Raw genomic sequence first — 57,671 nt, 5'->3', positions numbered from 1 at the left:
TTCATGCAAATAGTTTCAATCGTTTGCTTTAGAACCGCAATCATATCTCCACCACTTCGTTTAATCGTAGAAAGTATCGTAACAAAATTTGTCACCTCAGCAACCTCTACCCTATCTGCAAAGGTTTTCCATGCCTGTTCTACTGGAATATTCATTTCCAACTGTCTAATAAGATACGAAAATTCCTTCGTAATAAATGCCTCTTTTCCATACAATGTAGTCATCTCTTTTTGTACCTCTCTCACTGCATTTTCAATGGAATACCCTACATTTAATACTGTTAATAATGATTGCAAGGCTTCTTTAAATTGTTTTTGGAAATTTTCTTTTCTCTTATCTGCATAATCTTTTTTCCATCTCCGATAGTAAAAGAATACAAGTGGAAATAAAACAATATAACTTATCCATGAATGATAAAATAAATATGTCAAACCCCCAACTCCACCAATTCCTTTAAACACCGCAAAAATCTTATCTCGTCTCCGTATATCCCGCTGCCAATAGTTTTCTTCTATTTTCCATTTCATTAATTTTCACCCATTCCCCCTCCACTCTTTCTCCTCTTTGTTCTGTTTCTTGAAATTGATACAACATATTTAATTGGACTCCTTCGCTATTGCAACCTATAATTTCTTCTATAGAAATTAATTTTCTACTCTTATCTCGAAATCGTCCAAGATGAATTAATATATCTACACCTGATGCAATTTGCCTTTGAATTGCCTGTAAAGGCAAATCCATTCCCATAAGTACCATAGTCTCTAATCTTGTTATCATATCTTTTGAACTATTCGCATGTCCGGTACTAAGAGAACCATCATGTCCTGTATTCATTGCTTGAAGCATATCAATTACTTCTGCACCTCTCACTTCACCTACCACAATTCTGTCTGGACGCATCCGCAGTGCTGTTTTAATCAAGTCACGAATACTAATTTCTCCTGTTCCTTCTACATTCGCCATTCTCGCCTCTAAACTCACGAGATTGGGAAGTTCTTTAATTTGCAATTCAGCATTGTCTTCAATTGTAATAACTCTTTCATCTTTGGGTATATATTGCGATAATGCATTTAGAAATGTGGTTTTACCCGTTCCTGTTCCACCACTAATAAAAATGTTATATTTTGATTTAATTAAGATTTGTAAAAATGAAATGATTTCTTGATTTACAGCTCCCCATTGACACAACTTCTCTAATGTAATACTTTCTTTCGGGAATTTACGAATGGTAACGATTGGACCATTTAATGCAATTGGATATAAAACTACGTTCACTCTTGATCCGTCAGAAAGTCTTGTGTCCACGATTGGAGTAGCTTCATTTACAATACGATTTGTTTCTGCAACGATTTGCTGAATAACATCTTCCAATTTTTTCTTTGAAAGAAATCGTTTATCACTAAGAATAATTTTTCCATTTCTTTCAATAAAAATATTTTGGTTTCCATTGATCATAATCTCTGTAATTGTTTCATCTTCAATTAAGTTTTGTAAAATATCTAGTTTTCGAAAAGCATTAAACAGTTCTTTTCCTATCTCCACTTTATTCTGTAAAGAAAGATATTGTTTTTCTCCATATTCGCCCAAAACTTGATAGATCACCTCTGTTAATTCTTCATCATCTATCTCCTCAGATAAATCAATTCTTTCCAATATCTTCCCATGAAACTGCTCTGCTTGAATCACATTGTCTTTCCTCCTTTTTTAATAAATCCCTCACATAGTTTTCTAAATCTTCGGTTATTTCCAACTGCACAATCTTGTTTAACACTTCTTTATATCCAAGAAGATCTGCATTTTTCTCAAATTGTGTCACTTTCGCCAATGACTCCTTCTGTCGAATAATAGGCATATAAATTTTCTGACACATCCCTAATAATCCCCACAGTCCTTGTATACATTCTCCAAAATCAATAATAATTTTCTTGTATAATCTTAACTGTAGCAATTGTTTAAATAATGTTTTCCACTCTTCATATGTAACGGCTTTCAAATCTTCACTTATTTTCATGGGAGCTATATATTCTAACTGTTCTATTTTCTCTGTAATCACATTTATTTTCGTACGAATCTTACTATTTTCTTGTCTTGTATAATAAAGTAAATCCGCAAGTGTCTGAGAAGATTTCATACAGAATCTTTCTTCCCAACCAGAATATTCTTCCATATTCAAATACAGCACTCTTTCCTTCTTCGCTAAGGCTTTCCCTAAAGCAATGGCAAAAGCAGTTTTCCCTACTCGATGAATAGGCGAATATATTCCTATGAGGGTACATTCTTTATATCTACTTTGCTTAAGAAGTTCTTTATCTTCCTCTCCCATATAAATATTTAGCAAATCTGACAGTATCTGATCGGCTGACTGGTATTTGTAAATTCCCTCCTCTTTCTCGATGTTATCTCTTGTCTGTGTCAAATAAATTATTCTTTTCGCTATATTTGGTCGTACCTTCCCATAGCATTTTTCTTCTAAAAGCAATATTTCGATCGGAAATACACTTTCTATTTCTTCAATCTGCTCTGGCAAGGAACAAACATATACTGGAAAATTGATTTTCTTTCCCAAAATAAATGATAGTTTCTCTGCATAAACGGCCTCACTGTCGCAAATTACAAAACAGCTTCTCTCCACAATCTCCTCCTTATTTCATATTCAATTTTTTTGTTGGATTTCTTGTCCGAATGGACTGACTATAATAGAATCTATGTGATTTATGAATTGTATTATAAAACTATTTTTCTCCCTTGTCCATAGTTAAAAATAACTTTGTAAAACTTTGTAAAAATCTTACAAAATTTGACACACCAATATGCCATAAAGTAAAGCCACTCCAGGTACTCCTAAAACACCTGACACAAGAGCAGATAACGGATTGATTCCCACTGCTATTTCTATTTGTTTGTAAGAGAGATATTGATTGATAAAAAAAATCAGACCAATACCCACTATTACCCGGATGATAAAATCAATAAAAAAAGTGGTGTGTTCTTTTTCCATCTTCCATTCCCCCCTCACCTTATATCTATACAAAACTTTAGTATTTTATTCCTCTTTTTATAAAGTGTAGATATTTTCTCATCCGTGTATGAAACCCCTTACTTGTGACTATACTAGAATTAGGAACAATAAGTTATTATGGGAAAGAGAGGATTATATGAAACTATTTCCAAAAAATCGAAAAGAAAAAATTGTTTATACTAAACAAACAAACTCTCCTATACAAGATGCCGTCTTACTGAAAGAAATTGAAAAAGTCAAATCTGACATGGATAACGCTTATGAAAATTTCCAAAATGTATTGGATCCAGACTTGATTGACTGCTATATTTTTGAAAGCAATGCCGCTTTAAAACGGTATCATTTTCTTTTAAAGCAAGCAAAAAAAATTGTTTAAAAAACAGAATGTGCAACCTGCACATTCTGTTCTACTTTATAATTCTATCTCTAATTTTCTTCCTGTACGATGATATTGATGATAACGAACTCCCGCACAATCCATCATTCTCTTTGATGCAATCACTGATGGAGTATCTGCATATTTATCACTGTCATAAACAATTTCTTTAATTCCTGCTTGAATAATCGCTTTTGCACATTCATTGCATGGAAAAAGAGAAACATACAGTTTTGCTCCTGCAAGACTTCCACCACTATAATTCAAAATGGCATTCAACTCACTATGTACCGTATACACATATTTTGTTTCCAATGGTTCTTCACCATCTCTATTCCATGGAAATTCATCATCTGAGCAGCCTTTTGGCAATCCATTGTAACCCATTGAAAGAATTTTATTATCCTGACTTACAATGCAACATCCCACTTGCGTGCTTGGATCTTTCGAACGCAATCCTGATAACATCGCAACTCCCATGAAATATTCATCCCAGGAAATATAATCTCTTCTTTTTTCGCTCATGTTTTCACCTTCTGTGTTATTTTGTACCGAATATACGATCTCCTGCATCACCTAATCCTGGTACAATATATCCATGCTCATTTAATTTTTTATCTAAAGCCCCAATATAAATATCTACATCTGGATGCGCTTTTTTCATACGTTCCACACCTTCAGGTGCTGCAATAATACATAAGAAACGAATATTTTTTACACCTTTATCTTTCAACATTTGAATTGCTGCTACACTTGAACCACCTGTTGCTAACATTGGATCAACGACAAATACATCTCTCTCTTCACAATCTGCAGGCAATTTACAATAATATTCCACTGGTTCTAATGTATCTGGGTCACGATACAAACCAATATGACCAACTTTTGCCGCTGGAATCATTGCTAACATTCCTTCTACCATACCAAGTCCTGCTCTTAAAATAGGCACAACTGCCAATTTTTTCCCTGCAAGTTCTTTTTCAACTGTTTCACAAATTGGAGTCTGAATTGTTACGTCTTGCAACTTCAAATCTCTTGTTGCTTCATAGCAGATTAACATTGCAATCTCGCTAATCATTTCTCTAAAGTCTTTTGAACCTAAATCTTCTCTTCTAATATAACTAATTTTATGACGGATCAACGGATGTTCCATTACATGTACTTTTGCCATAATTTTTCTCACTTTCTTATTTCTTTGCTTCTTCATTTAATTTTTCTGCAAGTTTCTTTATCATTTCTTTTAATATTTCAAAAGATTTCCCATATTCCACCAATGGCTGTCCATAGGCTGATGGAATTTCTTTATCAATCTCTACATATTCACTTAATGTATAAACATGTTTCACATATTCATAATCCGTGACTATTTTCCACTTCTGATTTTCCTCAAGAGTTAAAACAAGAGTATCTTCATCTAAATCATCTTCGCTAAAAGCAACCGTCTCATGACCTTCAAGAGTCATTTGATGGCTTTTCATAATTGCTTCCGCCTTTTGATTGGCTGGCTCTGGAAATAAAACAATCATTCCCCTTGATTCTATCTCGTATTCTTGAATCAAATCTTGGTTTCGCAATAATTCTGCAGCCATTGGACCTCTACTATTGTCGCTTTTGCTGACGAATACAACTCTTCTGAATTTTTGCTTAGACGCAATCTCATGAGCATCAATAATTTGATGCCCTGCTGCTTTCTCTAAGCGATTCATAATCGCACTACCAATTCCATCAACTGAGAAAGACTCACTGTAAATACAATCTACATTTTCGTCATCAAACTCTCTTAACACTTTATAGAGATTTTTGGCAATAGAACTTTGATTTTCTCTTGTTCCTATAGTTTTAATCAAACCTGTAGTATATCTAGATACTGTCTCAGTACTAGCAATAACACCTACTTTTTTCCCTTTCTTTGTCTTTTCATAAGCAAGTTGTTTAATTGCGTTCACTTCATCTTTCAACGTTCCCTGCACAATCTTCAACTGTGCTTTTGGAGCATAATGACGATACTTCATTCCTGGTGCTTTTGGAGCCTCATCTGTCTCCTCTCCAAGAAGTGTCTTATCTATCTGCACTTCCCCAATGACTTCTTCTACCATTTTCTTCGTAACTGCTCCTGGTCTTAAAATCATTGGTGGTTCTGTTGTCATATCTACAATTGTTGACTCTACACCGATATCCACACTTCCACCATCTAAAATCATATCGATTCGCCCACTCATGTCTTCCTCAACATGTTTCGCTGTTGTTGGGCTAGGGCGCCCTGAAGTATTCGCACTTGGTGCAGAAATATATCCGCCTCCTTCGAGAATTAACTCTCTAGCAATACTATCATCTGGCATACGAACAGCAACTGTATCTAATCCTCCTGTTGTTCCATATGGTACAAGATCTGATTTTTCAAAAATCATGGTAAGTGGTCCTGGCCAAAATGCTTCAGCTAAATCCATTGCCTTTTTAGAAATATTCTGCACAATTCTGTTCAAATCTCCAAAATCAGCAATGTGAATAATCAGCGGGTTATCCGAAGGTCTACCTTTCGCCTCATATGTTTTCTTTGCTGCTTCCTCATCAAGTGCATTCGCACCAAGCCCATATACTGTTTCCGTTGGAAACGCAACTAATCCCCCTTCTCTTATAATTCTACCTGCCTGCTCTATAACTTCTTTCTCTATTTGGTTTTTGTCTACTTTTCTTATTATTGTTTCCATAACGTTTATTATACCATTATTATAACGAAAAAAAAACCCACTAGTCTTATTCCTCTTGTTTTTGTAAAATATGTATAATACCATCACAGATAACTTGTGCTACTTTCTCCTGATAATCCTTTTTTGAAAGTTTTTTTGCCTCCTCCCAATTACTTAAAAATCCACATTCTACAATAATTGTAGGTACTTCTGTTTTCTTCAACATATAATATGTACTATTTCCTTTGCATACTCTTTTATTTTCTTTATCAAATAATCGAAACATTTCCTGCATGATTTCTGCAGCTTCCTTACCTTCTTTAGAATTAGCAAAGTAAAAAACCTGTGCTCCTTTGATGGCTTCCTGTGTATAACTATTTTGATGGATGCTAACCGCAAGTTCTGGCTTTGTTCTGTTAATCATCTTTACTCTTTCTTTCATATCCGTTATCTTTGTATCAGCAAGTCCCTGATCTTCTCTTCTTGTCATCTTAACCACAATTTTCTTCTTTTTTAATTTCTCTTCTACTTTTTTTGCAATGCTTAAATTAATATCTTTTTCCTTTTTCCCATTAATTCCTATTTTCCCCGGATCAGAAGACCCGTGCCCTGCATCTAAAACTACTGTTTTTTTTACGTTTTCTATACGGGTTCCCGATACATCAACCTTTGCTGTTTTCCACATAAAAACTACTGAGCAAATGAATATAAATAACATAAATAATTTTGTTTTTCGATACAAAAAAATCCCCTCTGTGACATTTATTCTTTCAAATATATGCCACAGGGGGAATGTCTAATTTACATATTTTAAAATTAAATCCCAAAGTCCAGGTGCTTCAAAACCTAATTTCCAAACCGCCGTTCCAGCTAATTTATTAGCTTTCATTGCTTTTAATTTTTCTTCTATTGATTTAGCATCTTCTATCCAAATTTTATAAGTTACGCCATCCTTTTCCCACTGTGCGTAATTCTGACCAGTCTTTCCATCCCATTTTGCCTGTACGCCATATTGTGCAAGGACTGCACTTGTTCTTTTCATAGAGACTGTTTCACTTGTTACTTTTGTAGAATACTTTCCTGCTTCTGTTCCTGCCTGTGCAGATAATTCTGCCTCCGTTTTTGGAACCTCACTCCAAAGTCTTGTATATAATGGCATTGCATTAATCACTTTATTTGCTGGAACTTCCTTCAATGTCTCTTTGATTCCATCTTTTACATATCCTATAGAAGCTACTGAACCACTTTCATAAGAACCTGAAAAATGTTCATCATATCCCATAATAACAACATAATCAGCCACAATTCCTTGTTCTTTTCGATGATAATGTTTGTTATATCCTTTTGGAACATAATTATCTACTGACAAGATAATACCATTCTTTCTACATTTTACAGATAATTCTCGGATAAACTGAATATAATGTTCTCCTGTCTTTTCTGCTATTGTTTCAAAATCCACATTAATTCCATCTAATCCAACCTGGAGTGCAGCAGAAATCAACTGATTTTCTAGATTTTCTCTGCTTGTTGTACGACTTAAAAGTTCGTGTGTTTCTTCTGCAGTTTTGATCCCTATATTATTTAGGGGGTCAAAATTCCTCACCAATCCCCATACTTCTATATTAGATTGATGCGCATAATTCACATATTCCGCACTTGCAATAGATGTTATATTTCCTTTTAGATCCTTTACACTAAACCATGTAGGTGCAAGTGTGGTAAGACCTTTTGTATTAGCAATCATTTCTAATACTTGCTTATTAGCAATACGTGAACTCACTTGGTGCCATGCTAAATTAATTGTATAGTCTTTCTTGATATTGGTAAAATTCTGTTCTTTAAAATCACGTTTGTACGTTTTTGTTTCCTCGTCCTTTAAATCACTGTTTTTCACATAACCAATAAAACCATCTTGGGTACGAACTTTTTTCCACTTACCTTCTGTCTCAATAATCCTAACAACATCATTTGATTTTGTCTCTGTTAAAATCGGACTTTTCACACCAGCACGCATACGAATTTCAGAATCGCTCTTTGTCGTAGATACTTTCGCATCACTCCAATCATTCTGAATCACAACACGCTTTGGAGATTTGAATGTTTTATATTCTATATCTGTATATTTTTTTACAAAATCAAGTGCTATATATGCTGTATTTCCTTCTGTTTTTAAAATAACATATTTTTCACTTTTCTTATCTTTTGAAACTGCATATTCACTACTTCCAACAGATACTGATACTATATCATTTGGCAAGGTATACAACAAAAGATTTTCATTTGAATCCCAATAAAATCTTCCATTTACATAATCTCTGACTGCAGAATATTCCAAATATACTTTTCCGTCAAACACTCTTCCTTTAGGCTCTAAAACTTCGTTATTCACGATTACTGCTAGTTGTTCTTCATTCGTAATACCATAATATTCTTTTCTATTCGCCTTTTGATCTGATGGACCGTATTTTTTCCACAATATAGTTCCACACAAAACAACTAATACTACTCCAATAACGATGCTACATTTTAGAATTAAAGAGCGCTGCCTTCTTTTGCGTAACTGACTTCTGCGTCTAGCTTGTTCTCTTCTGTCTCTTTCGTTCATGACGCACCTCCTATTCCAGTACATTATAGCAATTATTCTGGCATTCGTCATTAACAATTTCGACATTTTTCATCACATTAAAAGGTTTTGTCTTTACGAGGGGTATTGTAATTTCACTCTACACTTTTAATCTCATGAAAACAAAGTTCTTCCACATTGCCATCTTCATCCCATATGTAATCTCGCATATAGCCACTGTCTTCTTTTACCATATGTGCCTCTGCTATCTGCATAGGACTTGCACTTTCTCCATCAATAGACATAGGTACCCCATGCCGTTCATACTCTGATAATTCTGTGAACAGTTCGCGATATGCCTTGCTTTCTACCCGCATTTCTTTACCTTTCTCCATTTGTAACTATGGCCCTTAGATACGCCATAAGGATATGTGATATATTAAACCTATCTTTAGGGCTGACAAGAAGACAGTATTTTATCATTTACAGTTTCTTTTTTTCTTTTTGTTATGTATTGTCTTTTGCTGAAATTTTGTCTGAAACGACAGATTCTCTTTCTGATATTGTTTACAACAAATTACAGATAACTTTTTGATATGATTTTTAGACTATAAAATTAAAACTTCTTATTATTGCGAACATATATCCCTCCTTTTTCTATATAAACATAGTTACACGGAAAGACTATCTTCTTGTAATTGTTATTATAAATAGTAATATTTTCCTTTTCAAGTATTTTTTCTAAATTTCTTTACATCTTTTTTATTTTTGTTTATACTAATAATTGAGTAAGTATTTTTATTTACAGATAGGAAGTGATTATATGAAAATCGAAAAACTAAATGATAACCAAATTCGTTGTACTCTAACACGTGATGATTTAGCCGAACGCGAACTCAAACTAAGCGAGTTGGCTTACGGAACAGAAAAAGCAAAATCACTTTTCCAAGATATGATGCAACAAGCAGCTTTTGAATTCGGATTTGAAGCAGATGATACCCCACTTATGATCGAGGCAATTCCAGCTTCTTCTGATACAATTGTGCTGATCATTACGAAAGTGGATGACCCGGAAGAACTTGATACTCGCTTTTCTAAATTTGCTCCTTCAACATCTAATGGAACAAATGGTAAAATGCGAAATGTTTTAGATAAATTAGAAGGTGCAGAAGAATTTCTTGATTTGCTTGGAAAAGTAAAGAAAGCCGTTTCCGAAAAACCAGAAGCGAAAGAAGTAGATTCTCCTATACCTAATCAAACTCCAAAGAAAGATGTACGCTTATTTACTTTTGCCACACTGGACAATGTAATAGAGGCTTCTCACATACTTATCAATATATATATGGGGAAAAACACTTTATATAAAGATCCCAAAGATGGCCTTTATATTTTAGTTCTTTCACAATCTGAACATTCAGCAATTGATTACAATAGAATTTGTAATATGCTCTCAGAATATGGTTCTTTTGAAAAAACTGGCAATGCAACTTTAGCATATCTTGAAGAACATTGTGATGTAATAATCGAAGAAAATGCTATTCAACAATTAGCTCTTATTTAACCTTATACAAAAAACCTGTCCACATCTTGTGTGACAGGTTTTTTATCTATGCAACTGCATATTCTTTTATATTAGTTTGCTGCTAAAAATGCATTAATTTTCTCAACTAACAAATCTGCATCTAACCCATGTACCATTGCTGCTTCTCCTAATGTTTCAGCTTGTGCAGATGGACAACCAAGGCAGTGCATTCCAATTTCCATAAGGATTGGTGCTACCTGAGGATTTGTTGCTAATAATTCACCGATTGTTGTATCTTTTGAAATCATTGTACTTCCTCCTTCTTTTTACATATCACTCATTATAATACCTTTTTTTTGAATTAGCAATACTGAGTATTTATTCTCTTTTAATTGTCTTAAATTGTGTATGCATCTTTTTATGCTTTTTGACTATTCCATTGTCAAGTTTATTCCGTTGATTTTTTAACAAAATGTAAAATTTATTATTTCTACACAAAACACCTGTTCTTTTTTTTACACAAAATAATCCACATAATCCCCCTCGTTTTATGTGGATAATGTGGATAACTTTGTGTAAAACTCTATTTTCGACAATTTTCCAACATATTTTCGCCATTTCTCGCGTGGATAACTTAAGGATAACATTGGGATAGTTTTTAACAACTTTTCAGCCATAGAATTTACTTTTCGACAAAACCTCTCTAAATTGTGCATATTGTATAAGAATATTCTCTCCTGTTTTTTCTTTAAATTTTTACAGTTCATCTATTCCAATTAGAAGTATTCATTTTCAGATAACAAACCATTCATTTATATAAGAAAAAAATTAATTTCATACATATTTTTTTACTTTATCCATAAAATATAAATATTCTTTTAAATATATATTGACTTTTCCTCTATTTTTTTTTATTATATTTATAGTAACTATTATCGTTATCATTACTGTTTTGAAAGGAGGATTTATGTCAGTATTAAAATATAGTAGACAACGCGAGTGTATTAAAGAATATTTGATAAATACGAAAGAACATCCAACAGCAGATATGGTATATCTTCATGTAAAAAAAGAATTTCCTAATATAAGTCTAGGAACTGTATATAGAAACTTGAACCTCTTAGCAGATCTTGGAGAAGCAGTCAAGATTTCCACTTTAAATGGCGGAGACCGTTTTGATGGAACAACTACTCCACATTATCATTTCTTTTGTACAGATTGTGGTTCCGTTTTAGATTTAGACATGGAAAACATTGATGCCATCAATCAACTAGCTGGAAAAAATTTCAATGGTGAAATCACTAGTCATAATATTACTTTTTATGGAAGATGCAGTGATTGCATAAAAAATTCAAAAACTTTAAAAATGTAATTGACAATTCAAAACTAATATGATAAATTAATATCAGTAACAATTACTAATATTGATAACAATAAAAAATAAATAAAAAAAGAAAAGGAGATTTTAAAGATGAAAAAATTTGTATGTACAGTATGTGGTTATGTTTATGAAGGAGAAGCTGCACCAGCAGAATGTCCACAGTGTCATGTAGGAGCTGACAAGTTCAAAGAAGTAACAGGTGAAAGAGAATGGGCTGCAGAACACGTTGTAGGTGTTGCACAGGGTGTTAGCGAAGATATTCTTGCAGATTTAAGAGCAAACTTCGAAGGAGAATGTTCAGAAGTTGGTATGTATCTTGCAATGTCTAGAGTTGCTCACAGAGAAGGATATCCAGAAATCGGATTATACTGGGAAAAAGCTGCTTGGGAAGAAGCTGAACATGCTGCAAAATTTGCTGAATTATTAGGTGAAGTTGTAACAGATAGCACAAAGAAAAACCTTGAAATGAGAGTTGAAGCAGAAAATGGAGCAACAGCAGGTAAATTTGACCTTGCTAAACGTGCTAAAGCTGCTAACTTAGATGCTATCCATGATACAGTTCATGAAATGGCTAGAGACGAAGCTCGTCACGGAAAAGCATTTGAAGGACTTCTTAACAGATACTTTGGCTAAGATATAAGATATAACTTATCCTCCGAATAATAAATATCAAATATACACTAATAAGTGCTCATCTTTGATGGGCACTTATTTTACTAAAAAAATACCTCTTAAGTTATCCACTTAAGAGGTATCCTTTTTACGCTTTTCTAATGAATCCACTACGGATCAGAATTGGTCTAAGAGCATTATACAAAAATGCTACTAGAATAATAGAAACAATTGCATTTACAAATGTTGTTGCTGCACTTAATTTTGCTAGTACTTCCGCCATTTTCTGTGGTTGCCCCATAATAATCATTTTATAAAAATAGGAAGCTATTGGATCTGCAATAACATTAAATCCTAATCCTGCTGCTGCCGCCAACGTACTCCATTTAAAAATATACTTTTTATCCGTACTCTCATTAATCTTTGCTATACGATGTGCCACAAATCCAGTAATAAGTCCAAGGCATAATTTTAAAACAAATGTTTTAGGAGCTACTGTAATATAAATAGGATCCATAATATCAGCAATTCCCATTCCAATCGCTCCTGCCAATCCGCCATACACACCACCAATAATTAATGCTGCAAGAACACAAACCGCATTTGCTAAATGTAAAGATGAAGCATCCCCACCTGGTGTCGGAATCTTAATCTGCAAAAATGTAAATACAACAAAGCATAATGCAGCCATAATTGCCGTTTGCGATATTTTTAATAGTGTACTTTTTTTCTTATTCATGTCTATTCACTCCTTTATTAGAATGAATATATCTTAACACATATCTGGTTGTGCCAAAAGTACCAGTTATTGTGTTTTTTACCATGCCAGTTATTTCTGATTTGCTGGTTCAATTGCGATTGTCTTTCCTTTAATTTTTACGTTTTTCATTGCCAATAACACATCCTTTGCATATTCTCTAGGGACTTCTACAAAGGTGTATTTATCAAACATATCAATGGTTCCAATCAATTTCCCCGGCATTCCTGTTTCACCAGCCAAAGCACCTAAAATGTCACCCGGTTTTGCTTTCTGCTTTTTACCGATATTGATAAATAATCTGACCATTCCTGGATCTTCTGCTCCAGTATCACCAAATTCCATTTCTTCCTGCTCTTCTTCTGATTTCATTCCTGCACACATCTTCAAGAATGCAGCAGCCATATCCATAGCTGTATAATCGGAATTATTTACTCTTTCTTCAATGGCATTTATCATTAATGTCAAATCTTCTTCTGCAATAATTTTATCAATATCATCTAAAATATTTTCCATTTTGGTTGTCGCAACATCATTTAAAGATGGTACTTTTTGTGCATAAATTTTGGTTTTACAGTAACGCTGTATTTCTTTTAATTTGTAAACTTCTTTCCCTGACACAAAAGAAAATGAACGTCCCACTCTACCAGCTCTACCAGTTCTACCAATACGATGTACATAATATTCATCATCTTGCGGTAAATCATAGTTAAATACAGCTTCCACTTCATCTACGTCGATTCCTCTAGCCGCAACATCCGTAGCTACAAGAATATCTGTCTTTCCACTACGGAAACCTTGCATAACTCGATCACGCTGTGCTTGTTTTAAATCTCCATGAAGCCCAGCCGCAAAATATCCACGTCCCAAAAGAGCATTTACAAGTAAATCCACCTGCTTTTTTGTATTACAAAATACAACCGAAAGTTTTGGCATATAGATATCTAAAAGACGTGCTAACACTTCTTCTTTATTTTTTGGTCTTACTTCATAATAAAACTGTTCAATATTTGGAACCGTTAATTCTTTTTTTGTAACTTTGATTACTTCTGCTTTTTTCTGGAATTTTTTTGTAATTTCCATAATTGCTTTCGGCATAGTTGCTGAGAAAAGGACTGTCTGACGTTCTTTTGGAACTCCTTCTAAAATCGTTTCGATGTCTTCACGAAATCCCATATTTAACATTTCATCTGCTTCATCAAGAACAACTGTGTGCACCTGTTCCATTTTAATTGTTTTTCTACGCATATGGTCCATAACACGTCCTGGTGTCCCTATAATAATTTGTGTTCCACTTTTCAATGAACGAATCTGCTTAACAATTTCTTGTCCCCCATAAATTGGCAACACTTTTATTCCATGCATGTATTTTGCTAAATTTCTAATTTCTTCAGCTACTTGAATTGCTAATTCTCTTGTTGGACAAAGTACAATCCCCTGCAATTTTTTGTTCTTCGGATCTATTTTTTGCAAAAGAGGGATTCCAAATGCCGCTGTTTTTCCTGTTCCCGTTTGCGCTTGTCCTATAATATCTTTTCCTTCTAAAATAACAGGAATTGCTTTTTCTTGAATCGGAGAAGCCTCTTCAAATCCCATGTATTTTACTGCCTTTTGAATTTCCGGACAAATTCCTAACTGCTCAAATTTAATATTTCCCATCTATTATTCCCTTCTAAAACTATTAACTGTCGGTTCCTATACTTTTGCGAAAAAAATACCCTTCACTTATTATAAGTAAAGGGTACTCACAAAGCACTGTCGATTATCATAACAGAATCATTTTTATTTGTCAAATTTTTATAAATTCTTCATTCTCCTCTTGATATCTAAATATATATGGTGTAGTATCTATTTATAGTTAATGTAGTATTTAATACTACATATATTTTTTACTAGGAGGAAATGCATATGTTAACCAAAAATAAAACCTTAAAAGACCCCGCAAGCGCTATTACCCATTTTATTGGTATGATTGCTGCTATTTTTGTAGCCACACCTCTTTTATTGAAAGCATGGCATAAGCCTGATAAAATATATTTTATTTCTTTTGTAATATATATTATAAGCGTTATTCTTCTTTACGCTGCAAGTACACTTTATCATTCTTTAGATATCTCAGAGAAAATAAATAAGCGACTTAAAAAATTTGATCACATGATGATCTCTATTTTAATCGCAGGAAGTTACACCCCTGTATGTTTAATTGTATTGAATGGAAAGATTGGATATACACTTCTTTTCATTATATGGGGAATTGCTATTTTAAGTATCTTAATTAAAGCTTTTTGGGTATACTGTCCAAAATGGTTTTCTTCCATTTTATATATTACTATGGGTTGGACTTGTGTACTTGCCTTTCCTCAAATCTATCAAAAATTATCTACACCCGCTTTTGTTTGGCTTTTAGTTGGTGGAATTATCTATACAGTTGGCGGAATTATTTATGGATTAAAATTACCAATTTTTAATGCCAAACATCAATCCTTCGGAAGTCATGAAATTTTCCACTTATTTGTTATGGGTGGAACTGCTTGCCACTTTGTTGTTATGTATGTATACTTGCTTGGATAACCACAATATAATAGACGAGAGAATGTTATCCTTTTCTCCCGTCTATTAATTTTTCTTTTTCTTTTCTCTTCATCTGCTTGATAGCATATTCTCTTTTCATTGCTTCTTCCTTTGTCGAAAATGTTTCGTAATATACTAGCGTAACTGGCGTTCTTGTTTTTGTATATTTTGCCCCTTTTCCTGTATTATGATTTTTTATTCTTTTTTCTAAATCATTTGTCCAGCCTGTATATAAAGTACCATCGCTACAACGAACAATATATGTATAATTCTTCATTTCTATTTTTAATCCTTTTTCTTTCTATTATACCTTTTCTTTTCTTTATAGCAAGTAAAAAACAGGGCTTGTACTTTCCTATCAAGCCCCGTCTCTTTTACTCTCTCAAAAAATCATTTGGATTGATTGGTTGTCCATCTTTTCTCATTTCAAAGTATAAATTACATCCTTCCACACTGTAATACTTTGTAGGTTCACTTACATATCCCAAAATTGTTTTCGCTTCCACTGTATCTCCAACATTAACCGGAACTTCTTTTAATTGTCCATATATTGTTTCATAACCATTTCCCATATCAACAGTGACTGTTGTTCCCGTCTGACTTGTCACATTTATTGACTTCACTCTGCCTCGAGTAACCGCCATAACTTGGGCTCCCTTAGCTCCTTTTATAATCATTGCCGGATTGTATCTATACTGATCTAATGTAGGAAAATAAATAGTTTTGTCCATACTATAATTTAGAATAATCTCTCCATTTTCTATTGGCCATAAAATCAAATCTTTTTCACCAAAAGAAAACTGTGGCTTATTTGTCTGTTCTACTACTGTTTCTTTTGGTTCTGTTATCTGTGGCTGTTCTTGTAAAATAGGTTGTTCTTCCTTAGGTGTATTTAAGACTAAATCCTGTCCACCACCTGTGCTTTTAATTTTCTCTTCTTGTTTTTTTTCTACTTTTGCCAATTCTTTTTTTACTCCGGCTTTATACTGCTTTACAGTATATCCCCCCACCATACCGACTACTGACACAAAACAAATCACCGCACCAATTGCCAATCCATTTCCTCTTTTGGAAGGTCTTAAACTCTTTTTCATTTTCATCACCTCTGACTTTATTTTTGCCAGAAATTGTTCTTCTTATTCTATGTTTAGTAAAATTTCAGCGACCTCTCTAATTTCCGTTCCTTCAAAAAAGTACTGCAAAATTTCCTCATAAGTTTTTCCTTCTTTTGCCATTTCATTTGCAGTATATTGACTCAAACCAAGTCCATGTCCAACTCCTTTTATTATAATTTTAAGTACATCTTTTTTCTTTTGAAAAGAAAAACAACTAGAAGGCAGTTTTAAGGCTTTTCTAAATTCTTCACCTGCATAAACATGATTTCCTACTCTTACTTTTATTACATAACCTGCTGAATCTGTTTTCATTATTTCAAAATCGCTTTTTCTAAATGGTTTATCTACTTGTTTCTTATCTACCGCTGTAAGAAATGGCCGACAATATTCTTTGACTTCTTCATAAGTTAATTCAAGTGTTTGAAATTGTAACTTATTTTCAATATCTTTAGGACATTCTTTCATTCTTAAATAAGGGTATTTTTCTTCTCCAAGAACCTCATTTCCATTTCTAGTTTTTCCATTACTTAATTTGTGAAACGACGCAGTTGCTAGTTTTTCTTTGTAAAGAATGGCTTTTCCTTCCGTTTCAACAACTGCTTTTTTTAGTTTTTTATATATTTCTTTCCCTTTTTCTTTTCCCCATAGCTTTTGCATCTCTCCTTCCGTCATATACTCTTCCGAAAAAACATTATCCTTTTCCTCTTCCATTTCCCGATATAAATTCGTTCTCGTAATAATTGTCTGTACTTTCAACATTTCCATATGATACTCTGGTTGAATTTCTTTTGCTACAACTCCAGCCAAATAATCTTCCCATAATATTTTCTTTTTCCTCTCACCCACTTGCACTTTTACATAAAAAGGAGAGTTATCCCCTTTTCCATGAATACATTTCCCATTTATCAACACGGTGACAATATACGGCAACAATAATAAAATAAAAAGAAAAATACAGATTGTCCTACATTTCTTTTTCATACTCCCTCCTTTTCTTTTTATAAGATTTCTCATTGATACTTTCTGCAACAAAAAACACTGTGGTCTATCCTAAGATATTCCACAGTGTTCAAAACTATTCTTGTTCTTCTAATATCACCTGATTTTGTTGCATATGATTTTCCATCATTTGTTCCGCTTTTCTTCCGAAAACAAACATACATATTGACTCATATAAAGGAAGAATCATACCAAATACGGCGTGTAATGTTGCCATATTTACCGTTGTATATCTCTCATAAATTTGTCGATTCACTAAAATTTGCAATCCACCTTTTATGGCAACGTAAACCAAAGAAACAACGAATATAACTATAATAGCTATTATAAAAGTCGTAATAATCCCCGATACATTTGAAACACTCAAATCCATTTCTTCATATTTTATCGAAGACAATATCGTTATAACAACCGAGAGCATCAAACCAACATACATCACCGCAAATACTATTCCATAAATAAATGGTAGTAATATAAGCCATATTCCTGGTGATTTGATTTTTCTTTTTTTCAAATGAATTTCTCCACTTATTTCCCCTTGAAAATATGTTCTTGCAAAAGGAATAAACGCAAGCCATGCATTTGTCCTACCTTGTACTTTTCCAATTTTGTACATCCCAATACCGCGAAAAACAAAACTTGCTATGCCCCCTAACAAACAAGTTCCAAGTATAGCAAAATATACCCCAAAAACTGTTACCGCAGCTGTATTTATTTCATTATAGTACATTTAGTTTCCCCCTATATGTCAATCGTAACCTTATCCAACTTCCAGATTTGATCCACATATTCTTGAATAGTTCTATCTGATGTAAATTTACCACAAGAAGCTGTATTTAGTAAAGCCATCTTTGCCCAACGATCCACATCTCTATATGCTTTTTCAATTTCTTCTTGTGCTGCTATATAACTTCTAAAATCTTTTAAGATAAAATATGTGTCTGCACGATCACTATTTTTTGTATTTAGTAATGAATTATATAAATCTCGGTACATTTCATGCTCCCCGTTAGCATATGTTCCGTCTACTAACTGATCTACAACACGTTTTATTTCCCAGTCATTATTGTAAATATCCATAGGATCATATCCACCATAATTTTCATATTGGATAACCTCATCAGAACTCAATCCAAAGATAACCGCATTCTCAGATCCAACTTCTTCTACAATTTCTACATTTGCACCATCCATTGTTCCAAGTGTAACTGCACCATTCAACATAAATTTCATATTTCCTGTACCAGATGCTTCTTTAGATGCTGTAGAAATTTGTTCACTAACATCTGCTCCTGCAAAAATAAGTTCCGCATTAGAGACACGATAATCTTCAATAAACACAACTTTAATTTTGTCATTAATACTTCTGTCGTTGTTAATCACATCGGCAACTGAATTAATCAATTTAATTGTTTGTTTAGCACGTTTATATCCTGCTGCTGCCTTCGCACCAAAAATAAAAGTTCTTGGATAAAAAGAAAGTTCCGGATGTTCTTTAATCTTATTATATAAATACATAATATGCAAAATATTTAACAGTTGACGTTTATATTCATGAAGTCTTTTTACCTGTACATCAAAAATAGAACGAGGATCTACTTCAATTCCATTATGCTCTAAAATGTATTTTGCAAGACGTTCCTTATTCTTGAATTTAATATCCATAAATTCTTCTCTTTCTTTCACGTTATCCGCAAGTGGTTTTAATTTCGCCATCTGTGAAAGATCAGTAATCCAGCCATCTCCAATATGTTTTGTTACCCAATCTGCTAACAATGGATTTGCATGAAGAAGAAATCTTCTCTGTGTAATTCCATTTGTTTTATTATTGAATTTATTTGGCATCATCTCATAAAAGTCTTTTAATTCCTCATGCTTTAAAATTTCGGTGTGCAATCTTGCAACACCATTTACAGAATATCCTGCAACAATTGCAAGATGAGCCATTTTCACTTGACCATCATATAAGATAGCCATTTTACGAACCTTTTCCTCGTTTCCTGGATATGTGGCACGAATCTGTGCTACAAAACGACGGTTGATTTCTTCCACAATTTGATATACTCTTGGAAGCAATCTTGAGAACAAATCAATCGGCCATTTTTCCAATGCTTCAGCCATAATTGTATGATTCGTATACGCACAAGTTTTGGTTGTCACTTCCCATGCTTCATCCCATTCTAATCCTTGTTCGTCCATAAGCAATCGCATTAATTCTGCTACTGCTACCGTAGGATGCGTATCATTCATTTGAATCGTTACTTTTTCATGGAACTTTCGAATATCATCATGTTCTCTCAAATACTTTTCAATTGCTTCCTGCAAACTTGCAGAAATGAAAAAATATTGCTGTTTTAAACGAAGTTCTTTCCCTGCATAGTGATTATCGTTCGGGTACAACACTTCAACTATCGTTTTCGCAAGATTTTCTTGCTCTACAGCCTTCTGATATTCTCCTCTATCAAAGGAATCTAAATGGAAATCTGTAATTGCTTTTGCATCCCATATACGAAGTGTATTGACAATACCATTATTATATCCAACTATTGGCATATCATATGGAATAGCAAGAACAGATTCATAGTCTTCTTGAATAAATTCACTTCTTTTTGTTTTTTCATTGTAGTTAATTCGAATATGTCCTCCAAAACGAACTACCTTTGCGTACTCTTCCCTTCTAATTTCAAAAGGATTTCCTTCTTTTAACCAATCATCTGGTGTTTCCACTTGAAAACCATTTTCAATTTTCTGTTTGAACATTCCATAATGATAACGGATACCGCAGCCATAAGCTGCGTATCCTAAACTTGCAAGAGAATCAAGGAAGCAAGCTGCAAGACGTCCTAACCCACCATTTCCAAGCGCCGCATCAGGTTCTTGATCTTCAATAACATTTAAGTCAAGTCCCATCTCTTCTAACGCCTCTGCTACCTCCTTATAAGCAGTTAAATTAATAATATTATTCCCAAGTGCCCTTCCCATCAGGAATTCCATAGACATATAATACACTGTCTTTGGGTCATCTTTTTTGTACTGCTCTTGTGTTAAAAGCCATTTGTCAATAATCTCATCTTTCACTGCATAAGACACGGCTTGAAATAACTGTTGCTGACTTGCTTCATCTATCGTTCTTCGATAAAGTCGTTTCACATTATTTTTGACAGTCTTTTTGAATTCTTCTTTATTAAACTTCTCTTGCCGCATAATAATCCTCCTATTTTTCAACACCCATAATCACTTTTTCCCCGTTGATGTTCCATTCTTTTGTATAGCCTACCGGAGTTTTATTTTCTACTGATAATGCCAATACTTCATCACCAATCTGATTTCCATACTGAGCAAAAATGTTTTTCGCTTTTTCGCTTCCTTCATAAGTCACATGAATTTTGTCAGTCACTTCAAAGTCTGCTTCTTTTCTCATTGTTTGAATTTTACTAATAATTTCTCTAACAAAACCTTCGTTTAATAATTCTTCTGTTAAATTTGTATCTAATACAACTGTAATTCCATTGTCACTTTCTGATACATACCCTTCTGTCTGAGCTGTTTCAATTAAAAGATCTTCTTTAAACAAAGTAACTTCCTGTCCATTGATTTCAAATTTCAATGCATCCTTTTCATTTAACTCATCCATAGCCTTATTTCCATCTAATTCAGAAAGTGCTGTGCGGATTCCTCCTAATAGTTTACCATATTTTGGTCCAACTGTCTTCAATTGTGGTTTAAATGTATATGAAGTAAATTCTCTTACATCGTCTGTAAATTTCACTTCTTTTACATTTAACTCTTCAGCAACAATTTCTTTATAGAATGACGACAATTCTTCCTCTGCTTTTACAAACATTGTTCCGATTGGTTGACGGTTTTTAATGTTTGCACTGTTACGACACGCACGTCCCATAACAACAATTTCTAACACTTCTTCCATATTTTTCTCTAATTCTGAATCAATCCATGCTTCGTTTGCTACAGGATAGTCACAAAGGTGAATACTTTCAGGAACGTTCTTATCAATACTTCTTACAAGATTTTGATAAATATCTTCTGTCATGAATGGAATCATAGGCGCTGCCACTTTTGCAACAGTTACAAGTGCTGTATAAAGTGTCATGTAAGCATTAATTTTATCCTGTTCCATTCCTTTTGCCCAGAAACGTTCACGGCTTCTTCTTACATACCAATTACTCATATCATCTACAAATTCTTGCAATGCTCTTGCACTTTCAGGAATACGATAGTTTTCTAAGTTATTATCTACTGTTTTAATTAATGTATTCAATTTAGATAACAACCATTTATCCATAACATTTAATTTGTCATATTCTAATGTATATTTTGTTGCATCAAATTCATCAATATTTGCATACAGTACAAAAAATGCATATGTGTTCCATAATGTACCCATAAACTTTCTTTGTCCTTCTGTCACAATCTTGCCATGGAAGCGGTTTGGTAACCAAGGAGCACTGTTAATATAAAAATACCAACGAATTGCATCTGCTCCATATTGTTCTAATGCATCAAATGGATCAACTGCATTTCCTTTAGATTTACTCATCTTCTGTCCTTTTTCATCTTGGACATGTCCCAAAACAATAACATTTTTGTATGGTGCTTCATTAAACACAAGTGTTGAAATGGCAAGTAATGAATAGAACCAACCTCTTGTTTGGTCAACAGCCTCTGAAATAAAGTTTGCAGGGAACTGCTGTTTAAATAATTCTTGATTTTCAAATGGATAGTGATGTTGCGCAAATGGCATTGCTCCACTATCAAACCAGCAGTCAATTACTTCTGGTACTCTGTGCATTTCTTTTCCACAATGTGGGCATTTGATTGTAACTGCATCAATAAATGGACGATGTAACTCAATGTCATCCGGACAATTGTCAGACATTTCCTTTAATTCTGCAATACTTCCAATAGAATGCATATGTCCACATTCACATTCCCATACATTTAATGGAGTTCCCCAATAACGATTTCGACTAATTCCCCAATCTTGAACATTTTCAAGCCAATCGCCAAAACGTCCTTTACCAATACTTTCTGGAATCCAATTGATTGTATTGTTATTTCTAATCAAGTCATCTTTTACTGCTGTCATCTTTATAAACCATGATTCACGAGCATAATAAATTAATGGTGTATCACAACGCCAACAATGTGGATAACTATGTTCAAAGTTTGGTGCAGCAAATAAAAGCCCTCTTTTTTCCAAATCTTCTAATACAAATGGATCTGCTTTTTTGCAGAATACTCCTGGCCATGCTGTTTCTTCTGTCATTTTTCCCTTTTCATCAACTAATTGAAGGAATGGTAAGTCATATCTACGTCCTACCTGTGCATCATCTTCACCAAAAGCAGGAGCAATATGAACAACCCCAGTACCATCTGTAAGTGTAACATATGAGTCACAAGTTATATAATATGCTTTCTTATTCAAATCTACGAATGAGAATAATGGTTCATACTCTTTTCCTTCTAATTCTTTTCCGACATAACGTTCTACTACTTCAACGTCACCTTCTAATACACTTTCTACCAATGCTTCTGCCATGTAATATGTGTATCCATCATTTTTCACTTTCACATAAGTTTCTTCTGGATTTACACAAAGCGCAACATTTGAAGGAAGTGTCCATGGTGTTGTTGTCCATGCCAAAATATAAGCATCTTCACCTTTTACTTTAAATCTTACGATTGCTGATTTTTCTTTGACATCTTTATATCCTTGTGCAACTTCATGACTAGAAAGTGGTGTTCCACAACGAGGACAATATGGAACAATTTTATAACCTTTATATAAAAGTCCTTTATCCCAAATTTGTTTTAATGCCCACCATTCAGATTCAATAAAATTATTATCATATGTAACATATGGATGTTCCATATCTGCCCAAAAACCAACTGTAGCGGAAAAATCTTCCCACATACCTTTGTATTTCCAAACACTTTCCTTACAATGTGAAATAAATGGCTCTAATCCATATTCTTCAATCTGTTCTTTTCCATCTAAACCTAAAAGCTTTTCTACTTCAAGTTCTACTGGTAGACCATGTGTATCCCATCCAGCTTTTCTTGGCACCATATATCCTTTCATTGTACGGTATCTTGGAATCATATCTTTAATAACACGAGTTAATACATGCCCAATATGAGGTTTTCCATTTGCTGTCGGTGGTCCATCATAAAATGTGTATGTTTCTCCCTCTTTACGATTTTCCATACTCTTTTTAAAAATATCATTCTCTTCCCAAAATTTTTCAATTTTCTTTTCTCTGTCCACAAATTTTAAATCTGTTGATACTTTCTGATACATAATTTCCTCCTCTTATGATTGATTTATGCCCTTTGTAAATCCTGCTAAAAAAAGAAAACTCCCGTCCGTAATAGGACGAGAGTTACTAAACCGTCGTTTAACCACCTGTTACACCATACTTACATATGTGTTCTTTTTAACGGTAGAAAACCGGCAGAACTTATACACCGCATATTGCGACTTTCAGCATCTGCAACTCTGAAGTGATTTTCAAACAATCCCTACTCGCATCGGATTTCCACCAACACCGACTCTCTTAAGCTTTTGAAAAAGTTCTACTCTCTTCGTCATTGTTTTTTTCATATCATCTCTATTATAGTAAGGAAACCCTCAAACTGTCAAGGACTTAATATTATCAGACTATACTGACTATATATGGTATTTTCTTCTTTTATATGATATAATATGCAAAACAACTTTTTTTACTGTATATTTATAGGAGGGGGCAATTGTATGAACAAAAAGATAATTACTATTGGACGTCAATTTGGTAGCAATGGACGCCTTATTGGTCGGGAACTTGCTAACCGTCTTGGACTTAACTGCTATGATAAAGGTCTAATCAAACTTGCAGCAGAACATACGGATATTCCTTATGAACAGTTAAAACTTGTTGATGAAAAAAAAGAAAAACCATGGCAATATCAAGTAGATGTAGATGATCAGTTAGATAAACAATATCGCTATGGCCACATCGATGAAGTATTATTTAATCTTCAATCACAAGTTATTAAGGACTTAGCATCTAAAGAAAACTGCATTTTTGTAGGAAGATGTGCTGACTATGTATTGAAAAATGAAAAACACTGTAAAAATATTTATCTTTTTGCCCCAATGGATTTTCGTATCAAAACTGTTATGGAACGATATAATCTTTCAGAAAAAAAGGCACACTCTCTAATAAAGAAAGTGGATAAAGATCGTAGCTACTACTATAACTTCTACACAGACAAAGATTGGCATGACACAAAAAATTATCATCTTTCCATTGATACAAGCGTATTTACCATCGAAGAAATCGTTGATTTGTTAGAGTTTATTTATAATCAATTATAACTACAAAAGGAACTTCCATTGCGAAGTTCCTTTTTCTTGTTCCTATCTTTTTCTTCTTTTTTTCTTTCTGCTAGTATTTTTTAAAATGAACAGAATTACAAAACCAATAATTAAAATAATAATTACTGCCATAATGATTTTCATCAAAAATGGATTTCCTGTTTCCTTTTTTACTTCTTTTTTTGTTTCTTTTTTTCCATCTACTATCTTTGCCTTTGTTTCTCCAACAACTTTCCCTGCATAGCAATAATTTACCTTGTTTTTCTTATATGTTTTCGTTAACATATCAAAATCCATATTTTTTGGTAAAGTTACACATGCATCTTTTTCTATGTTTTTTATCTTCTTTGATGTTTCATTTTCAGAAATATTTACTTCTTTAAAATTATTAAAAGCATAATCACAGATTTTCTTTGTATCTTGGAATGTATCCTTACGTGATCGCATAATGACTGCTACAATTTCCATATCCCCTTGCTCCATCACTGTAACAAGTGTGTTATAAGCTTTCTCTGTATAACCAGTTTTTCCACCAATACAACGATCGTCATGATATTTCCCATTTAAAAGCATTTTATGTTTCTGCTGGAAAATTCTAGGTTGACTTTCCATATTTGTCGGTTGAATGGTATATTGTAATGTCTGTACAATATCCAATAATTCTTGATGACTAAACGCTGCTCTTGCAATTAATGCCATATCTCTTGCAGAAGTATAATGTTGCTCATCAAACATTCCATTTGTATTGATAAAATGCGTATGTGTACACCCTAGTTTCTTTGCTTTATCATTCATCATTTTGATAAAGTTTTCATGGGTTCCTCCTACTGTTTCACCAATGGCGTAAGCCACCTCATTTGCTGAAGCTAACATCAGCGCATGAAGCGCATCTTTCATAGAAATTTCTTCTCCTGCCTTCATGGCAATATGTGCATATCCAGGTTGTAATGACTGAATACTTTCTTCTGAAAATTTTACCATATCTGTTGGTTTAGAATTTTCAATTGCAACTAAAGCCGTTAAAATTTTTGTAATACTAGCTGGATATCTTTGTTCATCAATTCCCTTTTCATATAAAATGGCACCTGTTTTCATATCCATAACAATAGCAGAATCTCCGTAAACTTGTGGCCCTTGTGGCCAATCTTTAATAGTATTACTTTCTATCGTTTTATTGTAAGATGCATTTATATCTGCCTCTCTTTGTTGCTCTGGAGATAATTGTTCTGTTGCTTGAGCATACACTCCTGATTGCAAAAACAGAATTGCACTTATGAATAGTCCAATCCCTTTTTTTATTCTAATTTTCATTTATTTTCCTCCATGATTACTACACATATGGTACTAGTATATATGAAACCTACAAAAAACACAATATTTTCTTACTTCACTTCATTCTCATAAAACACTACTCCTCTTACATAATTCTATTGACATTTCCCCTTAAAAATACTACTATCAAACAATCAATACTCCACAGAAAGAAGGGAATATAATGACTGGACAAATTTATCACGTCGGGCTTACCGTATCCGATTTGGACAAATCTATCGCATTTTACCGAGACATTTTAGGTCTTCAATTTATAGGTGAGATTCTTATGGAAGGAAAAGAAACCGATATTCTATTCCAAAGGGAAAATTGCAAGGCAAGAGTTGCCTACTTAAATGGATCAGATGAACTTCATATGCCACCTGTAGAACTGATTCAATTTTTAGATACAGAAATTCAGAATACAAAAGCAGATCTTTTTAGCACTTCCATTTCTGAATTATGTTTTTACACAAAGGATATTGATAAAATATATGATCATTTTCTAGAACATCATGTAGAATGTTTATCTGCCCCTCAGGATTTTGATTTTACAACAAGTGGATTTGGAAAAAGCAAAGCGTTTTATTTCAAAGATCCTGATGGAATAATATTAGAAATGATGCAACCTTTATAATCAGATGCTAAAAGGCTATATATGTCCATTTTTTATATAGCCTTAACATTTCTATCCAAAATATAAATTCTCATAAAGTTTTCTTATTTCATTTTCATTAAAAATAATTGGATTATTACTCAAGCGTTCAATCGAAACTGTTGCAACCAACTTATCTATATCCTTCTCTTGTACATTTATTTGAGGAACTTGTAACGTTTTAATAATATTTTGAATTTTCCTAATACTCTCAAGAATATTTGTGCATCCCATAACTTCTGACAATGCAACTAAAATATCTTGCAGTTTTTTATTTGAACTAGATTTCTCATATAACATTTCCCAACAAGGTATTAAACTCATTGCAACTGCATATCCATGACTTATACCATATAATGTAGTCAATTTATAACTCATTGCATGAGGTGCTGTTGTCCTTGAAATATTTATCGCTTTTCCACTATAATTAGCCGCCAATAAAATTCTTTCTGCAGAGATCGAATTGTTTTGTAAATACTCTTTATAATTTTCTAAAATCAATATGATACATTTTTTTGCATATTGTTTGCTTTCTTCTGTTGCTCCTCTTGCCCAAAAGGATTCTATTCCTTGACATAATGCATCTAGTAGCGTAGCTTTTTTTTGATAGTCAGATAAGGTTTTTAGCATTGTATAATCTAAAACAGCTACATCTGGAAGTATCGAACCATGCTCTATGCTACACTTCTCTCCATGATAATACATCACTGCTAGCTGAGTTGATTCACTTCCCGTTCCTGCTGTAGTCGGCACTGCAATATGCTTAATAGGATTGTATCTATATTTTTTTTGTAAAAAATCATTCTCATTGTTTAATGTAGAAAATAATTTTATACACTTTGCAACATCTATGGAACTTCCTCCACCGAGAGAAATCATCTTTTGATATCTCTTTTCTTTAAATAATTTAACTCCTCGTTTTATTTCTTCATATTTTGGATTAGCAGAAAAATCATTAAAAAATGTGAGCTGTTTTCCCTTTAATTTACTCTCTATTTCCTCTCTCATTCTTTTACTACTTACAACAAACACCTCGTCTGAAGGCTGGATATTTTCTTTTAAATATTGTGTGTAAGAATCCCTTATTATTTCTTGTTCTCTATAATCAAAAAATTGAATTTCACCTGAAACTTTATCGTAATCTTCTTTATTATCTATTTCTTCAATATAATCATTCTTATAAGAAAATCCACTAATTTCCATTGTATCTAGAATAGTATTTAGTGCAGTTTCTGCGTATGTTTTTACCCGTCCGCTCTCGACAACCCTAGAAACTTCTTCTTTCCATTTTTCTACATTGCGTTTACTTAATTTATATAATGGTTGAAAAGCATAGCAATCTTGATCAAAGATTGCTACAGATACTTCTTGTAATTTATTGTTTAAAAATCTTCCTTTAAAATCTTTTTCTGGCAAAGATTTTTCTTCATTAAATAGACAGAGTGATTTTCTGTTATCACTTAAAATCTTTTTTATTAATCCTTTATTAAACACAAGATCTCCATGCAGTAATAAAACAGAATCATCTATAAATTTTTCTGCTTTTTTCATAGAAACTATGTAGTTCGTATTTTTATACTCTTCGTTCTCTACAAAAGTAATGTTTAATTGACTATACTCCTTTGCAACGTCCCATAATTGTTCTTTATATGGTCCTGTAGTAACTACAAAATTTTCTATCCCACATTCGCTTAGTATTCTAATTTGCCTTTCAAAAATAGTTTCTCCATTATATAGTTTTAACATACATTTCGGTTTTTCTTTCGTAAGTTCACCAAGTCTACTTCCCAAACCGGAATTGAAAATAACTGCTTTCATTTTTAATTGCCCCTTAACTTTTCCTGAAATATTTCCTTATTTTCTTTTGGTGTCAATGTTGGCCTACCTAACTCTTTTCTTGATGTCTCGTTTGTATTAATAATCAATGCCACTTTTGCATTTTTTCTCATTATTTTTATTCCTAGCATTATTTCATCTATACTATTCGCTTCTAACACCTCATCAAACCCAAACCCTCTAAATATATTTTTTAAATCAAGCTTATATGAGATCGTTGGCTGTTTACCTACAGATTCATGACATCCATTATTGATCAGTATATATTTGAAATTTTCTTTTGCCGTTTGTACTGCCACTGCCAATCCACCTAAATGCATAATCAAAGAACCATCCCCATCAATGCAATATATATTTTTCTCTGTAAATAAACTCATTCCAAATGCTAAAGACGATGTGTGCCCCATAGAACCAACCGTTAAAAAATCATTTTCATGAGACATATTGTGTTTTTCTCTCAATTCAAAAATTTCTCTGGACGTTTTTCCTGTGGTTGAAACAATATATTCATCCTCTTTTAACTTTGTTATAATCATCTCCAATGCTTCTTCTCTGCTAATTTTATTCTTGTTCTGATTTACCATTTCCTTCGGGTATTTTGCAAATGTATCCTTTTTCACGATAATAGCAATTGATTTATGAGTTAACTCCACATAATTTCTGCAAAATTCTATTTGCTCTTCAAATTGTTCTTCTAAAATTACATATTTCATTCCTAATGCATCTAAAAGAGGTAATGTCAACTCCCCTTGTTTCTTATGTTGTGGCTCATCTTTTACATTAGGTTCACCTCTATAACCAATAATAAATAACATCGGTATTTCATATACTTGTTCATCCGCCAAGGAAAGTAATGGATTGATTGCATTTCCCAAACCTGAATTCTGCATATATACTACACCATAATTTTTAGTAGCTATATGATAGCCACTAGCAATTGCTACTGCATTTCCTTCATTTGCTGCAATAATATTTTTTTCTGGCAAAGATAAATCTTTGATACAAAGACATAATTCTTTTAATAATGAATCTGGAACTCCTGTAAAAAAATCAAACTTATGCTGTATTAAACAATTATAAAACTTTTTTGTATCAATCATTGCTATCTCCTATTAATCCCAATATTTCTTTCATTGATATACAATCTTCTTTACTTGCAACATCACAACTTTCATCTTTCAAAATTCTTTTTGCAGTTTTTATCATAGCTGCATATGAACTTCTTAATAGATGATTTGCATATATAATAATATTTGCTCCATACGCATTTAACTCACTTTCACAAAAGTGGGAATATGTTGTAGGTACTACTATTGTAATAATATTCGGATGTCTTTTTTTGAATACGTTTAAAAAATCGATTATTTCTTTCCCATCTTTTTTATAACTATGAATCATTATTCCATCTGCACCTGCATTTACATACGTTTCTGCTCTATCCAATGCATCTTTTATATCTTTATCTGCTATAAAACTTTCTATTCTAGCAAATATCATGAAATCCTCTGTTAATAATGCCTCTTTCCCTTTTCGTATTTTTTCTGCAAAAATTTCTTTGTCTTCTAATAACTGCTCCACTTTATTACCTAAAATGGAATTTTGTTTTAATCCCTTTTTATCTTCAATAATAATTGCAGAAACACCGATTCTCTCTAGCAATTTTATGTGTTCTACAAAATGTTCTAACTTTCCACCTGTATCTCCGTCTAATATCATTGGTTTTGTTGTCACTTCCATGATCTCATTCACTGTACATATTCTACTTGTAAAATCAACGACTTCATTATCTAATTTCCCTTTCAGTGTGGAATCACAAAGCGAACTAATCCACATGGCATCATATTCTTTTCCATCTACTTTCGTATTTTCTACAATCAAGCCAGTTAACCCGTTAGAAGCTTCCATTACTCTTATATTTTTCTTTTCATGTAATATTTTTTTTAATTTACTCCTTCTTATTTCAGGCAGATTATTCATAATGCTCCTTCCTCTTAAATAATAGTCTATATATAAGTATACTATTTAATTTTAAAAACCATTTTATGTTTTCTAAAATACCGACTTTTCTCATATATTCCTTATCATCTTTCTCTTTTGTTAAATCATACTCTTTATAAAAATAATTTACTAACAACGCATCCATTTCTTTAATATTATATCGATAACTTTCCTTTTTCATTTGTACTACATTGCTTAATTCTATGATTTTCCCTACAAAAGACATACAATTATGAGCCTTATATATCTTTATTCCGTGTAAAAAAGGCATTGTCAGCATAGAATACAAATTGAAAACATATTCTTCATCCTTTTCAATCCTATTTATATAATTCGTAATTCTATCCTTTTCTTCTTTAGAAACAGGTATTTTAAACACTTTCATCTTAACTGTTTTATTTTTTCCAAAAACATAATGTTCTCTCTTTTCATACATAAATCCAGCACAAAAAGGAGAGAAATGTTGTTTCCTTGAAAAAGTTGCAAAATTTTTTAATTCTTTATCTAAAGAAACTGCAATATGTGTATATTCATATGCATCCAACCATCTACTACATTTTCCTAAACCTGTCAACGCTTTTATTAACACGATATATATCTCTTCATCTTTGCTCATCCTTTTATTATTCCTTCTTTGTTTCTACTCTTAATCTCTTAAATAATTGTATTTGTAATCGTATCATTTCATAATACATTGGACTTCCACCAACAATACAGAATATATCAGCAAATTTAAAACGAAATCCAATAAAAGTAAATACTGGGTTCTTTCCCACGAATATGCTTCCTATACATATAATTATAAAAAATAAATGTGTTTCAATTGGACCCAGCCTTGGAAATAAAAATTCTTTTAAGTATAAAATATAATTCATAGCAGTAAATATAATTAACGCATACACCGGTGTTAAAAACAACGCAATTTCAAAACTAATAAAACCTGCAAATGCCAATGCTATAATCAAATATGTTATATGTAATATATCTGTCAGTAAATCGAAATAACTACCTGCCTTTGATGACATATTCCTAGTTCTAGCAACATATCCATCCAAATCATCACAAATTAAATGACAAATAATTCCTAAAATCGTTCCTACCAAAAATAACGGATTTAATTTAGACAAAAATGCACATAAAATTCCGACTAATCCTCCAATTGCTCCTATTAAAGTAATCTGATTCGGTGTCATATTTTTAGGTATCCGTGTCCCCAATGTCTTATATAAGAATTGTTGAAATCCTGTTTCTAATTTACTTGGAATAATTTTTTTTATCTTTTCTTCTTCTTTTGTTTTATTCATCATCATTGTCCCTTTTCGCCTTAAATATATTACCTACAAAAGATTTAATATAATCTCCATAATTTATAAAATCATATACTCCTTCTTTTTTTGCTTTAATGAATAACTTAATTAATAATTTATAATAACAAAAATAATATTTCTTTACACTCAATTTACTTGGAGATGCTACTAAATGTAAATAATCCCAATGGGAAGGATTATCTGTAATTAATCTATCTTTATATCTGTCATATGTTTCTGTACACATTTCTGGAGTAAATATTGAAATGGCAACATGTTTTAACTGATGTTGTTTGATCCATTTATATAAATTACGAAAATCTACTGCTGAATAAGTCAAATCTACTATAAACATTCCCATAATGTTTATTCCTAAATGATTGCAAATTTCAATACTTTTACTATTGTTATATACACTTGATTTTTTGTTATACTTTTTTAATTGCCCATCATGAATCGCTTCTAATCCCACTAAAACATAGTACAAACCTATATCTTTTAACTCTTTCATAAAAGCCTCATTTTCTACAATAAAATCCGCTCTTCCATAACAAATATATTTCTTTTTAATGTTTTTCTCTTTTATTAATTTCACAAATTGTTTCAATCTATCTATATTAAACAGAAAATCATCGTCTACAATATATATATGATTTGATTGAATATGCTCTATTTCATAGACAACATCTTTTATTTCTCTACACACATATGTACTTGAATTCATTTTATTTCTATGACAAAAACTACAACGATACGGACAACTATATGCTGTTCTTACCCACGCAGAATGTTCTAGCTCTAAATATCTGTAATTTTGGGGATGCTCATAAAAATACGATCTGTCTGGTAATGGCAATTTATTTATATCAAATGCCCTGCTTATATTCTTTTTCCATACATTATTTTCTTTGTAACAAATTCCCTCTATTTGTTGTAATTCGATTTTTTTACTATTATACGCATAATCAATGATATCTAATATCTTGTAAATATCAAATGTAGTTAATATATAATCAACATACGGTTTATACATTCTTTCATAACATAATTGCGCATGCAACCCACCAATAATTGTTATTGTATTTACGCTATACTCTTTTGCTTGTTTACAATATTCCAACATAAAATTCTCTTGTCTTGTTCTTCCACAAACATATACAATATTGGGTTTATATTTATTTATCGCAGTTGCAACAGATTGTTGTTCCACTTGTCCATCATATAAATATACTGTATACCCTTTTTCTTTTAAAATTGTTGAAATATACTCTAACTCTAAACATTCATTTTCGATAACTCCAACAAAATTATACTTGGTCCTTGATATTTCCGGATGAATGAGAAGAACAATCAAACTTTCTTTTTGCATCTTTTCTTTTTTCCTCCTCTTCTAATATAGAATAGGCTATTTTCCCAACTAATGTTTTGGGAAGTTCTTTTCTAAATTCATATGCATAAGGCCACGAATATTTTGCTAAATTTTTTTCACACTGCTCTTTAATTTCATTTAATATCTCCTCGGAAGGTTGATACTCATTTCTTAATACAACAAAAGCCTTTGCAACTTGTCCTTTATATGGATGATCTATGCCAATTACACAAGATATTAATACTTTTTCATTCGCTTCAATACAATTTTCAATATATTGTGGATACAAACAATATCCCGAACTTACAATTGTCCTTTTCAGCCTTTGCTTGAAATAGACAAATCCATCCATATCCATATATCCTAAATCGCCAGAATACATCCATGTCAAACCATCTTCATGCTTTCTTAATATCAAATTCGTTTCTTTTTGATCATTCAAATATCCCTTCATTACAGATGGACCACTTATTAAAATTTCTCCCTCTTCTCCATACGGTATTTCTTGATCTGTATTCGGTTTAACAATTTTATAATATGTATCTGGATATGGGATTCCAATACTCCCTTCTCTATAATACTCCATAGGTGTAAGGCAACTTCCAGTTACACATTCCGTAAGCCCATATCCTTCTCGAATTTGTATTTTTGCCCCATGTTCTTTCAAAAAACAATCTACTTTCTTTTTTAAACTGACAGACAAAGAATCCCCACCTGAAATAACACACTTCAAAAAGGATAAATCATATCCCTCTAAATTTTTATTTTTCAATAATGCTTCATATAAAGTTGGAACGCCTGCTATTACATTCGGCCTATATTTTTTCAATAATTTATCAAACGTTTGTGCATTAAAGTGTGGCAATAAAATACTTGTCCCTCCAAAACATTGCACTGTATGAATACAAATCCCCAAACCAAATCCATGAAAAATAGGCATTATTGATAAAACTTTATCTTTCTCCTTTAAACATTGACAAGCCTCAATACTTTGCATCGCCAAAGCATTAAAATTCAAATTAGTTAATTCTATTCCTTTCGGATAGCCTGTTGTTCCTCCGCTATATAAAATCGCAGCAACAACATTTCCTTTGTGGTCATAGTTGATTTCATCAGAATATTCGTTTCCTAATTTTATAAAATTTTTCCACGTTAAAATAATATTACTTTTCTCTAATTTTATTTTTCTTCCCTTAGTCAGTTGATAACCAATTTTCATATATATAGGCATGGATTCTTTTGGAGAAACAACAATACATTTTTTCAAATCAGTTTCTTTTACAATATGGTTTATTTTGTTAAACGAAACATCTATAGCAATAAGATATTCACTTTTTGAAATATTCAAAAAATGTTTGATTTCATTTTCCGCTGATAAAGGATGGATCATATTAGACACTGCACCAATCTTGTTTAATGCATAAAAACTGATTATTGCCTCTGGCGTATTAGGCATACAAATACTTACCTTATCTTGATATTTTACTCCCAAATACTTAAATGCTCTTGCACATTGATCAATTTCCTTCATAAAATTTTTATATGTTTTTTTTGTTCCGTAATAATTGTAGCTTGTATCTTCAGGATATTTCTTCATTACATTTTTCAACATTTTATATAACGAAATATCTGGATATTCTAAATGAGGTTTTATTCCATGATAAGCGCTATACCATGGCGTTTTTACTTTATTTTCTGCCATATGACTCTCTACTTTCTTGCTTCTAATAATAATTGTTTGACGCTTTTGTATAGCAGATTATTTGCTTCTTCAATAGTCATTTGGGAAAAATCTAATGGTTCACCAAACACTATTTTCAAATTTTTACTCCTAAATTTATAATCTCCTGTAATAGAATACGGAATCACTTTACAGTCTGTTCTTTTTGCCATAACAACTGCACCAACCTTAAATGGTAGTAAAATTTCTTTTGTATAATTTCTTTTCGCTTCCGGAGATACATTGATTAAACTTCCGTCATTAAGATATTCTATTGCAGTCAACAAGGATTCCTTATTATGCTTTGCATACAAATCAACTGGTATCGTTCCTATTGCATAAAAAAACCATCCAAGCCTTCCATCATGTAAATCCTTTTTAGCTAATGTATGCACTACTCTTTTTGTACAAACATCTACTAAAATTGGGTCTAATGCATGTTTATGATTTCCTGCTATAACTGCTGCCCCTTCTTTTGGTATATAGTCTTTATTTAGAATTTGTGGATTGTAATATAACTTGAAAAGCATCGTAAATATTGGTCTTAAAATTCTATATAAATGCGTCTTTTTTTTCATAATTTCTCCAGTTTTGTTTGATAATACCTTCTTTTTTATCAAAATATATGTTTTGTATAATTATTTTTATTATATCATATCCTTTTATACTTTGATATAAACTCCTCTAAAAAAACAAAAATAAGGAGTATAGAGAAATTTAATCTTTCTCCAAACTCCTTAGCATTTTATATGTCAACAATTTTCTTTTTAATTTTTATCTTCAATGATCGGATAACGGTCTGCTTTATTTTGCAATACACACCTAACAGTCACACGCGCCTTTCCTCCATAGGTACATGTAAAAAGTGTTAAATCATATTTGTTATTAGCCATTTCTTCTACCTCTGTAGCTTCCATCGTAAAAACTTCTTCCACCAAATATACATACTCTTGTCCCGTTGCATCTGTTAAGTTAACTACATCTCCTATTGACAAATTACTGATTTTGCCAAAATGTCTTCTATAATTATGAGCTAAAATAACAAGTCCTCCGTCTTGAATACTCCCAGTATAAATGCATGGACTTTTCTTTAATTGAGGATAACTCCACTTCGACTGTACCGGCAATTCCAAACCAAGTTTCGGAATAGTTAATATTCCAAAATACGTTTCTCCATTCCATTCTAACTTGTGAGTATTACCATACTGCTTTTGATTCATTTGTTCTTTCACTAGTTTTAAAGCCTCATCGCTTACTTTGCCTGCGATATATTCCATTCTATAATTATATCCAAATAACAGTAATCCTCCCGTAAGCAATAAAACTCCAAAGAACATCAGTATTTTCCCTATTAATTTATTTTTCTTCATCTTCAATTCCACTGCGATATAACCGATATCCAATACCAACCAACACCAATCCTGCTAACACAAGTAGTGGTATAGGCCATTGCACCATACCTGTCTGCGGTAGTTTTTTATCAGGAACTGTAGACGGTTTCGTATCTGTCTTCCAATCAAATTTTGGAACTACAGTCGCTGTATTCTCCCAACGATCACTTTGATGATGATAAGTTGGCAAATACACTATAACTGGAAGCATATGCAACTTTGCTGGATCTCTATCTTCCCATTTTACTAATACATAAACACCTGCTTCTAAATTATCAAAATGAATTTTTCCATCTTTTCCAGTTCTTTTCTCCTGTAAAGGAGCTAACTTTTGGGTTTCATTTTGTGCCTTTTCTGGATTTTGCAAACGTGCACATAGCTGTTTTAATAAAATTGGAGCTTTATCTTCTGTATAATTATCAAATACTAAGTCCTTATAAAGTTCTATTGGTTCCATATGCAGATTTCCCATTTCATCCTCCTCTGCCGTTGCTACATGATAAAGAGAAATTTGGGTATCATATACCTTTTTTGAATTTGGAATATGTAAATCTACATCAATGGCAAACTTTTTGGAATCTATATCCATAGCAAATGTTGATACATTCACTGTAAAAAATAATAGAAAAAATAATAATAAACTTCTATTTCTTTTTTTACTTGCCATATCCCTCATCCTTTCTTTTTTTTGTATTCTTTCGATCACGCCAAAATAATGTAGCCACTAATAATAATACCAAAGGAATAGCTAACACAGGGGCAATTAGCATAAAATCTACTTGCGTAGCATCTGCCACAACACGAGTTGCTCCAGCAACTTGGCTATTATTTTCTATTCGATGCCCACGGACTAACATTCGATGCGTATTAATTCCATAAGGAGTGCATGTCATTAGTGTGACATAATCTTGCTCTGGTTCAATTTCAAGTTTTGTAAGATCTTTCGGTTCAACTATATGGATTTGATCCACTTGATAAGTTAAGGTTTCATTTAAAACATGCAGAACAAATACATCCCCTTCCTTAACTTTATCAAGATGTGTAAACAACTTTGAAGATGGCAATCCACGATGTCCTGTAATAACCGCATGTGTTCCTCTCCCACCAATAGGCAAAGAAGATCCTGGCATAGTACCTGCACCAACACTTAATACAGAAGAACTGTCCCCTAAATAAAGAGGCAAGGTAACATCAATAGAATCTATTTCGATATAACCAATAGCACCTCCTGTAGATCCCATTAAATGTAGGTACTTCTCCAACTCTTCCCCTTGCATTGCAAAACGAGCTTGATTCGATAAAATTTGTTCATTATATTTTCGTGCTTCTTCCATAATCTCATCGTAGGACGATGTATCCATTTTTTTCATTCGTTCTTCATAAGAAGCAATCGCTTTTGTTTGATGTTTTGAATTAATATAGTTACTTACTGTCGGATAAAGCAGTACAGAGAACCCTGTTAAAAAAAGAATTACAATGAAAATAGTTGACAAATGTTTTTTCATAGTTATCTCCTTACTATTGATTGAAACGGAGGTAGATACCTCCGTTTCAATGAGTATGTATATATGTTAATTAATGTTCTTTACGCTTCTTTATCATTAATACAATAACTGCTGCTAAAATTAGAACAGAACCAACTGCATAAAAGATTGTAGTACCAATTCCACCTGTAGAAGGTAATTCTGTACCTGTTTTGTTGATAATTTTTAGAATAAATTCATTTCCAACTTTATTTATTTGCCCATCATTCATCGTAATAGTTGGATCAATTCGATTTCCAAGATTATCAAACGCTGAAGTTCCCTCTGCATTTCGGTTTTCAGTAATCACAATTTTAACTGGTTTTATTAATTTATTATAACCATCTGGAGCTGAGATTTCCTTTAAATAATATGTTCCAGCCGCTAAACCTTCAATTGTCACTTGACCTGCAACAATATCTGCTACTCCATTTTCATTCTTTTCAGCCAAACGATATTTATTTTCCGTTTTGATGAATTTCATACGATTTTGTTCTGTACAAGCTGCATCTGTATATAATCCAAAAACTGCTCCGTCTAAAACTTTATCATCTTCATCTGTCTTTTTTACTACAAATTCATAGTTTGCAACTTTTACTTCATATTCAGGTGTTTTTTCTGTTTTATTAGGTCCATTATTATATTCCATGCTTACCTTATTGTCCATGCTAACCGTCTTCTTTGCAACAGCTGCATACTTTAACACAAGTTTAGTTCCTGATGTATACTTTTTCAAAGTTTCTGCAGGAATAGTTACTTTTAAAGTATTAGCTCCTGCCTTTGGAGAATTTTTATCATATTTAACAGTATAACTTTCAGAAATATTTTGATTGTTTAATGAAATTTTAACATTCTTCACCTGTTCATCTGTCATATCTAATCCAGTCATAATATCTGTGATAATGTAATCTCCCCAAATATAACCACCTATAGTAAATGGGATTTCATAGTTTACTATCTCACCATATGCTGCATTTGTCTTATCTGCTGATTTGTTGATTGTTGGTTTCGTATTTTTTTCAAACATCTCTGTATTAGGATTTGTCGTATCTAATGCATATAATCCTCCAGCGTTCGTTGTTGTCATATAATAACCAAGTGGTAAATTTGCAAAAGTTACTTTTTTCTCATTTGCTTGAGTTGTATATTCCTTCACTGCTGGAATAGTATTTGTTTCTGCATAACTTTTAGCTTTTGATGCTAAATTTTGCATACCTTGCTCAGTATTGTCTTTCAACGTAACATTTCCATTAGTTTCATCAATATTTACCAATGCTTTCCCTTCAGCATCTTCAGTAAAAAATTTTACCCAAGCTTCATTTACTGTATAACCATAATGTCCTTTTCCATCATAGCTTAAATCAAACAAACGATAAGCCTTATATGTTTTTCCCGGCTCTGCATTGTTAATTGTAATTGTTCCACTTTTGTTTGTATCTTGTCCTGCTGCAAATGCTGGCGTAACAAGAACTAATGTCAATATAAGTGCAAGTGCTGCGCTTAATATTCTTTTCATTTTTTTCATAAATAATCTCCTTTTTTCTTTTGTTAATTTTCATTTATTATTTAAGAAGTACTATTGTGTTTAGGACTTCTTAATTTCTTTTTCGACGATGCGATAAGAAAAATAATCCTATTGCACCTAACATCATTCCAAATCCAGATAGGAAATATGGAATAATTCCATGTCCTCCAGTTTCAGGAAGTTCCACTCCTGTCATATTGACACCTTTAACCTCATAAGCTACCCCTGTAGTAAAGCCAAGGTCAACTGTTATACGGTTACCCGGAACTCCATTCATAGATGCTGCATATCCATCATAATCCAATTCTTGCACAACCGCTTGAACACTTGTTGGCAATTCACTTATTGTAATTATTTCTCCATGCTTCAACTTTACATTCGTAATAAGGTTTGTATCTTTTGGTTCAAATTTTAATGTAAAATATGTTGTCTCACCATTTTCTAACATTTTCTTTGCTGGAACTTGGTCGAGTAAAACGCCTTTTAATTTCGGTAAAGTTATTTGGAAAGTAAACTCTCGTTCTCTCTCTTCTGGCAAAGGATTTCCATCTGATTGATCTGTACGCTTCACCTTTTTGGAAATAGAAAGTATGCTTTTATCTTTCAAATTACTTTCATTTACACAAGTTACTTTGACTACATGGTCTGAGCCAATCGCACTTGTAACTATATGTGCAACTCCAATAGCTGGTTCTTTTCCTTCTTCACGGAAACTAACATTATACTGTCCTGTTTGATCAGCTCCAAATACTTCTTGAACACGTAAGGCTTTTCCTATCGGCAATCCTTCAATTACAACAATCTCACCTGAGTATAGAGAAAGATTTCCTTCGTATTGCCCATCATTTCCTTTTTTTAATATAACTGTATCTTTTCTGCCTTGTGTACGTGCTTCTACTGGAGTTCCATAGTAAGTTGCCTTACATGTAAGTTCTGCCTGTTCACTTGTATAATCTTGAACTCGCAAATTAAAATTAAATTTCGTATTCGGTGGAACAACACCTTTTGTTTCTTTTGCTAATACAAATGACCCTTTTGGCATTAAAACAGGATCACCTGTATTATGAATCGTTACATAATGTTGACTTCCTGCTCGAATTGCAGTTTTATTTCTAATTCCTTTTTTAGATTGTTCCTCGAATTCTTCAAAATTTTCTTGGTTTTCATCTTTATTGCTAGAATTTCCTTCATAAGTTGTTGTATAAACCGCCGCTTCTTCTAAAGTCAAAGTTTCAGAAACTCTATATTTTGTTCCAGGCAATACATGCAAATGAATACTCTGACCATCCTCAATTGAAATCAGTCCATTGTCCGATTTCTTTAACTGACGCTTCTCTTCTTGAGGAAGTGTCTCTCCTGGCTTTAAAATTCTATCATTTAGAATCCAATAATCTGTATCTTCCGGTAAAGGAAGCCATACTTTCTCTTTTGTATCCCAAAGTTCTATTCGAATTGCAAATGGTACTCCCTTGATTGGAGTGGTATTATCACTTTGCTTTGCATACTTTGTAATATTCAAACCTGCTAAACCACCCATATCATTTTCAAAGTCCACCCAGTTAAACTCATTTTTTATACCAGTATTCATCTTTGCTTGGTGTGCTATTTCACTAGTACCATCTATTTTCACTGATTCAATGTTTGTTTTTGTTGTTTCTGTATGTAAATTAACTTGCATTGTATCATCATTATAGTCATACAACGGTGGAACAAGTTTATTTATGACTTTACCAGTTTCATCCTTCACTTCCATATACGTTCCTGGATCTTCTTCCTTCCCCATCCATACTTTTGGAGCAGGAGCTACATTTGGCAAAATCTCACTGACATAAATATTCATTTTCTTCTGATCAGTTACACCAGTATGTTTTAAATCAATTGCTCCAGCAAGATCGGCACGTTCCCCTGCGCGTAGCCAAAACCGACCTTGATCATCTGTTTTTCCAACTCCAACAGTATGTCCACCTGTAATCGGGTGCGCTCCTGGTTTCCACTCAATTTTTCGGTAAGTAGCTTGAGCTAATGGCTGTCTTTTCCCTTCAAATTCCGTTTCTGCTTGAAATTGATACCACATATGCTCTGTTACTACATCTTTCATCGATTCTTCTGGAAATCTCTTTCCAACAATCAAACCATGCTGTACAGGAACTAAGTTAAATCGAATCTCACAGTTAGAAGCACCTTCTCCTCTCTCCAAATAAAAGAATTTAAACTTATGATGTGAAAATTTACCAAAACCAGCCGCTTCACGTGCTGTCTTTAATTCATCCTCTGTCATCTTATTTGGATCGCCTTTAATATTATATAAATTTTTCTGGTATCTATCACTATGTGGTGTATGAGGCGAGTTTGTAATAACTTCCCCTGTTCTAAAATTAATCTTTCCACCATATCGATCGTGGATTCCTCCCAAATCAAGAACCAATTTATCATCAATGAAAAGCCATACATCATCATCTCCGTTAAATTCAAAAATCATATCACGAAGACCTGTATGTCCCCCGTCCGCATCGGGAACCTTTCCTCCTGGTGGTATAGTAAACTCTGCTTCCATTGTCATTCCAAAATGATACTCTTTGTCCGCCTGTACATTTTCTGGTTTTGGCTTGTTTGCTTTTTCATAGGTATCAAATGGTAAGAATTTTGCATTATCTCCTGTTCCACTTACAGTTGGTAACGCAGGTTGTTTATAAACTATAAAATCTTTTCCTTTTGCATACGGTTCAGCTGAGTTTGCATTCTCGGGAACAATCGTAGCAAAATTGGTCATAGAATCATAATGATAGTATCCATCCTTATCCTGCCAAAACAGATTATCCAAATCCTCATAGACATTTTTTACCTGCCCAGTTTTTAACTGCGCCTTACACATCTCTATATCAAAAAGATAATCTAAAGACTCTCCCTGTATATCGGGATATTTATTAACCAATGTATTTCCTACAATTCCTTGATAAACACCACCATCTTTTCCAGTCCAATTATTATATTCCTCCGGAGAGCTTCCCTGAGGTTTGAACTGTAACTTCTTCCCTTTGTTAATACTTGTATTTTCATTTCTTGTGTTATAATTAAACAGATTAATCTTTAATCCTTTATCTCTTAGTGGAACAGTATTGGCTCTTTCTAACTTGCCTGTCTGTATCTTTCGATACAACAGTTTCAAAGGCTCCTGTTCTGAAATCAAAATTTTCTTTCCTTCTAAAGTCACCCCATATGGTTTTCTATTATCACGAATAACTTTAACTACCTGATTATCATATTTAGGTTCTCCAACATATGCGTTCCCGATGAAAAAATACGTATTACTTTTTGGCATCACATCTGTGTTACTAATTTCCAATTCTGTTCCTATATATTTCATTACATCTGGATTTCTTCTATTTGGTGAATCTGTCGCACTAAGTGGAATTTCTTTTTCTCCAAAGATTCCTGCATCATCCATGTATTTCACATGAATATCCGTTTCTTTTCGATAGACTACTCGAATAAAATCTGATGGGTTTTCCTGACCATTCATAATAAAGTTTGGTTGTGGATCAAACTTTATTTTCGTGTTGCGATCTTTATCGTTTGGGAAATAATACCAATTATTATTTTCTCTCCTTATACCATAAATTCGTTTGTCAAATTTACCATTTCGCATTAAATATGCTTTTCCATCATATTTATAACCATCAATCTTGTCATGCTCATCACTCATAAACAATTTGTTAAAACTTGCATTTGGTTTATAAGCATCCCCCCATTGGATATCATTTGGCTTATCTTTCTCATGCACCTCATGCCCAAATTCATCTACGCATTGAATTCTAATTTTCAAATCCTTCCATCCTAACGATGTAATCGTATAAACAGAAAAACTATCTGTAAGAAAAGTGGCCATATATGTCTGTGTATTATCGCTTCGTTTTAACACACCTTTTTCATCATCCATTACAGATTCTAAAACCACGTCCACATTCTCCAATATAGAATCTTCTTTGCTTGTTGGAAATTCCTTATGATGCTGAATCTGAATACTTTCTGGATTTACCTTCTCTGGTAATAAGTTATTAAAATCAATAGAAACGTAAATCGGTGCATTCGGTTCAACTTCAGCACCTGTTTCATCCACCAAAGAAATATCTAATGCATTTAAATATTCATAACTTATCTTTGCATCTTTAACTCGTTTCTCTGCTTGTCCAAATTCTTCACTATCCCTATTTAACACCTTTGCCTGTAATTCTACCTGTTTGGGAATGGTGTTCGGCTGTGCAAATAAATATACCGCTCCTCCTTCAGAAAGTTGTACTGTTCGTACATCGGTATACTCTGCCGGTACATCTTTTCGCAGTTGTTCCACCATCACTTTTTGTGCTGAAGACATTTGCAATTCCTTCTGCTGTAGATTTTCAGATGTTTTCACATCATAACATTCTGCAATATGCGTATGTTCTTGTTTGGAACAAACTAATGTCCTTTTCCAACATTCTTCCGTATGAACATGATTTTCTCCTTCTTCTTTATCACAAATCAACTGTTTCTCATAACAATCGTCTGTATGGGTATGCTCTTTTAATCCACAGACAACTTGACCACTCATTGTACTTGCAGGCTTTGTTAAAATACCTAAAACACATACCGTAATTCCCAAAGCTAACACTACAAACCAAGAATACAGTTTTCTTTTATAGTTTCGTTGCGCTTTAAACTTAGCAATCTTATGTTTTATCGTATTTGCCATACGTTCTACCTCTCCTTTACCATATACTATGTATTATCGAACTTGTCCTAAACTAGCCCAAGGCCAAACTTTAAGGACAACTCGTCCTAAAACTTTTTCTTCTTCAATAGTCCCTACTGCAGTTGTTCGACTATCTAGTGAGATTGCTCGGTCATCTCCCATAACAAAAATCTGCCCATCTCCAACTTGATATGGAAGTTGTATATCACACTCTCCCTTACTTTTTTCTTGAATATACGGTTCATCTAATACCTTTCCGTTAACAAGAACAGTACCGTCTTCCTTTATATCAACATACTGTCCCGCCGTAGCAATTACTCTTTTAATTAAAATCTTATTATCATAATAAAATGCAATTACATCTCCCGATTGGAACTGTTTTGTACGAATTGCTACCACCAGCTCGTCTTTATGCAAAGTGGGACTCATACTATTTCCAGTAATCTTGAGTACAGGCATCCAAAGTGTTGCAATCAACACAACAATTGCTGCCACAACAACCAATGAATATAAAGTCCATCTGATTCCACGTGAAACACGGCTTTTTCGCTTGAGGCGTTCAATTTCTTGATCCATTTCTTCAATAGTTGGATAAATCAATTTTTCCTGCATTCATTTTTCCCCCACATATTTTCTTCCGAAACTTTCATCTTCTCCATGCGTTCATCCGAATTTTCATTTTGCTGTAAGCGTTCCTCAACTACTGTTTTAATGCTATCAACATATTGATCGGCTGCTCTTTGTGCTGTTTCAAATACTTCATTTATAGCTAACGCTGCTTGTGCGATATTACCAAATTCATTTAATTTAAGTGTTCGTTGCTGAATAACCTTATCTTTTTCTTCTAACTGTTGTTTTAAAAATTGAATTTGTCTCTCTTGCTCTGCTAGCAATTCGACCAACTCAAGTTTCGACATCTTCTTTAAAGTTTTTTTTGTATTCATAACTGCTATACCGAATCCTTTTTATATCAAATATTATTCACATTCTAATTCATCACCTTTGGGGTAAACAATAGAGTATAAAACTACGTAATTATTTTTGACCCAACATTATGAAATAATATATAACTTTTCTTAATATACATCTATTCAATTTCTTAACAATTCTTATGATTATTTTTTAACAAAATAAACTGCCATTCAATACGAATGACAGTCTATTCTACTTATGTACACTCTATTTAATTTGTATCTATTACATAGTTGTATTTTGGCAAAATTAATCTTATAACAAAAAACTCATTTGTATTTTCTACTTCACTTCTACCGCCCATTGCCTCCATAATCTGTGTAATGATTGCCAATCCTATTTCATGGCTTTCTGGTTTTATTTGATTTGACGATGCTTTTTTACGATTTTGAACATATACTATAATTTCTTTATCCTGTTCTTCTATCTTAATCTCAATGGGGGTTTTCTTATCTGCATATTTTTGGATATTTGAATACACATTATCTGCTACTCTCCTAATTGCAACAATATCTACTCTCAACTGATATACACCAGAAATCGTCTTTGGTACATGAACTACAAACCCTTCTTCTTCCAAATAATAACTTCCTTCAAATAATAATTGACTTAACATAGAAGGTCCATCATACATTTCTCGTTGATAATCTATATTCTCATCACCACAAGTAACTGAATTCAATAGCCGATCTGTTAAACACTTAAGTTGATTAGCTTTACTCGTTATCATTACAAGACAATTTTCTCTTTCTTCTTCCGATTTTGCAAGTTTATAATTCAAAATATCTAAGCAAGTAATTATTTTTGTCAACGGTGTTCTAATATCATGTGAAAGAGACGCAATTAATTTTGTCTGCTGCTGCCTTTGATTCATTTCATCATTAATAGATTTCACTAACATTATACGCATAGTTTCTACTTTTTCGCCTAATAATGATAATTCATCTCTTCCTTCAACAATAATACCTAAATCTCTTTTCTTTAAATCGGTACTATTAATTTGATTATATAATATTTTCATTCGACGAATCAATTTATAAACAAACCTTAAAACTATAAATTCCGAAAAAATAAATGCAATAATAACCCCCACACAATTCCAATATTTCCAATATTTATCAGAAGGAACATATTTTTTAGGGTAAAACATACCATCTGAACAAACGATTTGTGCATTAGTAGATCTACCATTTAATTCTTTTAAATAATCAATATACGAATAAAACTTCACACTTCCATTTCTTGACTCACTTAAGTTGTATTCTCGCACTTCTTCCACGGTCATATTCTTTTCTTCAACAAGATCGTTAAGTTCTTGGATAAAACTTTCACATTGATTTTCCCAAAATGGAGTAAATAACTCACTATTAAATACCCACTTCGACAGTATATCTGAAATCATAAATGAAACTACAAAAAACACCATCCATGAAAGAATAGAGGCTACTACATACTGTAGTAAAAGATGTCCGGATAATTTTTCTTTCACTATCTTAAACAATTCGATACCCCTTCCCCCACTCTGTTAAAAGAATTTCTGGATGTTTTGGATCCTCTTCAATTTTTTCTCGAATTTTACGAATAAACACCATAACAGAATTTCTAGCATCAATCATATATGGTTCTTTCCAAACTTGTTCATAAATACTCTCAATAGAAAATAATCTACCTGGATATGCCATCATTAATTTTAAAATTTGATATTCTGTATCGGTAAGATTCAATTTCTCATCATATTTATAAACACTATTTTGCCTTTTATCAAGTTTGATCCCGCTACATTCCAGATATTCTGCCTTTTTAACAGGAATATTTCTTCCTTGATAAACTGCGTAGCGACGAATAAGTCCTTTTACTCGAGCCAACAATTCCGTGTATGAGAATGGCTTACATAAATAATCATCTCCACCTGCTGAATACCCCATAACCAAATCGGAACCTTGACTTTTGGCAGATAAAAATAAAATCGGAACATTATAATTTTTTCTAATTTTCTGGCATATTTCATATCCAGAAATTCCTGGCAACATAACATCCAATATTACAAGAGAAAACTCCGGTGTTAATATCTTTAACACCTCATCTCCAGAACTTGCTTCTTCTACCTCAAAATTTTCACTAGTCAATAAAATTCGAATTACTGATCGAATTTCTGGATCATCATCCACAATTAAAACCTTATCATTATGATACACCTCATCGCTTCCTCTCTCACTCATCATACATTCAAATTTTTAATTAATACGTTTCTATTATTTCTTGCAAACTTATACTAAACCAATGTTGCTCTAAATGTTTTTGCAAATCAAAATAAAATTTTCTTACAGGACAATATATTTGTGCATTTCTACTACATTCTCCTTCTTGATCCATACAACGATTAATTTTCATTGTTTTCTCCATACTCAAGCAAACTTGTCCTACTGTAATTTCAGAAATCGGAACCTCAAGTCGATATCCACCTGTTGGCCCAGGGATTGACTTTATAAAACCCGATTTTTTTAATTTACTTACCACCTTAATAAGATATCGATGCGAAATCCCCATCATATCTGAAATCTCATCTGCCGTAGCCATCCCCCTTTTTTGATGTAATGCTAAAAGCACACGTATCCCATAATCTGTTGTAACATTTAATTGCAAGTTTTTACCTTCCTTTTAATAATATTCTTTTCTGTTCCACTACACTATTTTTTTGATCTTATCCACAAAATTGATTTTTCATCTTTGATTTATCCACAAAATCTTAGTAATTAACAAAAAAGATAAAATCAAATAAATTTCAGTTTATATCATATCGTATAATAAGTATGTTGTCTATGATATTTTCATTCCCTTTCCATTCCTTATAAAAAGAAAAAAACAGAAGCTATATTCACTTCTGTTTTTTCTTTTATTCTTCTGGCAAAAGATTTTTCATGCTTTTTAAACTGATAGCTAAAGTAGAAACATTATGCAATAACGCAGAAGTCGTCGGTTGAAGTATCCCTGTTACTCCTAATGCAATCAATCCTGCATTAATACCCACAATTCCTTTATAATTTTTTTGAATTCGTTTCATCATAGCATTTGATAACCGTTTTAGTATGACAATCTCACGCAAATCTTCTGCTGCAATAGTTATATCAGCAATTTCTCGAGCTATCTCTGCTCCATCACTAATTGCAATTCCTACATCTGCTGCCGAAAGTGCTGGAGAATCATTAACTCCGTCACCGATCATGATAACTTTTCTTCCCAGTGCTTTTTCTTTCTCAATAAACCCTGCCTTATCTTCTGGAAGTACTTCAGAATAATATTCATCTACCCCCACTCGTTTAGCAATAGAGGCTGCTGTACGTTCACTATCGCCTGTCATCATAACAATTTTAGAAAGACCTTCTTCTTTCAAAAGTCTTATCATCTCACTTGCTTCCTCTCTAAGAGGATCTTCAATACAAATTACAGCCACTAACTCTCCTGATATTGCTAGGAATAAATGAGAATATTCTTCAGGTAACGAATCAAATCTTTCCTGATATTCCGGACGAATACAACACTTTTCATCTTCAAATACAAAGTGACTACTTCCTATTACTGTCTTCTTTCCATCTATATAAGAAGAAATACCATGAGCTACAATGTATTCTACTTTCGAATGCATTTCTTCATGATATAAATTTCTTTTTTTAGCTGCATCTACCACAGCTTTCGCCATAGAATGAGGAAAATGTTCTTCTAAACAAGCAGCGATACGAAGAGATTCTTCCTCTGGATAATCTCCAAACACAACAACCTCTTTCACTGTTGGTTTTGCCTTTGTTAGTGTACCTGTCTTATCAAATACAATTGTATCTGCTTCTGATACAGCTTCTAAATATTTCCCGCCTTTTACGATAATGCCATTTTGTCCCGCTTCTCGTATTGTAGAAAGAACAGAAATTGGCATAGCTAATTTCAATGCACAAGAAAAATCTACCATAAGAACTGAAAGCGTTTTTGTTACATTGCGAGTAAGCAACCCTACAAGCCCAGTTCCTAGCAATGTGTATGGTACTAAACGGTCTGCTAAATGTTCTGCCTTACTTTCGAGATTTGATTTCAGTTTTTCCGAATCTTCAATCATCGTTACAATTTTTTCGAATCGAGTAGCACCAGAAACCGCTCTAACTATAATTTCTAGTTCTCCCTCTTCTAAGACTGTTCCAGCATATACGGACTGTCCTGAAATTCTTCGTACCGGAAGAGCTTCCCCCGTCAAAGAAGCTTGATTAACCATACCTTCTCCTCTGGCCACCTCTCCATCAAAAGGAATCACGTTTCCCATATGTACAACTACTTTATCTCCTGGCAAAATATCTGAAACTGGAACAAGAATTTCCTGTTCTTCTTGTTTCAACCATACTTTCTCTACATTTAAAGACATGCTCCGTGCTAAATCGCCTACAGATTTCTTATGTGTCCATTCTTCTAATAATTCTCCAATTCCTAGTAAGAACATAACAGAACCAGCAGTGTTAAAATCTCCTCGTATTACAGAAACACCTATTGCTGTAGCATCTAAAACCGGAACCTCTATTTTCCCTTTTGCTAAACATTGAATTCCTTTTCCAATATACTGAATTGCTTTAAAAGTAAGCCACACTTTTTTTATCGGGTTTGGAAGAATCAACTTTCTTCCATAGTGGAATATTGTTTTTGCAATTAACTTTTCTTTGTACTCAGAATTTAAAGCACGTCCAGAACTAGACAAAACATTTTCCGGTACATCTTCTTTCTCAAAACTGAATTTTCTTAATTTATCAATAAGTTCTTCCCTGTCGCCTGTATAATAGATCACAGCATCTGCGGTGCGTTCATATACTTTGACCTTTGTAACATTTTTCTTTTCTTCAAGTGCCCAGCAAAGAACATCCGCCTCCGCACATGTCATTCCATTTCTGGCGACATGAATACGGAGACGGCCCTGTACTTCATGTTTAATAAAAAACTTCATTGTTTACCTATATATTTTCTTCCTGCTCAAATGCACCATCTTCTTGAACAGCATCCTCTTGTACCTTCATTTCTTCTTCCTGTGCACGTTTTTCATTAATCCACTGTGCTTCTGCAAGAATATCTTCTGCATTTTCTTGTACAAGTGTTGCAGTCTTCATTGCACAATCCTTTGCACGCAAAACTGCTGCTGTACAATTTGTATATACTTTTTTAGCATCTTTACTTGCTAAAATCTTCACACCTGCAGTTCCAAATAACACTCCACCTACAAAACAACCAATTCTTTTCCATGTTGAATCACTAAACATAATATCTACCTCCTAATTATTTGTGTTTATAACCTGTATAAAATACCATTAAAAAGCAAAAGACAGAAGCCCATGCCCAAAACTTATGTTTTTTCACGATTATATCACTTCCTTCTATCTATAAGACTCTTTTTAGCATAACACGATAATTTTAAGATAGTCAATTCTAACAACTCTTACTGATAAATTTTATCATATTATTCTACTATTTATAAACAATTTCTCTGCTAATAACCTCAATTTTTTCTAGTTCCTTAACCAAACGATACACCGTTGCCATTCCAATACTTTCGTCCATCTTTGTTACTTTGATATAAATTTCCTTACAACTAGAACATTTATTTTCTAATATAACATCTAAAATCATTTCTCGTTGCTTTGTAATTCTACAACCATTTTTTTTCAGTTTGATAATAATATTTTCTTTTTCACTGTTCATTCTCATTTTCTCCTAAATGACATATTCCTTACTAAGCACGTTCAAAAATATTTAATTGTAAATACTTTCAACCGAAAAACCTTTCTTTTCCACTGCGCTAATCAAAATATCTTCACTTACTTCACGATCAAGAGATATTTCTGCGCACCCTTTATTTATATCTACTTTGGCAGATACTCCATCAATTTGGTTTAAACTATCTGTTACACTTTGTACGCAATGGGCACAGTTCATTCCTGAAATAACAATTGTTTTTTTTGCAATCACCGGACCCGAAAGTTTCTTCCTTTTCTTTTTCGGCACACTGGAACAACTTCCTCCAGCTGGACATCCAACACATTTTACTCCATTTTTTTTTGCCTTATATAAATATGTAGCTGCCCATCCAACTACTATAACCAAAATAAGAATTGCTATGATATTTTCCATAGGTCACATCACATCCTCTCTAATTAAAAATAGTGGACAAAGTATACTCCTCTGTCCACCGTAAGTTTCTATTTTATACTTTATTATTTTGCAGAATGTAAGTTATATTCTGCTGCAAATTCTTTATCCGATTTACGAATTCTCCAAAGAATAATTAATGCAAATACGATAACTGCAATAAGTCCTGGAACAAATCCAACTCCAAGTGATCCTGTAGTAATCAATGTACCAATCTGATATACACCGAAAGCTATTGTATAACCTGTTGCAAGTTGTAGACAAATTCCTGCAAGTAACCATTTTCCACTCTTCATTTCTGAGTTCATCGCTCCAAGAGCTGCGAAACAAGGTGGTGTATAAAGGTTAAACATTAAATAAGCTAAAGCTGCAACTTTTGTAAGTCCCATAATTGTAGCAACTTCACTTCCGCTTCCGACTAATGCCAATTCATCTGGATCAATTAAGTTTGTAACACCGTAAACAACTGCTAATGTTCCAACTACATTTTCTTTTGCAATAAATCCTGTTACTGCTGCTGCAGCAAGTTGCCAAACACCAAATCCAAGTGGAATAAATAACAGTGCAAATGGATGCGCAATAGATGCTAAAATAGATGTTCCTTCTGCTCCTTCCTGTACAAGTTGGAAATGCCAGTTAAAGCTCTGCATAATCTGAACAACTGTATTGCACACTAAAATAATTGTTCCTGCTTTTACAATATATGCTTTTCCTCTTTCTAACATAGAGCCACATGCTCTTTTTAAACTTGGAAATTTATATTCTGGAAGTTCAATAATAAAGAAAGATTTTCTATATTTTTGCCCTGTAATTCTTTTAACAAGTAAAGCACCAAGTAAAACTAATAAAATACCAACTAAATACATCGTTGCGGAAACCCACCAAGCATCTGCAAAAAATGCTCCAGCAAATAACGCAATTACTGGGATTTTAGCCCCACACGGCATAAATGGTGTAAGCATTGCTGTTGTACGTCGTTCTCTTTCATTACGAATTGTACGACAAGCCATAACACCTGGAATTGCACATCCTGTACCAATAACCATTGGGATTACAGATTTTCCTGAAAGACCTACCCTTTTAAAGATTGGATCCAATACTACTGTAGCTCTTGCCATATAACCACAATCTTCCAATAACGCAATTAAGAAATACATTACCATAACAAGTGGAAGGAATCCAACAACCGCACCAACACCACCGATGATACCATCTACAAGAAGTGCTTTTAAAAGTGGGTTTGCATTTTCCATTAATCCACCAGCCCAGCCTTGGAAAGTTTCAATCCAACCAACTAACCAATCTGCAATCCATGTACCGAGTGTTGTCTGCGATATGTAAAATACAAGGAAAATAACGGCTGCAAAAATTGGAATACCAATAATTTTATGTGTAATAATACTATCAATTTTATCCTGTACATTTTTATCTTTTGTAAAGACTTTTCTCTTTTCTACTTGTTCCACAATGCCGTTAACAAATTCAAAACGCTTTCTATCAGCTGCTTCTACTGATGCCTTATCTTTTAAATCAATATCTTCCTGCACATAAGGTGCTTTCTGACCTTTTCCTTTTAACTCAGCTGCAGCACGAACAGCTTCTTTAAGTCCTTCATGTCCAGAAGAAGTAGAAACCGTTTTGATAACCGGACACCCTAACTTTTCAGATAAAAGTTTCTCGTTAATTTCTGTTTGTTTCTTATTAACAATATCACTCTTATTCAAAGCAACAACCACCGGTATTCCCAGCTCTAAAAGTTGTGTGGTAAAGAATAAACTTCTACTTAAGTTAGTAGCATCTACAATATTAATAATTGCATCTGGATTTTCATTCTTAACATAAGCACTTGTAATACTTTCTTCTGATGTAAACGGAGACATCGAATAAGCACCTGGTAAATCTACTGCGATTATTTCTTCTGTTCCGCCATAATACCCTTTCTTAATTGGACTTTCTTTTCTTTCGACTGTAACTCCTGCCCAGTTTCCGACACGTTCATTTCTGCCGGTCAACGCATTGTACATAGTCGTCTTTCCGCTATTGGGATTTCCTGCAAAAGCGACTCTCATAATTTTCCTCCTTTTTAATACCTAATATCACACCAATCTAATTTCAGTCAGTAAAAACTAACCATCGTGTAAAAAAAATAGTGATTCCACTATTTTTATATTGAAATAGCTTTAGCTAAATCAGTATCAATATTATATCGACCATCTTTTATTGAAACCACACAACCACCTTTTAAATGTGAAACAACAGTAATTGGTTCCCCACTGTAGCAACCAAGTGAAAATAAAAAAGCAGTTAACTCTTCATCATCTGTTAAAATATTCTTAACGATATATTCTTCTCCCTCTTTTGCTTCCAATAAAGTCATCTCTTATCACTCCTTGCCATACTCATTGTAAATTTATCTACTCTATATCTATTCGATATTTTTTCTCATTTACTTAGTAAGTATATTCTAATTTCAATAAGTTGTCAACAACTTTAATTGTTTTTTATATATACATACGTTTGATTTTATTTAGAGTCTTAGAAGCTTGATTTTGGACGATTTTTCGAGTGATAACTATCATGAAAAAATCCTTATTTTGATTAGCAATTAGCTGGGCGTTAGCAGGAACAAGCATTTTGTTCGCAGTTACCTTGTTAATTTGGTGTTATCTAGTTTGTTGATATTTATAATGAAAACCTTTTTATAGCATTATTTTCTTCCATTTTCTAATCTTTGTGCGGAATGTTCCAAAAGGAGCTACAGTATTGACGTGTATAAATTTATAAACTTCCCAAACGGCTGATTTAGTGGCACCATCTGCCCATTTTCTTCTATGAGGAGTGAAAAGGTCTTCATCTGACATAGAATCAATCATTTCGTAAATCTTTTCTATATTGGTGTCTAATATTACTCTTAGCTCTTGAATTGACTTCATAGCATAAGTATCAGTAAACCATTGATATAAATCACCTAATTGATTCCACTTAAACTGATCAGAAGGTGTTTTTACTTCTAAACCATTTCTTTCATCTTGTTCCCATTTTAAGACAAGAGTTGTCCAACCAACTTGATAAGCTAAGTTTTCAGCTGGAGTACGATCAACATCTTCTGCACGTTGATTTTTCATATCTTCAGGAATGACATCAAACTCTGCAATGTATTTAGTATAGGTTTTTTTGATTTCATCTTTTAATTCTTGTTTACTAGTATATGCTCGCATAAATTACCTCTCTTCAATATTTATATTAATATTTCATATTTTCCTAATCAATTATTTTTGCATAGTATAACATTTACTCATTTCGAATTCAATAAAGCCGATCTTTGGTATTATTTTTTTACAACTACTTAGTAAATTTAAACACTCTCTACTAATTTAAATCTTGGTTTAGATTATAATCAGCACTTAATAAAAAATGCAACCCCTATAACAAGAGATTGCATTCAAGTTTAAATTAGGTTGCTCCTACATTTTATTTACAGTTATAGAGTCAATTTAAAGTTATCTAGTTTGTTTAGTTTTTATCTCAGTAATTACAAATTTATTATTTTCATCTGTTAGGATTATCGGAATAGTCCTAACACTCCGATAAAAACAGTACTTCGCTATTCACTAAAATTTGCCTTCAAGGTAATCGGCCAAACATCTAATACGAAATGTTGTTCTGTAATATGGGTGTTTGGATAGGATGTTGCTTTTCTGAATTCGACATTTCCAATTTTATGATAGAAAGTATCTGAGCAAGACCCAAAGGCGATGTATTGACAACAACAATAGGTCAAATACCCATTTTGCGGTTCAAGGGGAGATGTTTCGAAAGGCTTTTCAATATCAATTCCTAATCTCAGAAGATATGCAGCTACCTCCGGATATGCAGATTTCACTTGACTGTAGTAATTTTTGCAATAGACACAGTCACACAAGGCTTTCTCCGGTAAGTGAGAATAGTACGCTATATTTTGATGCACATTTACATTCATTTGAAGTTACTTCCTTTCCTGAAATATATTGGGCTTATTGGGACATATCTGCCTGTTAGAGAAATTGGAATTAGTATGACACGTGTTGGTCTCTTTCCTTTTGAAAAAGTGATTTTTAGCAATCACATGTTACTCTGGCAAAGCCTTCACGCCAAAGTAATTCTCCAACCTTATATCTGTCAAGTGACCATTCCATTCGTTGTTGACTTGATTTCATTTCTTTAAGGTTCATAACTGCCTTTTTTTTACTCGAATAGCACTTACCTTCGATAATATCAATCTCATCACCATTTTTATTTACATTCCATCCAGAGGCAATCCATATATTCTTTTGACCTGCGCTATCAAAATCTTGATTCAATTCTTTTTCTTTTATGCGATAATCACATGAATATTCACAGAAACCCGGAACGCTCGTTAAATAAAATTTCGCAATATCTTTTGCCTCTTGTTCTGACTCAAAAACTCCAATAAAAAAGGCTTCTTCATAATTGTCATAACACAATTCCAAATCAACAAACACCAATGAATACAGCATCTGATTTCACCTCTTTTCATATTTGAAAAAAATTTTTAATAGGGCTGACTGTTCGGATTATTGGAATAGGTTTAACGCTCAATCATAGGTTGCGTCATGGACTCAAACTATTTTACGATTTCTTTTCTTAAAGAGAGTCTACATACTGTTTAGCCTCTATTAATTCCATAGCAGTAATTTCTCTTACTTTTTTCACAGCTTCTATAACCTTACCACTGTTTTTAAGATGAAGAATATACTCTTTATCTTCTTCAGATATATAATATGTAGCTAACTGATCATTTCTTGTCTGTTTGCACAAAGAGTCAATCTGCTTTTGTTGTGATTTTACCTGTTTTTTTAATTTGTCAATTTCAATAAAAAGCAAAATCCCTACGATGATTACCAATAAATATTGCATAAATGAAACCTCCTCTATTACGATTAAAATATGATTTACTTTGATGATTTTTTATATAGTATCATATTTTACATACCAGAAATTTTAAGTTTTTCTGAATTTTCGCTTCTTTTAAGTGTTATATGTATTTTGATTTGTCGAATAAAACAATAATTTTAATTATCCTACTACATCCTTATAGTTAAATCAATAAATGCTATATATACCGTTATTAAACAGGTATATAGCATTTATCAATATCACTTGATTCTTAGTCCAAAACAATAGCTTTATTCTTCCCTTTTTTATTTTTAGGGAATTCCCTAATACGAATCACAAAGTCCAAATTAAAGATTTGGTGTTCTGTTTTGGTTTCTACTAATTTGTTATCTAGAAATTCTACCTATAATATCGTTTTGCTTTTTAAAGTTCTTTTTTCTTATTAAGAATTAACTTCAACAAAACAACCGCAAATATTATATCTGTGATTAACATAATAAATATGATCCATGCATTATGTTGTACAAATGCTGAAGAAGATAACATTATAAAATCCCACACAAAGTGAAAAATAATAAATGGAATAATATTTGCTGTTAGTATCATTAAACATCCTATCGCAACGCCATGAACAAATGTATTTAATAGTTGTAATATGACAGAAGTAATGGTAAAACCTGCAAAAATATTTACGAAATGTAATAGAGAGAAGAGTATTGCACTACAAATTATGGCTTTAAATTTTGAATTATTTTCAAAAAACCCTTGAAGTACAATGCCTCTATACACAATCTCCTCAGAAATAGCAATAAATATGGTTGTGATTAATGTTGTGATAAATGAATCAAAGTTTTGTAAATATCCTTTTTGTACAATGAACAACACTAAAATCACAGTTAAGAATAAGCTATATACAAGAAGCCATGGCGTTACAGCCATCTTTTTAAAAGCTTTCCCTTTGTAAAATTTAAGATATAAAAAAATTGCATAACAAGTCATTATGGCTTCGAAGTAAATTAAAACGTTTTTAAGTCCTGGATCTGTATATTTATATCCGAAAATGTGATATGCAACCACCATTGCAATTGCCATTATTGTTGTGTATCCAGTTGCTACGAATATTTCCTTTTTATTCTTCATTATCAGGAATTGCAGAGATATTATGAACGCTTAAAATCATATGCCCGACATATCGAAATCTGTGGAGAAGAAAGAAACAACTACTCAAAAACGGATCATGATGCTACATTTATGCGATTAAAAAAAGATTACATGGGAAATGATC

The 57,671-nt window shown here is 32.7% G+C and carries 56 protein-coding genes (1 of these 56 running past the window's edge); 7 read left to right on the top strand and 49 right to left on the bottom strand.

Annotation, left to right across the window (positions count from 1 at the left end; genetic code table 11):
- The 4 genes from ACY2U7_RS01005 to ACY2U7_RS00990 form a co-directional block, all read right to left on the bottom strand.
- Positions 1-527, bottom strand: partial view of a type II secretion system F family protein gene (locus tag ACY2U7_RS01005; protein WP_461811611.1) — the 5' portion only. It extends 229 nt beyond the left edge of the window; 527 of the gene's 756 nt are visible here — the first part of the coding sequence; the start codon lies at positions 525-527; its stop codon lies off the left edge, out of view.
- On the bottom strand, positions 472-1,686 hold the full coding sequence (locus ACY2U7_RS01000) for a TadA family conjugal transfer-associated ATPase (RefSeq protein WP_461811612.1): 1,215 nt from the start codon (positions 1,684-1,686) through the stop codon (positions 472-474). Before ACY2U7_RS01000 ends, ACY2U7_RS01005 begins: the two co-directional genes overlap by 56 nt.
- Positions 1,640-2,632 carry a P-loop NTPase family protein gene (locus tag ACY2U7_RS00995; protein ID WP_461811613.1) on the bottom strand — a complete coding sequence of 331 codons (993 nt, stop codon included), beginning with the start codon at positions 2,630-2,632 and terminating at the stop codon, positions 1,640-1,642. Before ACY2U7_RS00995 ends, ACY2U7_RS01000 begins: the two co-directional genes overlap by 47 nt.
- 156 nt (positions 2,633-2,788) lie before the next feature.
- The gene (locus tag ACY2U7_RS00990) at positions 2,789-2,998 is read right to left on the bottom strand and encodes a pro-sigmaK processing inhibitor BofA family protein (RefSeq protein ID WP_461811614.1); all 210 of its coding nucleotides are present in this window, start codon (positions 2,996-2,998) and stop codon (positions 2,789-2,791) included.
- Positions 2,999-3,155: 157 nt separating this feature from the next.
- Here ACY2U7_RS00990 and ACY2U7_RS00985 point away from each other — a divergent pair, with 157 nt between their 5' ends.
- Entirely contained in the window at positions 3,156-3,395 is a 240-nt protein-coding gene (locus ACY2U7_RS00985) for a YaaL family protein (protein WP_461811615.1), read from the top strand.
- Positions 3,396-3,431: 36 nt separating this feature from the next.
- Here the strand turns inward: ACY2U7_RS00985 and ACY2U7_RS00980 are convergent, their stop codons facing one another.
- The 6 genes from ACY2U7_RS00980 to ACY2U7_RS00955 form a co-directional block, all read right to left on the bottom strand.
- Complete coding sequence (locus ACY2U7_RS00980; protein WP_461811616.1) at positions 3,432-3,920, bottom strand: deoxycytidylate deaminase; 489 nt, start codon at positions 3,918-3,920, stop codon at positions 3,432-3,434.
- A gap of 16 nt (positions 3,921-3,936) precedes the next feature.
- Positions 3,937-4,566, bottom strand: a complete 630-nt coding sequence (upp, locus tag ACY2U7_RS00975; protein ID WP_461810751.1) for a uracil phosphoribosyltransferase — start codon at positions 4,564-4,566, stop codon at positions 3,937-3,939.
- Between the two features lie 16 nt (positions 4,567-4,582).
- Positions 4,583-6,103: an L-threonylcarbamoyladenylate synthase gene (locus ACY2U7_RS00970; RefSeq protein ID WP_461811617.1), complete on the bottom strand. Its 1,521-nt coding sequence runs from the start codon at positions 6,101-6,103 to the stop codon at positions 4,583-4,585.
- 46 nt (positions 6,104-6,149) lie between these two features.
- Positions 6,150-6,767, bottom strand: coding sequence for an N-acetylmuramoyl-L-alanine amidase (locus ACY2U7_RS00965; protein WP_461811618.1), 618 nt, complete (start codon positions 6,765-6,767; stop codon positions 6,150-6,152).
- 111 nt (positions 6,768-6,878) lie between these two features.
- The gene (locus ACY2U7_RS00960; protein ID WP_461811619.1) at positions 6,879-8,690 is read right to left on the bottom strand and encodes a glycosyl hydrolase family 18 protein; all 1,812 of its coding nucleotides are present in this window, start codon (positions 8,688-8,690) and stop codon (positions 6,879-6,881) included.
- A gap of 113 nt (positions 8,691-8,803) precedes the next feature.
- The gene (locus ACY2U7_RS00955; protein ID WP_461811620.1) at positions 8,804-9,025 is read right to left on the bottom strand and encodes a hypothetical protein; all 222 of its coding nucleotides are present in this window, start codon (positions 9,023-9,025) and stop codon (positions 8,804-8,806) included.
- A gap of 446 nt (positions 9,026-9,471) precedes the next feature.
- Between ACY2U7_RS00955 and ACY2U7_RS00950 the strand changes: the two genes are divergently transcribed.
- Complete coding sequence (locus tag ACY2U7_RS00950) at positions 9,472-10,209, top strand: adaptor protein MecA (protein WP_461811621.1); 738 nt, start codon at positions 9,472-9,474, stop codon at positions 10,207-10,209.
- A 71-nt stretch (positions 10,210-10,280) separates the two neighbouring features.
- On the opposite strand, the gene ACY2U7_RS00945 is transcribed toward ACY2U7_RS00950, so the two are convergent.
- On the bottom strand, positions 10,281-10,478 hold the full coding sequence (locus ACY2U7_RS00945; protein ID WP_459639337.1) for a DUF1858 domain-containing protein: 198 nt from the start codon (positions 10,476-10,478) through the stop codon (positions 10,281-10,283).
- A 659-nt stretch (positions 10,479-11,137) separates the two neighbouring features.
- Between ACY2U7_RS00945 and ACY2U7_RS00940 the strand changes: the two genes are divergently transcribed.
- Positions 11,138-11,542, top strand: a complete 405-nt coding sequence (locus ACY2U7_RS00940) for a Fur family transcriptional regulator (protein WP_461811622.1) — start codon at positions 11,138-11,140, stop codon at positions 11,540-11,542.
- Positions 11,543-11,641: 99 nt separating this feature from the next.
- The gene (locus ACY2U7_RS00935; protein WP_461811623.1) at positions 11,642-12,184 is read left to right on the top strand and encodes a rubredoxin-like domain-containing protein; all 543 of its coding nucleotides are present in this window, start codon (positions 11,642-11,644) and stop codon (positions 12,182-12,184) included.
- A 127-nt stretch (positions 12,185-12,311) separates the two neighbouring features.
- Here the strand turns inward: ACY2U7_RS00935 and ACY2U7_RS00930 are convergent, their stop codons facing one another.
- Both ACY2U7_RS00930 and ACY2U7_RS00925 read right to left on the bottom strand, forming a co-directional pair.
- A complete protein-coding gene (locus ACY2U7_RS00930) occupies positions 12,312-12,902 on the bottom strand; it encodes an ECF transporter S component (protein ID WP_461815688.1) in 591 nt (196 codons plus the stop codon).
- 90 nt (positions 12,903-12,992) lie between these two features.
- The gene (locus ACY2U7_RS00925) at positions 12,993-14,579 is read right to left on the bottom strand and encodes a DEAD/DEAH box helicase (RefSeq protein ID WP_461811625.1); all 1,587 of its coding nucleotides are present in this window, start codon (positions 14,577-14,579) and stop codon (positions 12,993-12,995) included.
- 249 nt (positions 14,580-14,828) lie between these two features.
- On the opposite strand from ACY2U7_RS00925, the gene trhA reads away from it, so the two are divergent.
- Positions 14,829-15,491 carry a PAQR family membrane homeostasis protein TrhA gene (gene trhA, locus ACY2U7_RS00920; RefSeq protein WP_461811626.1) on the top strand — a complete coding sequence of 221 codons (663 nt, stop codon included), beginning with the start codon at positions 14,829-14,831 and terminating at the stop codon, positions 15,489-15,491.
- A gap of 25 nt (positions 15,492-15,516) precedes the next feature.
- Here the strand turns inward: trhA and ACY2U7_RS00915 are convergent, their stop codons facing one another.
- The 6 genes from ACY2U7_RS00915 to ileS all read right to left on the bottom strand — a co-directional run bounded on the left by ACY2U7_RS00915 (position 15,517) and on the right by ileS (position 23,927).
- A complete protein-coding gene (locus tag ACY2U7_RS00915) occupies positions 15,517-15,768 on the bottom strand; it encodes a GIY-YIG nuclease family protein (RefSeq protein ID WP_461811627.1) in 252 nt (83 codons plus the stop codon).
- Positions 15,769-15,865: 97 nt separating this feature from the next.
- A complete protein-coding gene (locus ACY2U7_RS00910; RefSeq protein WP_461815687.1) occupies positions 15,866-16,585 on the bottom strand; it encodes a peptidoglycan DD-metalloendopeptidase family protein in 720 nt (239 codons plus the stop codon).
- A gap of 42 nt (positions 16,586-16,627) precedes the next feature.
- Entirely contained in the window at positions 16,628-17,587 is a 960-nt protein-coding gene (locus ACY2U7_RS00905) for a SpoIID/LytB domain-containing protein (RefSeq protein ID WP_461815686.1), read from the bottom strand.
- 94 nt (positions 17,588-17,681) lie between these two features.
- Positions 17,682-18,335, bottom strand: coding sequence for a hypothetical protein (locus ACY2U7_RS00900; RefSeq protein ID WP_461811630.1), 654 nt, complete (start codon positions 18,333-18,335; stop codon positions 17,682-17,684).
- Between the two features lie 11 nt (positions 18,336-18,346).
- Positions 18,347-20,809, bottom strand: coding sequence for a glycogen/starch/alpha-glucan phosphorylase (locus tag ACY2U7_RS00895; protein WP_461811631.1), 2,463 nt, complete (start codon positions 20,807-20,809; stop codon positions 18,347-18,349).
- 10 nt (positions 20,810-20,819) lie between these two features.
- Positions 20,820-23,927 carry an isoleucine--tRNA ligase gene (ileS, locus tag ACY2U7_RS00890; RefSeq protein ID WP_461815685.1) on the bottom strand — a complete coding sequence of 1,036 codons (3,108 nt, stop codon included), beginning with the start codon at positions 23,925-23,927 and terminating at the stop codon, positions 20,820-20,822.
- A gap of 453 nt (positions 23,928-24,380) precedes the next feature.
- Between ileS and ACY2U7_RS00885 the strand changes: the two genes are divergently transcribed.
- Entirely contained in the window at positions 24,381-24,983 is a 603-nt protein-coding gene (locus ACY2U7_RS00885; protein ID WP_461811633.1) for a cytidylate kinase-like family protein, read from the top strand.
- Between the two features lie 42 nt (positions 24,984-25,025).
- On the opposite strand, the gene ACY2U7_RS00880 is transcribed toward ACY2U7_RS00885, so the two are convergent.
- On the bottom strand, positions 25,026-26,294 hold the full coding sequence (locus tag ACY2U7_RS00880) for a D-alanyl-D-alanine carboxypeptidase family protein (protein WP_461815684.1): 1,269 nt from the start codon (positions 26,292-26,294) through the stop codon (positions 25,026-25,028).
- A gap of 184 nt (positions 26,295-26,478) precedes the next feature.
- On the opposite strand from ACY2U7_RS00880, the gene ACY2U7_RS00875 reads away from it, so the two are divergent.
- Complete coding sequence (locus ACY2U7_RS00875) at positions 26,479-26,931, top strand: VOC family protein (RefSeq protein WP_461811635.1); 453 nt, start codon at positions 26,479-26,481, stop codon at positions 26,929-26,931.
- Positions 26,932-26,982: 51 nt separating this feature from the next.
- Here the strand turns inward: ACY2U7_RS00875 and ACY2U7_RS00870 are convergent, their stop codons facing one another.
- The 29 genes from ACY2U7_RS00870 to ACY2U7_RS00730 form a co-directional block, all read right to left on the bottom strand.
- Positions 26,983-28,767, bottom strand: coding sequence for an iron-containing alcohol dehydrogenase (locus ACY2U7_RS00870; protein ID WP_461815683.1), 1,785 nt, complete (start codon positions 28,765-28,767; stop codon positions 26,983-26,985).
- A 2-nt stretch (positions 28,768-28,769) separates the two neighbouring features.
- A complete protein-coding gene (gene aepY, locus ACY2U7_RS00865) occupies positions 28,770-29,885 on the bottom strand; it encodes a phosphonopyruvate decarboxylase (protein ID WP_461815682.1) in 1,116 nt (371 codons plus the stop codon).
- Positions 29,878-30,762, bottom strand: a complete 885-nt coding sequence (gene aepX, locus ACY2U7_RS00860) for a phosphoenolpyruvate mutase (RefSeq protein ID WP_461811638.1) — start codon at positions 30,760-30,762, stop codon at positions 29,878-29,880. Before aepX ends, aepY begins: the two co-directional genes overlap by 8 nt.
- Positions 30,755-31,399, bottom strand: coding sequence for a hypothetical protein (locus tag ACY2U7_RS00855; RefSeq protein ID WP_461811639.1), 645 nt, complete (start codon positions 31,397-31,399; stop codon positions 30,755-30,757). The genes aepX and ACY2U7_RS00855 overlap by 8 nt, the downstream gene beginning before the upstream one ends.
- A 7-nt stretch (positions 31,400-31,406) precedes the next feature.
- Positions 31,407-32,087 carry a CDP-alcohol phosphatidyltransferase family protein gene (locus ACY2U7_RS00850; protein ID WP_461867631.1) on the bottom strand — a complete coding sequence of 227 codons (681 nt, stop codon included), beginning with the start codon at positions 32,085-32,087 and terminating at the stop codon, positions 31,407-31,409.
- Positions 32,080-33,459 carry a B12-binding domain-containing radical SAM protein gene (locus ACY2U7_RS00845; RefSeq protein WP_461811641.1) on the bottom strand — a complete coding sequence of 460 codons (1,380 nt, stop codon included), beginning with the start codon at positions 33,457-33,459 and terminating at the stop codon, positions 32,080-32,082. The genes ACY2U7_RS00850 and ACY2U7_RS00845 overlap by 8 nt, the downstream gene beginning before the upstream one ends.
- Positions 33,398-35,161, bottom strand: coding sequence for an AMP-binding protein (locus ACY2U7_RS00840; RefSeq protein WP_461815681.1), 1,764 nt, complete (start codon positions 35,159-35,161; stop codon positions 33,398-33,400). The genes ACY2U7_RS00845 and ACY2U7_RS00840 overlap by 62 nt, the downstream gene beginning before the upstream one ends.
- 8 nt (positions 35,162-35,169) lie before the next feature.
- The gene (locus tag ACY2U7_RS00835; protein ID WP_461815680.1) at positions 35,170-35,757 is read right to left on the bottom strand and encodes a lysophospholipid acyltransferase family protein; all 588 of its coding nucleotides are present in this window, start codon (positions 35,755-35,757) and stop codon (positions 35,170-35,172) included.
- Between the two features lie 189 nt (positions 35,758-35,946).
- Positions 35,947-36,549, bottom strand: coding sequence for a sortase (locus ACY2U7_RS00830; RefSeq protein WP_461811644.1), 603 nt, complete (start codon positions 36,547-36,549; stop codon positions 35,947-35,949).
- The gene (locus ACY2U7_RS00825) at positions 36,536-37,237 is read right to left on the bottom strand and encodes a hypothetical protein (RefSeq protein ID WP_461811645.1); all 702 of its coding nucleotides are present in this window, start codon (positions 37,235-37,237) and stop codon (positions 36,536-36,538) included. The genes ACY2U7_RS00830 and ACY2U7_RS00825 overlap by 14 nt, the downstream gene beginning before the upstream one ends.
- Positions 37,227-38,075 carry a class C sortase gene (locus ACY2U7_RS00820; RefSeq protein ID WP_461815679.1) on the bottom strand — a complete coding sequence of 283 codons (849 nt, stop codon included), beginning with the start codon at positions 38,073-38,075 and terminating at the stop codon, positions 37,227-37,229. The genes ACY2U7_RS00825 and ACY2U7_RS00820 overlap by 11 nt, the downstream gene beginning before the upstream one ends.
- Before the next feature lie 70 nt (positions 38,076-38,145).
- Positions 38,146-39,618, bottom strand: coding sequence for a SpaA isopeptide-forming pilin-related protein (locus tag ACY2U7_RS00815; protein WP_461815678.1), 1,473 nt, complete (start codon positions 39,616-39,618; stop codon positions 38,146-38,148).
- Between the two features lie 70 nt (positions 39,619-39,688).
- The gene (locus ACY2U7_RS00810) at positions 39,689-44,347 is read right to left on the bottom strand and encodes a DUF7601 domain-containing protein (RefSeq protein ID WP_461815677.1); all 4,659 of its coding nucleotides are present in this window, start codon (positions 44,345-44,347) and stop codon (positions 39,689-39,691) included.
- A 33-nt stretch (positions 44,348-44,380) separates the two neighbouring features.
- Positions 44,381-44,959: a signal peptidase I gene (gene lepB / locus ACY2U7_RS00805; protein ID WP_461813177.1), complete on the bottom strand. Its 579-nt coding sequence runs from the start codon at positions 44,957-44,959 to the stop codon at positions 44,381-44,383.
- Positions 44,944-45,264 (bottom strand): hypothetical protein, encoded by a 321-nt coding sequence (locus ACY2U7_RS00800; protein ID WP_461815676.1) that lies wholly within the window; start codon positions 45,262-45,264, stop codon positions 44,944-44,946. Before ACY2U7_RS00800 ends, lepB begins: the two co-directional genes overlap by 16 nt.
- A gap of 266 nt (positions 45,265-45,530) precedes the next feature.
- Positions 45,531-46,820, bottom strand: a complete 1,290-nt coding sequence (locus ACY2U7_RS00795) for a sensor histidine kinase (protein WP_461815675.1) — start codon at positions 46,818-46,820, stop codon at positions 45,531-45,533.
- Positions 46,813-47,514 (bottom strand): response regulator transcription factor, encoded by a 702-nt coding sequence (locus ACY2U7_RS00790; protein ID WP_461813174.1) that lies wholly within the window; start codon positions 47,512-47,514, stop codon positions 46,813-46,815. Before ACY2U7_RS00790 ends, ACY2U7_RS00795 begins: the two co-directional genes overlap by 8 nt.
- Before the next feature lie 43 nt (positions 47,515-47,557).
- Positions 47,558-47,962, bottom strand: coding sequence for an RrF2 family transcriptional regulator (locus tag ACY2U7_RS00785; protein ID WP_461813173.1), 405 nt, complete (start codon positions 47,960-47,962; stop codon positions 47,558-47,560).
- A gap of 250 nt (positions 47,963-48,212) precedes the next feature.
- Entirely contained in the window at positions 48,213-50,294 is a 2,082-nt protein-coding gene (locus ACY2U7_RS00780) for a heavy metal translocating P-type ATPase (RefSeq protein WP_461815674.1), read from the bottom strand.
- A gap of 7 nt (positions 50,295-50,301) precedes the next feature.
- Positions 50,302-50,604 (bottom strand): DUF6110 family protein, encoded by a 303-nt coding sequence (locus tag ACY2U7_RS00775; protein ID WP_461813171.1) that lies wholly within the window; start codon positions 50,602-50,604, stop codon positions 50,302-50,304.
- A gap of 205 nt (positions 50,605-50,809) precedes the next feature.
- On the bottom strand, positions 50,810-51,043 hold the full coding sequence (locus tag ACY2U7_RS00770) for a transcriptional repressor (RefSeq protein WP_461813170.1): 234 nt from the start codon (positions 51,041-51,043) through the stop codon (positions 50,810-50,812).
- A gap of 51 nt (positions 51,044-51,094) precedes the next feature.
- Complete coding sequence (locus ACY2U7_RS00765) at positions 51,095-51,472, bottom strand: heavy-metal-associated domain-containing protein (protein ID WP_461813169.1); 378 nt, start codon at positions 51,470-51,472, stop codon at positions 51,095-51,097.
- Positions 51,473-51,555: 83 nt separating this feature from the next.
- Entirely contained in the window at positions 51,556-53,559 is a 2,004-nt protein-coding gene (gene feoB / locus ACY2U7_RS00760; protein WP_461815673.1) for a ferrous iron transport protein B, read from the bottom strand.
- 95 nt (positions 53,560-53,654) lie between these two features.
- Positions 53,655-53,867, bottom strand: a complete 213-nt coding sequence (locus tag ACY2U7_RS00755) for a FeoA family protein (protein ID WP_461813167.1) — start codon at positions 53,865-53,867, stop codon at positions 53,655-53,657.
- A gap of 322 nt (positions 53,868-54,189) precedes the next feature.
- Complete coding sequence (locus ACY2U7_RS00750) at positions 54,190-54,708, bottom strand: ClbS/DfsB family four-helix bundle protein (RefSeq protein WP_461815672.1); 519 nt, start codon at positions 54,706-54,708, stop codon at positions 54,190-54,192.
- A gap of 386 nt (positions 54,709-55,094) precedes the next feature.
- The gene (locus tag ACY2U7_RS00745) at positions 55,095-55,469 is read right to left on the bottom strand and encodes a hypothetical protein (protein WP_461815671.1); all 375 of its coding nucleotides are present in this window, start codon (positions 55,467-55,469) and stop codon (positions 55,095-55,097) included.
- Between the two features lie 115 nt (positions 55,470-55,584).
- A complete protein-coding gene (locus ACY2U7_RS00740; RefSeq protein ID WP_461815670.1) occupies positions 55,585-56,007 on the bottom strand; it encodes a hypothetical protein in 423 nt (140 codons plus the stop codon).
- A gap of 127 nt (positions 56,008-56,134) precedes the next feature.
- Positions 56,135-56,407, bottom strand: coding sequence for a hypothetical protein (locus ACY2U7_RS00735; protein ID WP_461815669.1), 273 nt, complete (start codon positions 56,405-56,407; stop codon positions 56,135-56,137).
- A 402-nt stretch (positions 56,408-56,809) separates the two neighbouring features.
- Positions 56,810-57,478 (bottom strand): CPBP family intramembrane glutamic endopeptidase, encoded by a 669-nt coding sequence (locus ACY2U7_RS00730; protein WP_461815668.1) that lies wholly within the window; start codon positions 57,476-57,478, stop codon positions 56,810-56,812.
- Positions 57,479-57,671: the final 193 nt, after the last annotated feature.

The organism is Faecalimonas sp. (assembly GCA_029264305.1).
Lineage (GTDB): Bacteria > Bacillota > Clostridia > Lachnospirales > Lachnospiraceae > Faecalimonas.
This window is presented reverse-complemented; position numbering and strand designations above follow the sequence as displayed.

Excerpts from the sequence above, each read along its gene's own strand:
- ACY2U7_RS00990 (WP_461811614.1), bottom strand. The coding sequence starts at position 2,998 with ATGGAAAAAGAACACACCACTTTTTTTATTGATTTTATCATCCGGGTA.
- ACY2U7_RS00985 (WP_461811615.1), top strand. The coding sequence starts at position 3,156 with ATGAAACTATTTCCAAAAAATCGAAAAGAAAAAATTGTTTATACTAAA.
- ACY2U7_RS00980 (WP_461811616.1), bottom strand. The coding sequence starts at position 3,920 with ATGAGCGAAAAAAGAAGAGATTATATTTCCTGGGATGAATATTTCATG.
- upp (WP_461810751.1), bottom strand. The coding sequence starts at position 4,566 with ATGGCAAAAGTACATGTAATGGAACATCCGTTGATCCGTCATAAAATT.
- ACY2U7_RS00970 (WP_461811617.1), bottom strand. The coding sequence starts at position 6,103 with ATGGAAACAATAATAAGAAAAGTAGACAAAAACCAAATAGAGAAAGAA.
- ACY2U7_RS00965 (WP_461811618.1), bottom strand. The coding sequence starts at position 6,767 with ATGTGGAAAACAGCAAAGGTTGATGTATCGGGAACCCGTATAGAAAAC.
- ACY2U7_RS00960 (WP_461811619.1), bottom strand. The coding sequence starts at position 8,690 with ATGAACGAAAGAGACAGAAGAGAACAAGCTAGACGCAGAAGTCAGTTA.
- ACY2U7_RS00955 (WP_461811620.1), bottom strand. The coding sequence starts at position 9,025 with ATGCGGGTAGAAAGCAAGGCATATCGCGAACTGTTCACAGAATTATCA.
- ACY2U7_RS00950 (WP_461811621.1), top strand. The coding sequence starts at position 9,472 with ATGAAAATCGAAAAACTAAATGATAACCAAATTCGTTGTACTCTAACA.
- ACY2U7_RS00945 (WP_459639337.1), bottom strand. The coding sequence starts at position 10,478 with ATGATTTCAAAAGATACAACAATCGGTGAATTATTAGCAACAAATCCT.
- ACY2U7_RS00940 (WP_461811622.1), top strand. The coding sequence starts at position 11,138 with ATGTCAGTATTAAAATATAGTAGACAACGCGAGTGTATTAAAGAATAT.
- ACY2U7_RS00935 (WP_461811623.1), top strand. The coding sequence starts at position 11,642 with ATGAAAAAATTTGTATGTACAGTATGTGGTTATGTTTATGAAGGAGAA.
- ACY2U7_RS00930 (WP_461815688.1), bottom strand. The coding sequence starts at position 12,902 with ATGAATAAGAAAAAAAGTACACTATTAAAAATATCGCAAACGGCAATT.
- ACY2U7_RS00925 (WP_461811625.1), bottom strand. The coding sequence starts at position 14,579 with ATGGGAAATATTAAATTTGAGCAGTTAGGAATTTGTCCGGAAATTCAA.
- trhA (WP_461811626.1), top strand. The coding sequence starts at position 14,829 with ATGTTAACCAAAAATAAAACCTTAAAAGACCCCGCAAGCGCTATTACC.
- ACY2U7_RS00915 (WP_461811627.1), bottom strand. The coding sequence starts at position 15,768 with ATGAAGAATTATACATATATTGTTCGTTGTAGCGATGGTACTTTATAT.
- ACY2U7_RS00910 (WP_461815687.1), bottom strand. The coding sequence starts at position 16,585 with ATGAAAAAGAGTTTAAGACCTTCCAAAAGAGGAAATGGATTGGCAATT.
- ACY2U7_RS00905 (WP_461815686.1), bottom strand. The coding sequence starts at position 17,587 with ATGAAAAAGAAATGTAGGACAATCTGTATTTTTCTTTTTATTTTATTA.
- ACY2U7_RS00900 (WP_461811630.1), bottom strand. The coding sequence starts at position 18,335 with ATGTACTATAATGAAATAAATACAGCTGCGGTAACAGTTTTTGGGGTA.
- ACY2U7_RS00895 (WP_461811631.1), bottom strand. The coding sequence starts at position 20,809 with ATGCGGCAAGAGAAGTTTAATAAAGAAGAATTCAAAAAGACTGTCAAA.
- ileS (WP_461815685.1), bottom strand. The coding sequence starts at position 23,927 with ATGTATCAGAAAGTATCAACAGATTTAAAATTTGTGGACAGAGAAAAG.
- ACY2U7_RS00885 (WP_461811633.1), top strand. The coding sequence starts at position 24,381 with ATGAACAAAAAGATAATTACTATTGGACGTCAATTTGGTAGCAATGGA.
- ACY2U7_RS00880 (WP_461815684.1), bottom strand. The coding sequence starts at position 26,294 with ATGAAAATTAGAATAAAAAAAGGGATTGGACTATTCATAAGTGCAATT.
- ACY2U7_RS00875 (WP_461811635.1), top strand. The coding sequence starts at position 26,479 with ATGACTGGACAAATTTATCACGTCGGGCTTACCGTATCCGATTTGGAC.
- ACY2U7_RS00870 (WP_461815683.1), bottom strand. The coding sequence starts at position 28,767 with ATGAAAGCAGTTATTTTCAATTCCGGTTTGGGAAGTAGACTTGGTGAA.
- aepY (WP_461815682.1), bottom strand. The coding sequence starts at position 29,885 with ATGATTGATACAAAAAAGTTTTATAATTGTTTAATACAGCATAAGTTT.
- aepX (WP_461811638.1), bottom strand. The coding sequence starts at position 30,762 with ATGAATAATCTGCCTGAAATAAGAAGGAGTAAATTAAAAAAAATATTA.
- ACY2U7_RS00855 (WP_461811639.1), bottom strand. The coding sequence starts at position 31,399 with ATGAGCAAAGATGAAGAGATATATATCGTGTTAATAAAAGCGTTGACA.
- ACY2U7_RS00850 (WP_461867631.1), bottom strand. The coding sequence starts at position 32,087 with ATGAATAAAACAAAAGAAGAAGAAAAGATAAAAAAAATTATTCCAAGT.
- ACY2U7_RS00845 (WP_461811641.1), bottom strand. The coding sequence starts at position 33,459 with ATGCAAAAAGAAAGTTTGATTGTTCTTCTCATTCATCCGGAAATATCA.
- ACY2U7_RS00840 (WP_461815681.1), bottom strand. The coding sequence starts at position 35,161 with ATGGCAGAAAATAAAGTAAAAACGCCATGGTATAGCGCTTATCATGGA.
- ACY2U7_RS00835 (WP_461815680.1), bottom strand. The coding sequence starts at position 35,757 with ATGAAAAAAAAGACGCATTTATATAGAATTTTAAGACCAATATTTACG.
- ACY2U7_RS00830 (WP_461811644.1), bottom strand. The coding sequence starts at position 36,549 with ATGAAGAAAAATAAATTAATAGGGAAAATACTGATGTTCTTTGGAGTT.
- ACY2U7_RS00825 (WP_461811645.1), bottom strand. The coding sequence starts at position 37,237 with ATGGCAAGTAAAAAAAGAAATAGAAGTTTATTATTATTTTTTCTATTA.
- ACY2U7_RS00820 (WP_461815679.1), bottom strand. The coding sequence starts at position 38,075 with ATGAAAAAACATTTGTCAACTATTTTCATTGTAATTCTTTTTTTAACA.
- ACY2U7_RS00815 (WP_461815678.1), bottom strand. The coding sequence starts at position 39,618 with ATGAAAAAAATGAAAAGAATATTAAGCGCAGCACTTGCACTTATATTG.
- ACY2U7_RS00810 (WP_461815677.1), bottom strand. The coding sequence starts at position 44,347 with ATGGCAAATACGATAAAACATAAGATTGCTAAGTTTAAAGCGCAACGA.
- lepB (WP_461813177.1), bottom strand. The coding sequence starts at position 44,959 with ATGCAGGAAAAATTGATTTATCCAACTATTGAAGAAATGGATCAAGAA.
- ACY2U7_RS00800 (WP_461815676.1), bottom strand. The coding sequence starts at position 45,264 with ATGTCGAAACTTGAGTTGGTCGAATTGCTAGCAGAGCAAGAGAGACAA.
- ACY2U7_RS00780 (WP_461815674.1), bottom strand. The coding sequence starts at position 50,294 with ATGAAGTTTTTTATTAAACATGAAGTACAGGGCCGTCTCCGTATTCAT.
- ACY2U7_RS00775 (WP_461813171.1), bottom strand. The coding sequence starts at position 50,604 with ATGTTTAGTGATTCAACATGGAAAAGAATTGGTTGTTTTGTAGGTGGA.
- ACY2U7_RS00770 (WP_461813170.1), bottom strand. The coding sequence starts at position 51,043 with ATGAACAGTGAAAAAGAAAATATTATTATCAAACTGAAAAAAAATGGT.
- ACY2U7_RS00765 (WP_461813169.1), bottom strand. The coding sequence starts at position 51,472 with ATGGAAAATATCATAGCAATTCTTATTTTGGTTATAGTAGTTGGATGG.
- feoB (WP_461815673.1), bottom strand. The coding sequence starts at position 53,559 with ATGAGAGTCGCTTTTGCAGGAAATCCCAATAGCGGAAAGACGACTATG.
- ACY2U7_RS00755 (WP_461813167.1), bottom strand. The coding sequence starts at position 53,867 with ATGACTTTATTGGAAGCAAAAGAGGGAGAAGAATATATCGTTAAGAAT.
- ACY2U7_RS00750 (WP_461815672.1), bottom strand. The coding sequence starts at position 54,708 with ATGCGAGCATATACTAGTAAACAAGAATTAAAAGATGAAATCAAAAAA.
- ACY2U7_RS00745 (WP_461815671.1), bottom strand. The coding sequence starts at position 55,469 with ATGAATGTAAATGTGCATCAAAATATAGCGTACTATTCTCACTTACCG.
- ACY2U7_RS00740 (WP_461815670.1), bottom strand. The coding sequence starts at position 56,007 with ATGCTGTATTCATTGGTGTTTGTTGATTTGGAATTGTGTTATGACAAT.
- ACY2U7_RS00735 (WP_461815669.1), bottom strand. The coding sequence starts at position 56,407 with ATGCAATATTTATTGGTAATCATCGTAGGGATTTTGCTTTTTATTGAA.
- ACY2U7_RS00730 (WP_461815668.1), bottom strand. The coding sequence starts at position 57,478 with ATGGCAATTGCAATGGTGGTTGCATATCACATTTTCGGATATAAATAT.